The sequence below is a fragment of the Candidatus Francisella endociliophora genome, assembly GCF_000764555.1.
Lineage (GTDB): Bacteria > Pseudomonadota > Gammaproteobacteria > Francisellales > Francisellaceae > Francisella > Francisella endociliophora.
The window spans coordinates 1,036,959-1,094,629 of sequence record NZ_CP009574.1 but is presented as its reverse complement, the minus strand read 5'-3'; the positions used below and the strand labels follow the sequence as shown (position 1 = coordinate 1,094,629).

The following is a 57,671-nucleotide window of genomic DNA, read 5'->3' as shown; positions in this document are numbered from 1 at the left end:
GAATTTGACAGCTTAAAAGTTGCTGTTGCTGTTTTCCCATCAAGCGTATATGTAAAAGAAACAATTGCTCAGCTACCTAAAGAAGTAGGTGTTGGTTTACAGAATATTACATTTTATGATGATGGTGCTTATACCGGTGAATTGTCTGCTGATATGTTGCAAGATGTAGGTTGTGATTATCTGTTGATAGGACACTCTGAGAGAAGATCTCTATTTAACGAGACTGATCAAGATGTTTTCAAAAAGGTAGAAAAAATAATAAACACATCTGTAGTGCCGGTTGTGTGTATAGGTGAATCATTAGAGGATAGAGAAGGTGGTAAGTTAGAGCAGGTTTTAAGTACACAATTAAAATTAATTTTAGAAAACCTATCTGTTGAACAGTTATCAAAAGTTGTGATCGCTTATGAGCCCGTTTGGGCAATTGGAACAGGTGTTGTGGCATCCTTAGAGCAAGTTCAAGAAACGCATGAATTTATCCGTTCATTAGTCGCTAAAGTAGATCAAAATCTTGCTAAAAATATGAAAATAGTGTATGGTGGTAGCCTAAAAGCTGGAAATGCGAAAGATATATTAAGCCTACCTGATGTAGACGGTGGTTTGATAGGTGGTGCATCTCTAAAAGCTTCTGAGTTTAACGAAATAATAAATCAAGCAAATATAATATGTACGAAATAATTTTAACTATTGATGTTATCGCTGCTATAGCGATCGTTGTATTGGTACTTTTACAGCAGGGTAAAGGTGCTGATATGGGAGTATCTTTTGGTGGTGGTGCTTCAAATACTGTATTTGGTAGCAAAGGTGCTGCTTCTTTCTTATTTAAAGCAACTGTATTTTTTACGGGCCTATTCTTTGTATGTTGTCTTACTCTAGGTTATCTAGGTAAAACGCCTACAACTACAACAGCTGTAAGTTCTGAGAATGCAGATAAATCTATTGCTAGTCAATATGATCAATACCAAAAAGAAGCTGCTGCAGCTTCTGCTACAGAACAAAGCTCAAAATCTAACTCTAAATAAACTTTTAAGATTTCTCTTTTGCACCGGTGGTGGAACTGGTAGACACGCTATCTTGAGGGGGTGGTGTCCGTAGGACGTGCGAGTTCAAATCTCGCTCGGTGCACCAAGATAGAGTAATTACAGACATGCTACTGTTAGTATATAATATAATATCCGTTTTAATCTCATTAGCTTTTATATACTCAGTATGTAAACATCTTATAAATCCTGATAAGGATGTTTATTTTACAAAAATTCTTGTTTTGGTATATATGGCTGTAATCCCTACTGTATTTATAAATATAGGACTGATACAAGTATATAATGAGGAATTTACTGTTGAGATTGTAATTATATCCTTACTTTTTATACTAATGCCATTCTGTATGTTAGTTGGATTGTCTTTTGCTATAATTGGTAGAGAAAACGCAGTTATATTTTTAATATATTATATCCCTTATATTCCTCTTGATAGATCTTCAGAATTTGTGATTTTTAAACCTTTTTATTCAGTTCTACTATATTTTGCAGCAGCTTTTATAGCCGTGCCAATTCTTACTATTAATAAAGGTCTTGTCAAAAAATATAGCCAACATTTTGAAAAAGTATGGCGTGATTATGATACTGGTGCAACGCTGTTTTTGTCGGTGTGTATATTTGGTATTTTAACTCAATTAATAAATATGGTTTCAGTGTTCTAGTGACTAAAGTTACTGATTCTGGATTTGTCTATATATTGTATAATGTACGAATTTAAATTTTGTTAGATGTGCTAAATGATTATATTTTTTTCTGAAAAATACAATTTTACTGATATTATAATATTATATTTCAAATAGTGTTTTATGTTGTATTTATGAGTGTTGGCAAAACTAAAGAAGTTATTGATAAGAATATTCTTGAAGGAACTAGATATTTTATTTCATTAGTGGAGCTTGGCTCATATACAGCTGTTAAAAATTTTTATGCTGTAGAGATAAGTACTGTTAGAAGTAAACTAGAAATTTTAGAAAGCTATTTAGGCATTAAGCTAATACAGACTAATAGTAATAAAATAGAAATAACAAAAGATGGTAGAAAATATTATGCATCTTGTCATAGGTTATATACTGATTTAGAGAATAGTATTCTTAGTAGCAAATATAACGGTATTGACAATTTAAAGTATATCCGTGTTTTTGGTACAAGATTCTTTATAAATTATTTAGCTCAATGTATACATAAGATAGATGAAGCAGGTAAATATACTTTTACTTTTGATAGCTATTTGTTGTACCACTCATCTAGTTATTTTTATCAATTAAGTAATTATGACATTGCCATTGTGACATCTGGAGATTTAGAAAAAATAGATCAAGATCGTTGGATGGTTTGTGCAACAATTGATTCAGTAAATTTACCGTCTAAGATTTATTTAAGTGAAAAGCTTATTGAGCAGTATGATCTTAAGGATAAACCTACAAATATATTTAAAGTTCCTTTTATTTTTCGTAGGGATAATCTGGCACATAATCTAACAATTAATGTCGATGGAAAAGAAATAAGTTCACCAATAAAGCATTTAAGATATATTGTTGAGGATGATAATCAGAAGGTGGCGCTTATTGAAAAAGGCTTGGGTGCTGGAATCTTATTGGATAATTATAATCAAATTATTGATTCATCTATTACAGCACTAGAGGGTGTAACAACAGAAACATTTCATGATAAGCAAACAGTTATTATTTCAAAATATATTGATAATAGAACTAAGATTATTGAGTTTTTAAGAGAACAGGCAGCTCAATATGTTAAAACTATTCTGGGACAATAGTTTTTTAAATAAAAATATTAATGCAGTCATTTAAAAAGAGATAACCTTTACCTGTTGGTTTGATATGGTTGTTAGATTGTTCAAATAAACCTTTATCTATACCAATTTGTAATTTATTCCAAATGATGTCTCGTGATAAAAAAGTTTGCTTTTCAAAGTTTTCTAGATCAAAACCATCTCGTAATCGTAAAGCGTTTAGCATAAATTCATAAATTAAATCATCTTGTGTAACTATATTTGAGTCTTTAATTAAACTATCAGCTTGAGAGTATATTTTTGGATGCTTATGTTTCCAAACTCTTTTTATTTGTTTAGTTTTAAGATTTGTAATCTTGCTATGCGCCCCTGCACCGATGCCAATATAGTCGCCGAAGTTCCAGTAGTTTGAATTATGAATAGATCTGAGATTATTTTTTGCATAAGCTGAAATTTCGTATTGATCATACCCAGCTTGCTGAAGAAGTTTTTTACCAGCTATTTCGATATTCTCTAATGTTTCTTCATTTGGAAGTATTGGTGGCTTTGCTGCAAAAAGCGTATTTGGTTCAATAGTTAACTGATACCATGATATATGTGTAGGTTGCATTGCAATTGCTTGAGATATATCAAAGATTCCATCTTCTAAGTTTTGATTTGGTAGACCATGCATTATATCAATATTGAAGTTTGATATTTTTGAATTCTTGATTTCTTCAATAGTTGTATAGACATTTTTACAATTATGAATTCTTCCAAGAATTTTTAGTTTATCATCTTGGAAGCTTTGTACTCCAAGAGATATACGGTTGATACCAATATCTGCATAACTTGAGATTGATCCTCTCTCAACAGTACCAGGATTCATCTCTAGAGTTATTTCACAGTTTGGGCTAATATTTGCATTTTGTTTAATGTGTTCAAGGACTTTGCCAAGATATTCAGGCTTAAAAAGAGAGGGTGTACCACCACCAATAAAGATGCTAATAATTTCTCTATTTTGTAAATCATCCAAATGGGTGTCAAAGTCAGATATAAGTTTTTTATAGTACTCTGTTGATAAGTAAGAATCATCTTTTACAGCGTGAGAATTAAAATCACAATATGGACATTTACGGACACACCATGGAAAGTGGATATATATAGAAATTTGTTTATCTATTTCAAACATATTAGTATTAGGCCTTAAATATTAAAAATTTACTCACTACAAAAGTATATACTGCGACAATTGCCATTGTGATAAATAATGCTAGTAAATATTGTATATGTAAAAGGTGTAGCAGTATGTAGTAAATAGATTCATTTAAAATTAGACCTATCATAACATTTATAAAAAATTGAGTGGCGGCTTTTTTGTGGGATTGTGTAGTTGTTGAGAATGTTAGAAATCTGTGACCAAAATAACTAACATTGAAGGCTATTAGGAAAGCAAAAAAGTTTGCAATTAGAGGGTTAAAAACTCCTAACTCAACAAGGATCCATACAATTACAAAGTTGGTTATAGAAGCCAAAATACCTACAATAAGGAATAAAGAAATTTGTTTTTTTATCATTGTTTATGGAGTTTTGTAACAGTTGTTTATATTATAACTGTTAGATAGGATTTTATAAGGGAATTTATTATGGAAATAACAAAGCATCAATTAGGTATAACAGAAGATTTAACATCGTCAGCTTTATATATGATGTTTAATATCAGAAAAGAAGGTGACATAAAGTTTGGCTTAAAAATTTTACAAAGATTTGTCGATGGTAAAAGTGTAGTTGCTGGTTTTGGTAATGACCTATTAAAAATGTTTGACATACCAAAAGATGAAATTTATCAAAGAACTAAGTTTGATAATGAAAGAATGTCTGACGCTGATGGCTATGATTTAGTTTTATGGTTGAAAAATGATGATAATGGCGAGTTATTTCATAGTGCTATAGCTATTAGAAAGGCTCTTGAAGACTACTTTGACTTACAAAAAACTATTAGAGCATTTACATACCGCAAGAAGTATGACTTAAGTGGCTTTGAAGATGGGATTGAGAATCCAAAAGGTGATGAAGTAACTCCTTCGTCTATTATTTCTGAAGGTGAATTAGAAGGTTCTAGTTTTTGGGTGCTTCAGAAATGGTTACATGATTTTGATTGGTTAAATAGAGTTAGCCAAAATGAAAAAGAAGAGTGTATTGGAAGATCGTTAGATGATTCTCATCAATTTGAAAATCTAAAAGATTTTGCTCATGTAAAAAGATCAGCAAAAGAAAACTTCTCTCCAGAAGCACAAATATTAAGAAAATCTATGCCTTGGGCAGATGATCAGCTAAATGGTGGTTTTATGTTCTCTGGGTTTGCCACATCATTTAGATCTTTTAATCTACAAATGGGTAATATGCTTGGTGGGGATGATGGTATTGTAGATGGTGTGTTTAAGTTCTCAAAAATTATTGAGACTAGTTATTTGTGGTGTCCACCTTTTAAAAAGGGTAGATTGGATTTGTCCCTATAAAGTTTTGGCATAATACTATATTCAGGTCTTCTCGTTAAGGAACTATATATATTGGTTCATATTTGAAGTACTTTAAATCTTTATTTTTACTGTCATTAATGATTTTTGAACTTCTGAGTTTAGTATTTTGTGGTAAATAAGCATAAAATGAAACTATGTAAAAATGCAAAAAAAAGCAATTTAAGGTTGACAAATTCTTTTCTATTTGGTTATTATTAATATTGCTTTAGTAAAAAAATATAAACATGAAAGGAGAATTTATATGAAAAAAGCACTTAAAACCATAAGTATATTAGCGGCGACTGTAGCTTTAGGTGTAGCGCTTTCTAGCTGTACTGATGATGCAACTGCTCGTGATAGTATTACACTAACAGGTACATACAATGGTACTGGAAGTGGTACACAAGGTGGTTGGTCTTGGAATATTACGAGTTCAAAGGCAACTATTACTTGCCCATCAGGAACTTTTATACCAAATGCTATAAGAAATAATCCTCCGGTTGCTGGAGATATGACTGAATATACATATGGAGGAGACACAGCAACAGGAAGTGCTCTAGATTTGGATACTAGTACTTCTCCAGTATCGGTCATTGGAGCGATTCCTATACCATTAGTATCAGGAGAAACAGCTGATATAACTAATGGTCCAAGTATTGTTGACATGGTATGCGTTCCTGCTGCATCTGTAGATAATTTTACTGCTTAATTTAAAAAAAATCTTTTATCATCTTCTTAAAATCTTTATTTATATACAAATCTGCCTTAACAGGGTAAAATACATTAGTATTTTGCAAAATTAATTAGTATCTACGGAGGTTAAAGCATGTCTGATATTAAAAATATCACTAAGCTTCAGATAGAGGACAAAGGAAATAAATATTCTCTATATAGCTTAAAGAAACTTTCTCAGGAACTTGGTAAGGATGTAAATCGTCTTCCATACTCAATAAGAGTACTACTTGAAAACCAACTAAGAAATATTGATGGTTATAAAGTAAAAGAAGAAGATATGCACAAAGTTCTAGGTTGGGATGCAAAAGCTAGTTCAAGGCCAGAGATTCCACATATGCCAGCACGTGTTGTGATGCAGGACTTCACAGGTGTGCCAGCGGTTGTAGATCTAGCCGCAATGAGAAAGGCTATCAAAGATGCAGGTGGCGATGCTGATAAGATTAACCCTCTTGTAGATACAGCTATGGTTATCGACCACTCTGTACAAGTAGATTACTATGGTACAAAGACAGCTTTAGCTCAAAACGTGGCGAAAGAATTTGAAAGAAATGGTGAGAGATATAGTCTGCTTAAATGGGCTCAAAAAGCATTTGATGATTTCACAGTTGTACCACCTGGGATGGGTATTATTCACCAAGTAAACTTAGAGTATCTTGCAAAAGGTGCTTTGGTTAAAAACATCGATGGTGAAAATGTAATATATCCTGATACTTTAGTAGGTACTGACTCACATACTACTATGATCAACGGCGTTGGTGTTGTAGGCTGGGGTGTAGGTGGTATCGAAGCTGAAGCTGTAATGCTTGGTCAACCATACTATATGGTACTTCCTGATGTAGTAGGTGTGAAACTTACTGGTAAGTTAAAAACTGGTGTAACGGCTACTGACCTTGTACTTGAGATTACAGAAGTTCTAAGAAAGCATGGCGTAGTTGGTAAATTTGTTGAATATTATGGTGAAGGTTTAGAAAGCTTATCTCTACCTGATAGAGCTACTATTGCAAACATGGCTCCAGAGTATGGTGCAACTATTGGCTTCTTCCCTGTTGATGAAGTTACTTTAGACTTCTTTAATAATACAAACCGTGGTGAGCTTGTAGATGCTGCACGTGAAATGTATAAAGAACAGTTACTCTTTAGAGAAAACCCAGCAGAAGAGCCTGAGTACTCTAGTATAGTTGAAATTGATTTATCAAATATCGAATCAAACCTTGCAGGTCCAAAGCGTCCTCAAGATAGAGTCGCTTTCCATGATATGAAAAAAGCATTTGCAGAAGCTTTAGTTCATGAGCAAGGCTTACATGGATTTGGCTTAACTGATGAGCAATTACAAAAATCAGCTGAAGTAAAAGGTCTTGGTGAAACAATCACTCATGGCTCACTTGCTATTGCTGCAATTACATCATGTACAAACACTTCAAACCCATCATTACTTTTAGGTGCTGGTCTATTAGCTAAAAAAGCAAATGAAAAAGGTCTTAAAGTTAAACCTTTCGTGAAGACTTCTTTAGCGCCTGGGTCACAAGTCGTAACTCAATATCTTGAGAAAGCAAACCTACTCCCAGAGCTTGAGAACTTAGGCTTTAACCTTGTAGGTTATGGTTGTACTACTTGTATTGGTAACTCTGGCCCTCTTGATGAGCCAGTTGTTGATGCTATTAATGAAGCAGATCTTGTAGTAGCCTCTGTAAGCTCTGGTAACCGTAACTTTGAAGGGCGTATTAATCCTCATGTTAAGGCAAACTATCTAGCTTCTCCTATCCATGTAGTAGCTTATGCTCTTGCTGGGTCAGTTGATTTTGATCCTGTTGAAGATGCAATCGGTGTTGATGCAGAAGGTAATAATGTATTCCTTGCTGATATATGGCCAACTACAGAAGAGATTGCTGCTATTCAGTCAGATGTAATCAATTCGGCTATGTTTGAGAAAGCTTATGCAACTGTACTTGATGGTACAGAGGATTGGCAAAAACTAAATGCTCCTGAAGGCAAGCTATATGAGTTTGATAATTCATCTACATATATTCAATGCCCAAGTTTCTTTGAGAAGTTCGCAGAAGGTAATGATGATTTAGATATCAAAGGTGCGAGAACTCTACTTATGTTAGGTGATTCTGTAACTACAGATCATATCTCACCTGCTGGAGCTATTCCAGAAGAGTATCCTGCTGGTCAGTATCTAAAATCACATGGTGTTGAGAAAGCAGACTTTAACTCTTATGGTTCTCGTCGTGGTAACCATGAAGTTATGATGAGAGGTACATTTGCGAATATCCGTATCCGTAACTTGCTACTAGATAATGTTGAAGGTGGCTTCACGAAGTATCACTTTGATGGTTCACAACAGTATGTATTTGATGCTGCTATGAAATATAAAGAAAAAGGTGTGCCTTTAGTTATATTAGCAGGTAAAGAGTATGGTACAGGTTCATCACGTGACTGGGCGGCTAAGGGTACTTTCCTTTTAGGCGTGAAAGCAGTTATTGCTGAGAGCTATGAGAGAATCCATAGATCTAACCTTGTGGGTATGGGTGTATTACCGTTACAGTTTATGAATGGCCAATCTGCTAAAACTCTAGGGTTCGATGGCTCTGAGATGTTTAATATCAAAAATATAAATGACATTAAGCCACGTCAGACTGTAATAGTTGAAGCTGTTCATCCAAAAACTGCACATACTACAACATTTGAAGCTTTAGCTCGTCTAGATGCTGATGTGGATGTTGATTATCTAAAGAATGGTGGTATTTTACAAACTGTTCTTAAAGATATGATGGCAGGCTCAGCAAAAGGTGAATCTAAAAAGTGTCCTGTAAATCATGATAAAGAAGAAACATCTTGCCCATTTGCTAAAATGGCTAATTTCTTTAAGAAACTATTTAAGTAGTTAATCTATATATTTTATTCAATTCTCTATTTTTTTTATTAGTTAATAGTGATAAAGTTTTACTATCACTATTAATCTAAATTTATTCTTTTATATGATAAGAAAATTACTAACGCTATGTGTGCAAAAAAAAGCATCAGATTTACATCTATCTTCTGGTTGTAAAGCTAAATATAGAATAGATGGTGATCTTGTAGATATTGAATCATCTCCAGTTCTTAATGATAAAATTATCTCGCAAATGTTATTAGAAATAATGACTGATGATCAAAAAGAAGAACTTATTGAAACTTATGAATGTGATTTCTCGATAGATGATAAAGATAATGATGCTAGATTTAGGGTGAATGCTTTTTTCCATAATCGTGGTTATGGTGCGGTATTCCGTAGATTAGAGAATACTATTCCAACATTAGATCAATTTGGCGCCCCGAAGATTTTAAAGAGTGTGCAAGCTAAGCAAGGTGGTCTAATCCTTGTAACAGGACCTACTGGTTCTGGTAAAAGTAGTACATTGGCAGCATTAGTGAATGAGATAAATCAAAAAGAAGACTCTCATATTCTAACAATTGAAGATCCTGTAGAGTTTGTCCATGTAAGTCAAAGAGCTCTTGTAAACCAACGTGAAGTTAAAAGAGATACAAAAAGCTTTAATGCAGCTCTAAAATCGGCACTAAGGGAAGATCCAGATTGTATTCTTGTTGGTGAGATGCGTGACTTAGAAACAATTCGTTTAGCATTAGAAGCAGCTGAGACAGGACACTTAGTTTTAGGAACCCTACATACTATGTCAGCAATTAAAACAGTAGATAGAGTAATATCGGTATTTCCTCCAGCTGAGCAGGAGCTTGTACGAAATATGCTTGCTGAATCATTACAGATTGTAATATCTCAGCGTCTACTTAAGCGTAAAGGTGGTGGTCGAGTAGCAGGGTATGAAGTTCTTATATCTAACTCAGGTATAAGAAATATGATTAAAGAAAATAAGCTTTCTCAAATTTATACAGCATTACAAACTGGTACTTCTAAAGGTATGGCGACAATGGAGCAAAGTATTGAGAACCATCTAAAAGCAGGGGTAATAACGCCTGAAGAAGCTTCTAAATACATTGTGGTAAGGTAGTAAATGTGAAAGTTTTAAAATATCTTTTTCTGCTTATACTTTTAATAGGTTTAACTTCTTGTAAAAGTGATTATATCTCACAAGAGGTTCAACCAAAAAATACTACTAATCAGGTTCAAAAGAATAGTAATACTAAAGTAGATTTAGCTAGCATCACTGATCAAAATAAAAAATATAAAGGTGATTTTTGTGTATGGCTTATACCTGATAATAAAAATTATAAGGTTTTAGAAGATGTCATTAAAGATATTGCAAATACTCAAAAATCGTCTTCATTTAAACCACATCTTACATTGTTTTGTGGAAATAATAAAAATTTACCTAGTTTGGAAAAACAATTTGAAAATACTTTCAAGAATGAAAAGATATTCTCTATTGATATAGGTAAACCTCAAATGGGAGAAAGATTTTCAAATAAGCTTTACCTTCCTGTTGAGGATAATGGTACTTTAGAAAAATTCTTCTTGAAAGCACAGAAACTTGATGGTGGGAGTGAATATGCTTTTGATCCGCATATTAGTGTATTTTATGGCGAAAAAATACCTTACAGTATAATAGATATTCCTAAGAAATATTTATATATGTTAGATAATCCTAAAGTTCAAAAAGTTGCTTTGATTAGTAATGAATGTGCTTCTGAAAATTACACTTGTACTCGTAATATTATAAAAAGTATAAAGCTTTCTTAATTTAGTAGCTTAATTTTTCTTTAGTTTTGCCCCTGAAGATATAATAAGCATAGCCTGTATATAAAAGTAATAGAGGTATCATTGTCACAGCAGGTAGCAATGTAAAGAGTAGAGTTGTTCTACTGGCTTGAGCCTCTATATATGTCAATTGATATGGAATTATATAAGGAAAGATAAGAGTCAGCATACTAATAAATGTAAAAATAAATATCGCCACAGTTAGCCAGTATGGTAAAGCATGATTTTTAGAGTCGATAAACTTATATAATATATAAAAACTTATAATAGTAAGTACTAGTAGCTCCATCAAAACTGCCATTTTAAAGATATTAGTCCATGGGATATTTACATAAAGTGGGGTTATGATACCGATTATGAACATCATAATAACTAATATACGACATGTTGCTTTAGTTATCTTTTGAGCTTTGCGATATAGATCTCCTTCAGTTTTTAGTATAAGTCTTGTAGCACCTAAAAGCACATAACCAAAGATTAATGCTAACCCAGTTAAACATGAGAATATAAATCCATATAATGGGCTATGAGGAAAACCAATAATAAGCTGACCAACTATAAATCCTTCAAGGAATGTAGCTGCTAGTGATGATATGAAGAAAAGTTTATCCCAGTTTTTGATGCCTGTTTCAGTAGCTTTTAGCCTGAACTCAAAGCATATACCTCTAAGTAACAACATAACTACTAGTAGCACTGCAGACATATAAATCTTAGGAAATATATATGCAAAAGCTATTGGAAACATTCCGTAGAAACACGCAAGCGAAAAAACTAACCATGTTTGGTTACCATCCCAAGTTGGCAAAAGCACGCTTGTAGCAATATCTCTTTCTTTAGTGTCAAAAAATGGGAATAAGATCGCCACACCAAGAGCAAAACCATCAAGGATTACATATAAAAGTAAACCAAATGCTATTATACCTAGCCAAATTAAACCTAAATCCATGATTTACTCCTTATTGTTTGTAGTTTTTTCAACAGACTGGAAGTATGAGTAAGGCATACGCTGTTCGTCAACATTTCCAGGACCACTTTTTATTATCTTGATCAGATATTTAAAATAGAAATATCCAAATATAATAAAGTACACTAGTATAATTGAGCCTAAAGATAAAAATACTTGCCAGACGTTAATATCGCTCGCAGAGTATTGGGTTTTGAGTATTCCATATACAACCCAAGGTTGACGACCAAACTCAGCTGTAAACCAGCCTGTAATAATTGCTACAAAACCAAGTGGAGTTGCTAATCTGCATATCCATAGAAACCATTTTTGATTGTAGATGCGCTGCTTAACTAATAGTAGTGAGCCTACTACTCCAATAAATACCATTAGTAAGCCAATGCCAACCATAATTCTAAAACTGTAGAATACTACAGCTACTGGAGGCCTATCTTCTTTAGCTACTGATTTTAGCCCAAGCATCTCACCATCTACTTTGTGAGTGTTTATCAAAGATGCAAGCTTAGGTATCTCTATTGAGAAGAGGTTTTTCTCCTGAGCTTCGCTAGGGTAGGCAAATAATACTAAAGGTGCTCCTTCTTGAGTATCCCAAACACCTTCCATAGCTGCAGTTTTAAGAGGTTGATGCTTATGTACTTCTAAGCCAACTTCATCACCCACAAATAGTTGTCCAAAGCTAAGTACCAATATCGAAAGTAATGAAAATTTAATACAAGTTTTTGCAAAAGGATGAAATTCATTTATTAATACATAGTAACAACTCACACCAAGTATAACCATAAGTGTACTTAAGTATGCTGCCATCAACATATGTATGAATCGAGGTATTACAGACGGATTAAAAATAACATGAGCCCAATCGTATACTTGAAACTCATCATTTATAAATTTTGCTCCATCTGGGGTTTGCATCCAAGAGTTTGCTGACAGTATCCAAAAGGCTGATAGAGTGACACCTAAAAATATTACGAAAGTTGCTGAAAAATGAATATATTTGTTTATTTTGCCCCAACCAAAGATCATGATTCCAAGAGCACCTGCCTCAATAAAAAATGCAGTTAAGACTTCATAGGTAAACAATGATCCTAATACAGGTCCTACTTTTTCAGCAAAACCAGCCCAGTTAGCTCCAAGCTGGAATTCCATAACGATACCTGAGACAACCCCCATACCGAATGTCAGAGCAAATATTTTTGTCCAAAATTTGACAATAGATAGGTATTTGTCATTTTTTGTGATAAGCCATAAAGCCTCAAATATCATTAGGAATGTAGCAAGCCCAACACTAAATGCTGGAAATAAAATATGGAAGCTTACTGTAAATGCAAATTGTATTCTCGATAGAATCTCAACCCAGTACATAAGATAACCTCTTTACGTTTAGTTTTTAAAATTAGCCTTTTTAAAAAGACTTAGTTATTTAGCTGGGAGAGCAATTTTTAACTAACTTTTCTATTTATGAATGTTGTCATAATCACTAACCTAGTGCAAGCATATTTGGCAAGATTACTAAAATGTAATGTTTTTAATTAATAACTTCCTAATATACTATATTAGTATAAGGCTAAGGAGGTTTATTATGAAGATATTAATAGCAGGTGGTTCAGGATTTGTTGGACGAGGACTATCTAAATATCTAAGTAAGAATCACCAACTAACTCTTTTGAGCCGATCTAACGAGTTAGAGCTTGGCTTTTTTGATGATTTGGTGACATGGGCAGAGTTAACGGAGGATTCGATTGCTAAGTACGATATAGTTATAAACCTTTGTGGTTACAATATTGGCGAGAAGCATTGGAGCAAATCTGTAAAAGAGAAGATTATATCAAGTCGAATAGAGCCTACAACTAAGCTAGTCAAGCTAATAGGAAACAAAGATATTTGGTTAATCAACGCTAGTGCTATTGGGTTTTATAATTTTTCTGATATAACTCAAGATGAAGATAATCATGATAGAAAATATGATAGTTTAACTTTTGGGCAAGAAGTAGTTGATAAATGGGAGACGTGCCTAGTTGACTCTCCTCTAAAGTATTACACAATATTGCGTTTTGGAGTAGTTATCGGAAATGGTGGAGTGCTTGAAAAGATGATAATGCCTGCTAAATTTGGCTTTTTAACTAAGTTTGGTGAGGGAAATAACTACATGACTTGGGTTAGCTTACATGATTTATGTAGAGCTTTTGAATTTGTTATCGATGAACAACTTAAAACAAAAGACGTATATAACTTGACAGCACCAGAAGCTTGTCAGCATAGGAAGTTTGTTGAGCTTTTGCAAAAATATATGGCTAAAAAATGGGTTATAAAAATACCGGAGTATGCTATCAAGTTTATGTTTGGTCAGATGGGAAAAGAGCTTTTATTGTCTAGTCAAAATATTAAACCTGCAAAATTACAGTCAGAAGGGTTTGAATTTGAAGATATTAATATAGAAAAAGCTCTCGAAAGGTATGTTTAGTCTTCTTGTTTTTGGTCCATTGGTATTTTGACAGTTACTGTAATACCTTTTTGGTCAGTATTATTCTTAGCAAAAACTTTACCATGATGAAGTCTGACAATCTCCGTTACAATTGCTAGTCCAAGACCACTACCTTCTTGATTAGTTCCAGTCTCACGGTAGAACCTATCAAATATACGATCAATATTTTCTGGAGGTACACCAATACCGTTATCTTTGATTTCAACAACTATGCAATTATCTTCCTCGTATGAGTAAATCTCAACAAGGCCACCATTTTGAGTGTATTTAATAGCATTTGAAATAAGATTCTTGAATAATATTCCTAGTAAATAATCATTGCTATAACAATATAACTCTTGTTCACAAGGGTGGAATGATATTTCAATATCTTTCTCTATTGCTTTGATTGCGTTATCTGCGATAAAAGTTTCTAAAACTTTATTTATCATAAGCTTTTTACCAAATGTTATTTGTTCATTTGGTTGAATTCTACTTAAGGTAAGTAATTGGTCAATAATGCGTGAGTATCTGTTACTAGAGCCTTTTATTTTTTCTAGTTTTTGTTTGATTTCATCAATATCGTCAGATGCTAGAGCAATTTCAACGAGTGTTTTAATACCTGCTACAGGGGTTTTAAGTTCGTGAGCTGCATCACCAGAAAAGCGTTTTTCTCGTTCAAGAGTTTGATTAAACTTTTCTATTAAGGTGTTAATTTGTTCAACAATTGATTTTATCTCATATGGAATAACATCTTCTTTAAGCTTTTCATTTTTACGAGGATTAATTCTTGCTACTCTCCTATTAATTCTTTCTAATGGATGAAGAGCTGTTTTTAATATGTAATAAATAAAAGCAATTAGTATGATATAGGTTGAAGCTAGAAGTATTGCAAACTTAAAAATTATTTGGCGAGATATTTTATCTTTAACAGCATTATTTGCAAATACTGTGATCAGATCTCCATTGTCTGTTTTTAAGGTGTAAGTGTACCAATGTTTTTGATTACCATCATCATCTGTATATACCCATTCAAAACCTGTTGTTGATGTAATTCCATCATAGTTTTTATGGAAAATTGGGAGATTGGATGTTTTTAAAAGCAATTTTTTATCTTTACGGTCATATACTATGAATCCAACACTCTCATTGTAGTTTTTAATATTAAGAAAGGATGTTGAGATTTTATTTACTATCATATGTGTAGTATTTTCATCATCCTCTAAAGGGTAGATTTTAAGAACAGTTTCAATAACTTGAGCAGCAGTTTTTAGTTGATAATCAAATAGTGCATCATTTTGATGTTTAACTTGGTAAAAGCTAAATATAGATATTACAAGCATAAACACAGCAAAGAAGCTTGCAAATGAAACGACTAAAAAACTTAATATAGAACCTTCTTTTTTCTTTTGAAAAAGCATATTTTTATAAACTTATTTATTTCTATAGGACATTATAAAGAATTTTGAATTTTATTATTAGTTTTATAGTTGTTATAATCATCGATAATAATTATAAATAATAAGTAAAACATAGTTTTTAATCGATTAAATGATAGATATATTTAAACCTTTTTATACAAAATATTATGAATGTGCCACCTTGAGTTTCTATACAAAGGAGGACCTTAGGTTTGATTTGGTTATAACGTGCCCTCATGCTGAGCTTGGCGATAATTTTGTTGAATTTGATTTTCCTGCGATAGGTCAGCTTGTTAAGTTAAATAAAGAAGAATTCAAAGACTTCCTTTCAATTGAATATGATTTTGGCACGCACTCTTTAAGTAATGCTATAGCTCAAAAGTTATTTTCTAATTATGGAATCTGTACTTTGATTGTTGAGCCTACTTTTCCTCGTTCTATATTGGACGCTGGCAGGCTTTATCCTAATTGTATTAGAAACATTATAGATTATGAGCAGCATCATGAGTTAAAAAATGCTTTAGTCAAATTATACGATGAGTATATGCAAAAATTGTGTCATGTGGTTGCTGTAGCAAAAAGTTATGATGCACTGTCAATAGATTTGCATACAATGTCTAGTTACTCTCCTAATGTCATACAAGAGAGATATTCTGAAGCAATTAATGAAACCCCTAATACATTAACCGATTATATAGATTTATATAAAAATGCCCATCTAGAGGGAGAGAAAAGAGTTTTAGAACTTTTCACAGGAGATACTCGTAATGGAATATTTGCCTCAAAAGAGCTTTTAATTTCTTTGACTCGAGAATTAAGATCAGCTGGGATTGATATTGAATTTGATAAGCCATATATATTGGCTGAGCACTTAACTGCTCATTATTTAGTGTGTGAATTAGAAACTGTATGTATAGATATTCCTAAGGATATCTTATCTAAGCTCACAACTGACGATAAGAATTATGATATTTCTAAATTAGAAGTTGATAAAGATAAGCTAGATAAGGTGTCGAATATCTTTGCTAGTGCTATTGCTAATACGCGTGAGTTAAAACAACAAAAGGGTGCATAATCAAATGACAATAAAAACAACAAATGTTATTTCTGAGAGAATATGGGGTAAAAAAGCTATCCACATTCCAAATACAACAGATATTTATGGAGCAGATCTTGTTAGCTCATTTGTAAATAAGTATGTGACCCGTACGCTATGTCTCTTAGCAAAAGATCATAAGATAATCCTTCCTAAAAAATCTAGACCTGAGGTGGAAAAGATAGTTGAGTATTTTAGAGAAATAGGTCTAAGCTATATTAGTATGAATAATTTTATATTTGTTGATAAGCTTATGGAGCATTATAGACTTTCAACAATAGTTATGAATTATGCTGATCAAATCCCTGAATTTAGTGATTCTGAATACACGCATTTAGTACCATTTACAGCGGCAACAGCCATTGAGTTATTGGGCATAAAATATAAAAAAAACCATGGTTTACCAGAAGCTCTTTCTCAATTTTTAAATGATAAATCTTTTTTACGTCAGATGTTACATGATAAAGGCATATTAGTTCCAAGTGTAAATATAATCTCAACAGTTAGTGATGATGATTATGTTAAAAAAGCACTTAAAATATATAGAGATTATGAAAATAAAGGAGTCTATGAATGTGCCGTTATTATGCCAAGAGCTTGTTCTGGATATGGAATACATAGATTTGAGAGTGAAAAAGAGTTAAGAGATATCCTTAAACTTATGAGAAGGGTTGAAGTCTTTATGATAGATCCTTGGCTTGATAATCTTGGATCACCAGCTTTTCAAGTAAGTATCGCAGATAAAAAAGAAGATGATGTTTGTCTTGGTCTTAGTGATCAGATGTTAGATGGGCAGACTCATTTAGGTAATAAATATAAGTCAAAATTTAGTGATGAGCCTGCAGTTGTAGAAATGTGTGATCAGATGACAGAACTTCTACGTGAAATGGGTGTTAGAGGTATTGTTGGAGTTGATCTTTTAATTCGTCAAGTTAATGGCAAAATAGTACCTTATGTACTTGAAGTAAATGCTCGTCAAACAGGAGCTATATACGCAGGTTTTCTTGCATATGAATTACGTAATGGTGAGCATAAGCCTTGGGTTGGTCATAATAATGTTGTTGTGCCAAAAGGTTCAACAATTCATGATTATCATGATTATCTTAAATCAAAGGGAATTGACTATACATATGGTGATACTGAGGGTGTTATAATAACTTGCATAGGTAATCTTGAACTAAATAATAAAGTTATGATCTTAGCAATTGCAAATACGGATGAAAGACTGGAAGAGATACTTGAGATTGCCACATCCTTTGAATAATTTTGACAAATAAATCCTTCAGGTTTCAAATATTACATAAAGTTAATAAATAAAACTATTTGTTATCCTATATTTTTAATTCCATTATGTATAATTGAATTATTCATTGTTAAATGAGACTTTCGTTATGAATAAAATACCTATGGGCGTAAGTAGTTGTTTGGTTGGAAACAATGTTCGTTATAATGGTGGAAACTGCCATAAATCATATATAACCGGAGTATATGCAAATTATTTTGATTATAAAGTTGTATGTCCTGAAGTTGCTGCAGGATTGGGTGTCCCTAGACCAACGCTATTTTTGGTAGAGGATCTAAAGGGTAATCATCTTGTTAAGACAAATAAAACACATAAAGATGTAACTACAGATATAAACCTTGCTGTAAACAGGCTTATCTCAAAACTTGATACAATCTATGGATTTATTCTAAAGGCAAAATCTCCAAGTTGTGGAGTAGAAACTGCAAGGGTTTTTGATGAGGTGCATAATTATACAGGTAAAAAGACAGATGGATTATTTGTACAAGCTTTAAGAAAATATGATCCTTTATTACCTGTTGAAGATGATGGTAGGCTTACTGATAAAGCTTTACGCGATCACTTTTTGCGTAAAGTATTTTGTTATTATGATTTGAAAACTAGTTTTATGGCTTGTACAAATATTACAGAGATGATGGAGTATCATTCTAAGCATAAAGTACTACTTAGAATGCATAATAATAAGATGAAAAAAGTTCTTGGTAATATGCTTTCAGATGCTGGAAAAAAGGTAGATATTGAAGAAATAAAGCAAAAATATATTAGTCTTTTTATGCAGGCAATAGAAAAGCCTGCTAAACGAGGTTCTCATTATATGGCTTTACAGAATGTTTTAAGAGAGATTAATAAAAAAATATCGAAATCACAGCGACAATATTTACAAGAAGTACTTAATAAGTACAAAGATTGTAAAGTTTCTTGGGAGGTGCCTGTCGGTATTATAAGAATGTATCTTTTAGAGCTTGAATTGCCATATTTAAGTAAACAAAGTTATCTAAATCCTTATCCAGATGAATTGGTAGAAGCTAATTAAATATCAACATTTTTGGGTAATAAAAAACAAAGGGGAATACATATAAGGAATATAATAATAACAATACTTAGAGCATATTGAAAATCAATAATATTGTTATAACCATCATCAAGGTGTGTTGTCACATAGGTTAAGACATAGCCAATTACTGGTAATAATATTACAGCAAATAGGTTATTGATCATATTAACACCGGCAGTACTAGAGCCTGATGTTCCAGGAGGAGAGATGACTTTTGCGATAGTGAATGTAACAGCTTGAGGACCAGCCATAACCCCTAGCAACGTGTATAAACAAATAAAGTAAGTTTTGTTTAGATCTACAAAAAGTAATAAAAATATTATTGTAACGGAAAATATTAAGCTAAGAATTAACATTAACCTCAGTCTTGTAGTAAAAGCAGCAATAATACCAAATATAGCATAACCAATAGCAGCACCTATAAATAGTGTGGCATTTAGATTAGAAGCTTGTGTTTGGGTTATTTCAAGCTTATGTTGGATAAATGTGACTCCCCATAAAGATCCTAAGACATTTATTGGGATAAAGATACTTGCACCAATTAGACTAGCAGCCCAGAATTTATAATTTTTAAATATTTTTAAAACTTTTTGGATTGTCTCTGCAAAATTAGCTTCATTAAAGTGCCTAAATTTTTCGACATGCTTATGATTATCTTTTATAAATATAAGTACAAATATAAGCAGTCCTACACCAATGTATGTAAATACAGTATTACCTTCTCGCCATCCTAGAGAGTTAACTAAACTAGCTAGAACAGTATCTGTAACTAATCCTCCTAATATGCCTACAATGGTAGCAATTCCAATGAAAGTTGAGAAAAATCGTTGAGGTAGCCACATACCAGCCATTTTAGCTGCACCAACAAACCCAAAAGCTGAACCAACTCCCATCAAAATCCGACCCAGAAAGGCAACTTCATAGTAATTTGTAGCTGAAAATAAAAAATTTCCTATTACACAAAGCATTGTGGCAATAGCTATTACATATTTACGATTATATTTATCAATAATAACACCAGCGGGTATCTGCATTGTTGTATAAGCAATAAAGTATGCTGATGATAACCAACCAATAGATGCACTGTTTATTTTAAAAGCATCTATAAGTTCTTCGCTCATAACTCCGGGAGCAGCTCTTATAAAGAAATCATAACTATAGTTGAGAGTAGCTATTATACAGATTATCCAAGCAAAAAAGATTAAATGTTTAGATTTGGGTAGATGTGATTCATCCATAAAAGGATATCAGCCAAAATTTATTTATTATCCTTATAGGATAGCAGAAAGTGATACTCTATAAAATAGATTATATTTCAGTGTTTCTTGGTAGTAACATTGTAATTGGCAAGCAAATTATTAGAAGAACTATAATCACAGCTAAAGCATGATGATAGCTTGAGATTGTATATATGCTAGAGGAACCTTTTATAAAGGAGCCATATTTTACAAGTATATGACCTATCGCTGGTAATAGGATAACAGGGATCATGTTATTGATAAGATTGATTCCTGCTGTAGCAGAACCTGCAGTACCCTTTGGAGATATGAATCTACCGATTGCAAATGTTAAAGCTTCTGAGCCAGACATCAAACCTAAAAAGAAATATAACACTATAAAAGTTTTTAGGCTAATATCCATATAAAGCAAAATAGCTGAAATAACAACTAAAGAAAAAAGACTAATAGTTAACATTAATCTAAATCTGGTAGTAAAGATGCTTATAAGAGCGGCAAGACCAAATCCAATAGCTGTGCCTAAGAATAGGATACTGTTTATATAAGAGGCATAAGCTTCACTTAGTTGATATTTAGCCTGAATGAAACCTACTCCCCATAAAGATCCAAGGACATTAATAGGAATAAATAACGCAGCCCCAATAAGAGCGGCAGCCCAAAATTTATAGTTTGTGAAAATCCTAGCAACCATTTGAATGTTTTCAAGAAGGGAGGCGTTATTGATATGACTGTGCTGCTCTACAAACTTTTTATTATCTTTTACTAAAATAAAGACTAATAATAATATTGCTACACCAATATATGTAAATACTTCATTGCCTTGTCTCCAGCCTAAATCTCTAACAAGAGTTGAAAGGAAAGTATCAGTTACTAAACCACCTAAAATACCTATCATAGTTGCAAAACTAATAAATGCTGAGAAGAATCTTCTTGGTAGCCACATAGCAGCCATTTTAGCTGCTCCAATGAATCCGAAAGCAGACCCTATTCCCATGAAAATTCTACCTATAAAAGCAATTTCATAACTGTTGGTTGCTGAAAAAAGATAATTACCCAACACACACAAAAGAGTAGCTCCACCAATAACAAGTTTGCGATTATATTTATCTAGAATAATCCCTGCTGGAAGTTGCATAATTGTATATGAAATAAAGTATGCAGAAGAAAGCCATCCAATTTGAGTGGAGTCAATTTTAAAAGCTTCAGATAGGCTTTGTGCCATAACGCCAGGAGCTGCTCTTATAAAGAAGTCATAACTATAGTCAAGAGTTACAACAAGACAAATTACCCATGCCATAAAGATCATGGACTTTTTTGCTGGTAGATAAAAAGATTCGTTAGGCATTTGAATTTAAAACATTAAGTTGAAAGTTCAATTATAGTTTAGTTTTTATTGTGATTCAAATTATCTATTATTCTAGAGTATCAATGACTTTTTGTTGCTCGGCATCTATTTTTACTTGTCGTGATTTGTCACTGGCAATATACATATATACAACAGGTAATACAAACAGTGAGAAGATCGCACCAATAACCAACCCTGATGATATAACTACACCAATACAGTTTCTACTTACAGCACCAGCGCCTGAAGATGTTACCAGTGGTATTACACCAACAACCATTGCCGATACGGTCATTAAGATTGGTCTTAAGCGCTGTGATGATGATGTTACAATAGCGTCATATTTATTTAGACCTTCATGTGTTTGAAGGTGATTCGCAAATTCTACAACCATAATCCCTTGTTTAGATATAAGACCTATCAGAGTTACAAGCCCCAGTTGGGTGTAGATATTTAGAGATGCCCAGCTAGCACCCACATATTGCCCAACATAAAGAGGGATAAGTGCACCAGATATAGCCATAGGGATAGTAACTAATATCACAAGTGAATCTCTGAAGCTTTCAAATTGAGCAGATAGCGCTAAGAAGATTAGTACAATTGCAAAGGCAAATGCAATCATCATTGTATTACCATTTTCAATATATTGACGAGCTGAACCAGAGAAATTAAATGAGAAGCCTTCTGGTAACTCACCTTTAACAACACTTTGAACATAATCAATGGCTTGTCCTTGAGTCACTCCTGGAGACATAACAGCAGAGATTGTTGATGAGTTTAGCTGCTGGAATGTATTGAGTGTAAGTGGTTGACCTTTTGTTTCAAAGCTTACTAAAGCAGATAAGGGTAGCTCTGCATTAAACATATTGTCAATACTATCAGAGCGGATAAATATATTCCCCAATTGTTCTTGAGTTAGCATCTCATTACGAGCTAGCTGAGGTATTACTTGGAAGCTATATCCTTTTAAGAAGAAATAATTGATATATCCTCCAGCATAAGAATAACCAAGAGTCTTTGCAATATCAGACATATTGATACCCAAAATACCTGCTTTATCGCGATCTATACTTATATCAACAACAGGGTTATCAAATTTAAGGTCGCTTTGAGCAAATACAAATAGACCACTTTTTGTCATTTTGTCGATGATTTTGTTTGTTATCTCATCAATAGCTTCATAGTCATTAACAGATTGTATAACTAATGACAGTGGAGCACCTCTTGGAATCCCGGGTAGAGCAGGTTGTTGATATGTGTATGTTTGGATTCCAGGAAGATCAGTAACTTTTGCTTGAGCAATATTTGCAGCTTGTTGTTGAGATATTTCTCTGTCATCCCATGGTTTCATAATAAAACCACCAAAAATCACATTAGAGCCCATTACTCCATTAAGGATAAAAGTATCTTGTTTACCAGGAACCTCATCTAGAGTTGTAGCTAGTTTTTTACCAAATGCCTCTAAATAGTTAATGTTTGCAGATGATGGTGCTTGCCCCATAATTCCTAAGAAACCCATATCTTCATTTGGAGCTAATTCTGACTTGACTCCTTTACCCATTATGAAACAACTAGCTAGCACTATAAGCCCAACTATAGCTATGGCTGGCTTAATATCTAGGACAAATTCTAATATAGTCTTATATTTTGCAGTTAGTGAACTAAATAATTTATCAATAAACTTAACAAGTTTTGTGCTCATCATCTCTCGATTAAGAACTTTAGAGCATAGCATAGGAGAGAGCGTATATGCCACTATTCCAGATATTATTACAGCTCCAGCAAGAGAGTAGGCGAACTCTGTAAATAGTTGTCCTGTAAACCCTCCCATCATACCAATTGGAGCATATACCACAACTAGAGTTAAGGTCATTAATACTACAGGGTTAGCAACTTCTCTAGCACCTTTAATGGCGGCAGCAAAAGGTTCCATACCTTCTTCAATATGTCGGTAAATATTTTCTAAAACGACAATGGCGTCATCAACTACAAGACCAATTGCTAGTATCATAGCTAAAAGTGTTAGTAAGTTGATTGAGAAACCCATAAGACTCATTAAAAAGAAAGAACCTATGATTGATAATGGAATAGCAACAATTGGAACGATAATAGCCCTAAATGACCCAAGGAACAAAAACATCACTACTGATACAATTATTACAGCTTCTAGCAAAGTATGTAAAACTTCTTCAATGGAAGCTTCAATGAATGTTGTACTGTTGTATGCAATATTAACATCTAAGCCGTTTGGTAGAGCTGCTTTAATATTTGGTAATTCTTTAACTAATCTATCAACAACATCTAGAGGGTTTTCCTCTGGAGAAACAACAGCACCAGCAAGTACCGCATTTTTACCATCAAAATATACCGAAGAGTTATAGTCTTGGGCACCAAGCTCTACTTTAGCAACATCTTTTAATCTTACAACTTGATTGTCACTCTTTTTGACGATTAGATTATTATACTCTTGAGATGTTGACATACTTGTTTCAGGATTTAGAGTATAATTCAAATATGGTCCTTGAATTTGCCCACCAGCCGATACTAAGCTGTTTGAACCTATTGATGTTGCTAGCTCAGCAGGAGTTATACCGTATTCAGCCATACGAGTCTTATTTGGATAAATACGCATTGCATACGGTTTGTTACCCCAAACATCAATTGAAGAGAGTCCACCTTGAGCTAGTAGTTTTGGAGTTAGTTCAGAGTTGATATATGCAGATATCTCCGAAGTATTCATGGTTTTACTAGTAAATGCTAGAATCAATGATGGAAAGTTATCAGCAGGGTTTAATTTAATAGCTGGAGAATAAGCATCTTGAGGAAGTTGGTTAAGTACGGAATTAACATTTTGGACAACTTCAGAGAGTACATCATTTGTGTTCTCACCAAGCTTAACATATACGGTAATTGTACTTGAACCAAGAGCAGATGATGACGTCATATAGTCAATACCTTTGGATGACCCAACAGCTGATTCTATTGGTCTGGTAACAAATGCCTGTATGGTGGCTGGATTAGCGCCAGGGTATGCTGTTGTAACAGTAATTGTAGCACTATCCATATAAGGATATTGTCTAACCTGTAAGCCAAAAAATGAACCAACTCCAACAACAATAATCATAAAGCTTATTGAAAGTGATAGAACTGGTCTTCTGATGAAGATATCAATAAGACGCATTACTAATTTCCTTGCTTATATAGGTTGTTATCAAGTTTAACATCGTTGTTAATAACAGCATTCATTCCCTTGTGGACTTTGTTTTGTCCAGATGTGATTATTGAGGAACCTGGTTTTAAACCTGTAACTAAAGCCATATTATTTCTAGTTTCTTGTACTTCAACATTTTCCTGGCCAACTTTGTATAAGGTCTTATCAGTTTGAACTGTTTTCATACCTCCATCAGCTGTAGATGTGTAAGAGGCTTTTTCAGGTTTACCATCTTTCATCACTGGTTCAAGAGTAAATACTGATTGACCATACAAACTATATGAAATTGCATTTCTTGGTATTACAATTGAGTTTTTCTTAATAGGTAAGCTAACGTGAACAGTTAAAAACATACCTGGAACAATTTTATGATCGGGATTTTTATAAGTTGCCTGAACCATGATAGACCTATTCGAATCATTAATAAATGAGTTAATAGCAGTTATTTTTGCTGTAAAAGTTTTTCCTGGGAATGAATCTGAATAGAAGTTTATATCTTGACCAATGTTTATCTTGCTAACCTTGTTTTGAGGTACTGCAAATGTAATAAATATTGGATCAATCTTTGTAAGTGTTGCTGCATTATCACCATTATTAAAATATTGACCTAAACTTATGTTTCTAATACCAATTTTACCATCAAAAGGAGCTCTAACTTCTTTGAAGCCTATTTGGGATTCAATATTTTCAACTTGAGCAAGTGCTGATAGGTAATCTGCATTAGCTTTATCTGCAGATTCTTTTGAAGTTGCTCTTTGTTCAACAAGCTTATTATAGCGGTCTGTTGTGATTTTTGCTAACTTAAGCTTTGATAAGGCTTCTTCAAGATTCGCTTTTAACTGGCTTGTATCAAGTTTGAAAAGAAGGTCTCCTTTTTTTACTTCTTGGCCACCTTTGAAATGAATTTCACTAACAATACCACCTGATTGAGAGGAAATTTCAGTAGATTGTACAGCTTGTGCTTCACCGATAGTATTTATTACTTGTTTCCAGTCTGTTTTTTTTACTTCCGTGGATGTAATAGCAACAGGTTGAGGCACAAAAGAAGCCATACCTTTTTGAATCATGCTTTGGATGAACTCAGCAAAGCCAAAAATACCGCCAAACAGCAATAGTGTGGCAACTACAACAGCAATGGATGCAGTATTTTTATTTTTTAACTTATGTAAACGAGAGCGTATAATATTTAGCTGGAATATGAAATAAACGATAGCTAGAGATATGCCAAGTTTCCCAAGTAGCTCCCATGCTAAAAAAATTGTTATGATAGCAAAAATAAAATAGTTTTTTTTGCTAGAGTTTATTTTCTGTTTGATGTTTAAAAAGGCTTTTTTGAAATCCACAGTTCTTCTCACTATTTTTTTAATATTCTTATAAGTAGGCTTATGCAATTAATTATTAGCATGCTAATAAAGAAGATAAGGCTGTATACGGCTAGGCTGACGCCAGAAATCTTTTCTGTGATATCTGTACAGCTTTCTACTGTTCCAGTTATTGATTTTGTAGCATCTAATAAGAAAGGGTTATCTATCCCTCCACAAGTTCCTGGGGCAGTCGTAGTAACTGTTTGAAAATACTGTATATATACTTGGTCAGCTGCTACATATATGCCTAAAATAATTATTGCGATAATTACAATGTTTACAATGATAGAGAAATTTTTAGAACTTTTTTTTATCCAGCCTAGAATGCTAAGTATGAAAATACAAAGTACACATAGCTGTTGGAGTAAACACATTGGACAAGGTTTCCAGCCTAAGATAGTCATAGTATAAGCTACTAAAAATATGCCTGTTAGGCATACTAAGGCATTAAATGGGAAAATATAGTTTTTAAAAACTTTCATCTATTGAATTACATAAAATAAGAATTTTCGTAATTGTATCATATTTTTAGCAGCTTTTTTATAGTATATATGTAGAGCCTCTCTAGTTCAGCTTTGAGAGAGGATTTTGGAATTTTTTCAATAGTTTCACTAATATCTAGTTCAATAATTTTAATTATTGCTTTTTCTAAGTTATATATTCTTTTTTGTTTTCTACTGTTATTAATAGAGTCATATTTTCTGTGTATAGAGAAAGTTTGTTTGAATAATTCCCTATCCCGCACCAAGTTCGCATTTTTAATCAAGTAATATACTTCTCTTGCTGTAATGTTGTCATTTTCTAATATTTTTCTAACATTAATAACTGCGCTTAAAAGTTTTGTTTGTTTGTTTGTTAGCATGAGCTCTTTTCGCAGTATATTGATTTCATCAGTATTAATTAAACAAAGAGCAATTTTTTCATCAACACTCGCACTTAAGTACTGTTGATTATCAAAAAAATACTCATTAGGGAGTTGATGAAATTGTTTTTTAATGTTTGGAAAAACAATTGCTAAAGAGTCGAGTTTATCTAATGTTTTAAAAAAGATTACAGGGTTATCTAGGGATTTTATAAACTCTTTATTCAATCTTTCTTTAGTTAGGTGGAGAAGCTCATCAGATTTAACTACTTTTTTGACAAGCGTTTTTGTCTCTGTGGCAATTGTGAATTTGAATCTGTTAAGTTGAGCCATAAATCTGGCTAGCCTAACAACTCGTAAGGGGTCTTCAATAAACGCATTTGAAGTATGGCGTAAAATTCTATCTTTGATATCTTGATATCCATTGAATGGATCAACAAGTTTATTATCTTGAGTCATAGCTATAGAGTTTATGGTAAGATCTCTACGCATTAAATCTTCTTCTAAAGTTATGCACTCTGAATGCTTTATCTCAAAACCATGATAGCCTTGACTTATTTTTTTTTCAGATCTGGCAAGAGCATATTCATCTTTAGTTTTAGGATCTATAAAAACTGGAAAGCTAGCATTAACCTTTAAAAAACCAGCTTCTAGGATTTGTTGTTCTGTGGCTCCTACAACAACCCAATCTTTATCTTTAGGTTCTAAGCCAAGTAGTATATCTCTAACGGCCCCACCAACTAAGTATACTTTCACTACTTTAGTAATATAATCGCTTTACTTTATATTAACAGAAAAAAGTGTATAATAGCCTGCTATGTAACTGATTTTTACATATTTTTATTATGGGTAATTCAATAGATAAAATAGACCTTAATTCTCAAGGCAATGGTAGCTTAAATGGCTCAATGGCAACAAAAGAAAAGGTTGGTGTTCTTTATAAAAGGCTTCTCGGGCAAGTAAGACATTTATGGCATTTTTTGGCTTTAGCGGCGGTAGGTAGTATATTTTTCTCAGCGGCAGATGCCTCTATGATATATCTTATTAATCCTATTTTGAATTATGGTTTTGGTCCAGGTGGCGATATAACCAAACAAAGTGCCAGTATGCTAATGATTATGGCTGTTGGTATGGTAATTTTGTTAGGATTAAGGTCGCTAGGATCATTTTTATCGCAGTATTTTATAGGATCTTTGGGTCAGAAAGTTGTTTATAAATTCAGAAAAGATCTTTTTAAAAGATTTATGGATTTACCTGCTAGCTTTTTTGATAAACATTCATCAGGTCAGATTATTTCTCGACTTTTATATAATGTTGATCAGGTAACAGAAGCGACATCTACAGCTATTATAACTGTAGTCCAAGATGGTACATTCGTTATTGGTTTAATAATTGTAATGGTCGTTTCAAGTTGGCAGTTATCTTTGTTTTTGATAATTATTGGACCATTTCTAGGTTTATTTATATCTATTATCAATAAGAAGTTTAGGTCACTTAGTAGAAATACCCAGTCATCGATGGGGAATGTCACACATGTTGCCGAAGAAACTATTAGGAATTATAAAGAAATAAGAGTGTTTGGAGCTCAGAATAAGCAACAAAACAAGTTTTATAAAAACCTAGATTATACTTATTCTCAGCAGGTTAGAACTATTGCTTTAGATGCTCTAACATCTCCAATTATACAAATTATAGCTTCATTAGTTTTGGCATTTTCTTTATTTACAATTGCTATATTTGGTACTAATGAGGGTGGAGGTTCTTCATGGTTGACAGCGGGGTCTTTTGCGTCATTTTTCGCAGCTGCAGCAGCCATTTTAAAACCAATTAAGAACCTTACAAAGGTGAATGTAGTTATCCAAAAAGCTGTTGCTGCAACTGAAGATATTTTCTATATACTTGACTATCCTGCAGAGAAAGAAACTGGTAAAAAAGAGCTTGAGAACGTTGAAGGAGATGTCTCTATTAAAGATGTAAGCTTTGCATTTAGTACACAAAAGGTTCTTAATGGTGTAAGTGTAGATATTAAAGCTGGACAGACAGTCGCTTTTGTAGGTAAGTCTGGAAGTGGTAAAACGACTTTAACTAGCATTTTATCTAGGTTTTATACTCAGCAAAAAGGTGAAATTCTTTTAGATGGTGTAGATACTAGAGATTTAACATTAGAAAACCTAAGGTCTCATTTGTCTATGGTTTCTCAAAATGTACATTTGTTTGATGACAGTGTTTATAACAACATAGCATTTGGATTATCAAGAGATGTTTCAGAAGAAGAAGTTATAGATGCTCTACAAAGAGCAAATGCCTATGAGTTTGTGCAAGAATTAGCTGAAGGTATACATACTAATATTGGCAACAATGGTTCTAAGCTGTCTGGTGGACAGCGTCAAAGAATATCTATTGCTAGGGCATTACTTAAAAATGCACCAATACTAATCTTTGATGAGGCTACAAGTGCTCTTGATAATGAGTCAGAGAGAGTGGTTCAACAGGCATTAGAAAATTTAACTGAGTCATGCACAACGATTGTGATTGCTCATAGGTTAAGCACAGTTGAGAATGCAGATAAAATAGTTGTTATGGATAGTGGTAGAGTTGTTGAAAGTGGTAAACATCAAGAGCTACTAGAGAAGGGTGGGCTTTATACAAGACTGTATCAGTCAGGGCTAGAATAATTTATGATAAATAAGATTTGGTATAGACGAACACCAACTTTGTTAAGTCTTCTTTTAATGCCAATATCTTTTTTATTCTCAAAAATTGCAGTTAACAGAAAACTTAAGCAACTAGAAACTCAGTATAAGTCTAATATTCCTGTAATTATAGTTGGAAATATATCTGTTGGCGGAACTGGTAAAACCCCAGTGGTAAGAAAGCTAGCTGAAAAATATTTACAAGAAGGTAAAAAACCTGTAATTATAAGTCGTGGCTATGGAGCAAAAGCTGAATATTATCCCTTTGAAGTTCAAATAGACACCTTGCCAAGCCAGTGCGGTGATGAGCCAGCGATGCTTTATGATGCTTTAGATGGTCAAGTGCCAATAATTATCTCACCGCAAAGAGTTGATTCTGTTAAATATGTTGAAAAAATGTATCCTAATACTGATGTGATTATTTCTGATGATGGCTTACAACATTATAAACTTGGTAGAGATAAAGAAATAGTAGTTGTTGATGCTTCACGGATGTTTGGCAATAAATTATGTTTGCCGGCCGGCCCACTTAGGGAGTCTGTTGAAAGATTAAAAACAGTAGATCAAATAATCGTTGTTGGAGAGCTTGACAGTGATGATTATAGTTTTTTGAAGTCGTATAATGAAAAGATTGTAGAAGCTAAAATTGTTGCTACTAATTTTGTTAATTTGGTTTCAAAGGAGGTTGTTGATGGAGATAGTTTTTATGGCAAAGAAGTTAGTGCAGTAGCAGGTATTGGTAATCCAGATAAGTTCTTTAATACGCTTGGGGAATTAGGTGTAAATACTGCTGAGATAAAAGTTTTTAAAGATCATCATAAATATAAACCTAGTGATTTTGATTCTATAAATTGTGAGCAGCCTCTAATAATGACATATAAAGACGCCATTAAATGTAAATCTTTTGCAGATGATAATTGGTGGTATTTGGATATACAGTTGCTTTGTTCATAAGGCATAAATTAGAATCAGAATTTAGTGTTTCAATAAAGATATGATTATTGCTATATTGAAAAGCATATACTATTATTAATTGATACAAAATAGCTAGTTAATTTCATGAAAAAAATAGTCCTAGTTGATGGCTCATCTTATCTTTTTAGAGCCTATCATGCACTCCCAAACCTTACTAATAGCCAAGGTGAACCAACAGGTGCAATTATTGGTGTAATAAATATGCTTAAGAAATTGCCAGTAATGTATGACACTGAATATGTCGCAGTGGTTTTTGATCCTAAAGGCAAAAATTTTCGTCATGAAATGTACCCTGAATACAAAGCTAATCGTAAATCTATGGATGATGAGCTTAGGGCACAAATTCAACCTCTTCATGAAATTATCCAGAAAATGGGCTTCCCTTTAATTATAAAAGATGGTGTTGAGGCAGATGATGTAATTGGAACTTTAGCACAGGATCTTGAAAAGCAAGGCTATGATGTAATTATCTCTACAGGGGATAAAGATATGGCGCAACTAGTCACAGAGAATGTTGTGTTATACGATTCAATGAAAAATGTAACTACAGATATTGATAAAGTTCTTGAAAAATATCAACTTAAGCCAAATCAAATTATAGATTATTTAGCTCTAATGGGAGACTCGTCGGATAATATTCCTGGTGTACCGAAGGTTGGTCCTAAAACTGCGGTGAAGTGGTTACATGAGTATAGCGATATAGAAGGTGTAATAGCTAATGCTGATAAGGTGAAAGGCAAGGTTGGAGAGAACTTGCGCAGCAATATTGATCTTTTGAAAATGTCATATAGCCTAGCAACAATCAAATGCGATCTTGAGCTTAAACTGAGTATAGATGATTTAAAATGTAAAGACGCAGATAAAGAATATCTGTTTGAAGCATTTACCAAGTATGAGTTTAACTCTTTACTAAGAGGTTTGGATGTAAGTGCTAAGCCAGCTACTGATAAGTCTCAACCAAAAGCTATAGATGTAGATTATAAGACAGTTACGACAGAGCAAGAGTTAGGTGTTTTGGTTGGCCAGCTACAAAATAGCAAGTGTTTTTCTTTTGATACAGAGACAGACTCTTTAAATACTTATGAGGCTAACATTATAGGTGTTTCTTTTTGTGCAAAAGAGGGTCAAGCTTTTTATATTCCCCTACAGCATAGATATCTTGGTGTGCCACAACAGTTAGATTTAAAGCTAGTACTAGACAAATTAAAGCCAATATTTGCAGATACTAAAAAAATAAAAATTGCTCATAATTTTAAATTCGATGAAAAGGTGCTATCAAAATATGGTGTTGAAATAGTTGGTAATATCAACGATACGATGATTATGGCGTATGTGCTAAAGAGTAGTGGTAAGCATGATATGGATACATTATCGAAAGAGCATCTTAATATTGAGACGGTGCCATATAGTGAAATTGCTGGAACTGGTCGTAAACAGCAAACACTAGATCAAATAGAAATTGATAAGGTTGCTAACTATGCAGCTGAAGATGCTGATATAACTTTTAGACTTTTTAACTGTTTAGATAAGTTACTTAAGAAAGAAGAAGTTCTTTATAGGCTTTATGAAGAGGTCGAAATGCCACTTACTCTGATTCTAAATAAAATGGAAAAGCTTGGCGTGAAAATTGATGCGAATAAACTAGTAGAGCAAAGTGCTAACTTAGAAGGTAGTATCTGTGAAATTCAGCAAAAGTGTTATGATCTAGTTGGTCAGGAATTTAATTTATCATCACCTGTACAGTTGCGAGAGATTCTTTTTGAGAAGATGGGGCTACCTCCTGTTAAGAAAACTGCAAAAGGCCAAGCATCAACATCTGAGGAGGTATTGGTTCAGCTTGCAGAAGAGTATGAGATAGCTGCATTGATAATGAAATATCGTCATTTATCAAAGTTAAAAAATACTTATACAGATAAGTTACCAAAAATGCTAGATGTTAATGGAAGAGTACATACGTCTTATAATCAGACAGGAACTGTAACAGGTAGACTCTCTTCATCAGATCCAAACCTTCAAAATATTCCAATCAAAAGTCCAGAAGGACGTAAAATAAGACAAGCTTTTGTGGCAGAGGAGGGTTTTTGTATAGTTGCTGCAGATTATTCTCAAGTTGAGCTTCGAATAATGGCTCATTTATCAGGTGATGAAAACTTACTTAAAGCTTTTAATGAAGGTTTAGATATTCATAGTGCAACGGCTGCAGAGGTTTTGGGTATCTCTATTGCTGATGTAACAAGTGAGCAAAGAAGAAGAGCTAAAGCAATAAATTTTGGTTTGATATATGGGATGAGTGCTTTTGGTTTAGCAAAACAGCTAGAAATACCTAGGTCAGAAGCACAAGAATATATTGATATTTATTTTAATCGCTATCCGAAAGTTAAAGAGTATATGAGTACAGCAAAGGATTTTGCTAAATCAAATGGTTATGTTGAGACGATTCTTGGCAGAAGATTATATTTGCCAGAAATTAGCTCAAAAAATGTTATGCAGCGAAATGCAGCAGAAAGAGCTGCTATTAATGCACCTATGCAAGGTACAGCTGCAGATATTATTAAAAAAGCAATGATAGAGGTTAACACCATGATTTCACAAGAGTATAATGGTGAAGTGAAAATGGTGATGCAGGTTCATGATGAATTGGTTTTTGAGGTTGAAAATAGCAAGCTCCAAGATGTTTCTAGAAAAATAAAAAATATAATGGAAAATGCAGTTAAACTTAGTGTCCCTCTTGAGGTAAATGTAGATGCTGGTGAGAGCTGGGATCAAGCACATTAATATTTATAGGATTATATTATGTTATTAGTAATGGATGTGGGGAATTCTCATATACACATTGGAGTTTTTGAGGGAGAAGAAATTGTTTCTCAGATCAGATATTCAACATCTTCTGTAGACTCAACCTCTGATCAAATGGGAGTCTTTTTGAGACAAGCCTTAAGAGAGAATAACGTTGATTTAAAAAAAATAGAGGGATGCGCGATATCGTCAGTAGTCCCACATTTAAATTATTCATTGGGTTCTGCTGTTATAAAATACTTTGATATAAAGCCTTTTTTTATTAGTATGGATACTACAGACTTAGATATGTCATCTGTTGAGGCTCACCAAGTTGGTGCAGATAGGATTGCTAGCTGTATAGGCGCAATAGCAGATTATCCAAATAAAAATCTACTAATTATAGATTTAGGAACAGCAACAACATTTGATGTGGTAACCAAAGATAAAAAATATCTTAGTGGTTCAATTATGCCAGGTGTTAAATTATCACTTAATGCTCTTTGTCAAGGAGCATCTCAGCTATCTTCAATAACAATTGTAAAACCAGAAGTAGCTATTGGCTATGATACTAAGACAAATATTCGCTCAGGATTGTATTATGGACATCTTGGGGCATTAAAAGAACTTAAACAAAGAAGTATTAAAGAATTTGGTAGTGATGATGTATACACCATTGCAACAGGTGGTTTTACAGGTCTGTTTAAAAATGAAGGGATATTTGATGAAATATCTCCAGATCTGATTTTACGTGGAATTAGAATTGCATATTTAGAAAATAATCAAAAATCGAAAGGTTGAAAATGTTGAAAAATAAAAAAGTAGTAATATTACTGTTTGACTCATTCGGTATCGGTCAAGCTCCTGATGCTGCTGAGTTTGGGGATGAAGGTTCAGATACTTTAGGCCATATTGTAGAGTATTTTAGTAAAAATGGTATAAGTATTCGTTTGCCAAATTTATCAAGAAAAGGTCTTAAAGAAGCTGCTGAATATAATAGATGTCGTGAGTTAGCTCAAGATATTGCGGATTCTGATAATGTTGAAAATGCGAAGTATGGCTATTGTGCTGAGATAAGCAGAGGCAAGGATACTCCTAGTGGACACTGGGAGCTGGCTGGAGTACCTGTTATGTTTGACTGGTACTATTTTACGCCTAAGGAAAATCAAAGCTGTTTTGATAAAGAGTTTATTGATAGTTGGGTTAAAGAGGCTGATCTTAGAGATGGTTTTATTGATGCAGGTCATGCATCTGGTACAGAGGTTTTAAAGAAATATGGTTGTGAAAGCTGTGTTACTAAAAAGCCTATTGTATATACTTCAGCAGATAGTGTATTTCAAATAGCTGCACATGAAGATTACTTTGGTTTAGAGAGACTGCTGGAAATTTGTAATATTGCTCGTAAGATTCTTGATGACATGAATATGAAAGTCGGTAGAGTTATTGCAAGGCCATTTATAGGTGAGTCAGCAGATGAGTATGTAAGAACTGGAAATCGTAAAGATTTTTCTATACTACCACCAGCACCAACGCTACTTGATAAGCTATGTAAAGCTGGAGGTAAGGTAGTTTCAATTGGTAAAATAGCAGATATTTATGCAGATCAAGGGATTAGTAAAAAAGTTAAGGCAACAGGGTTAGAGCAATTATTTGACATGACGATCAAAGAATATACTTCTGCTGATAAAAATACGCTTATATTTACAAATTTTGTAGATCTAGATTCGAGTTTCGGACATCGTAGAGATGTTAAAGGCTATGGCAAGGCGTTAGAATATTTGGACTCGAGAATTCCTGATTTAGATAATCAGCTAGATGAGGACACTATTGTTGTATTAGCAGCAGATCATGGTTGTGACCCAACAGCTCCAGGCTCCGATCATACTAGAGAATGTGTACCATTTTTACTTTGGGGTAAAAATATTGAGTCAGAGTTCATTGGTGCTAGAGATACTTTTGCTGATATAGGGCAAAGTATTGCTGACTATATGGGTGTTGAGCCTTTAGATTATGGTAAATCGATATTTGGAGTAATGAAAAGTGATAACTAAGCAAAAAATTGTTTCATTAATGGATTTAACACAACTTGGTGATAATGATACAAATGAAGATATTGTTAAGCTTTGCGCTAAAGCAAGAAATTCATTAGGAGAAGTTGCTGCAATTTGTGTTTTTAAAGAGTTTATTCATGTTGTTAAAGAACAGCTTGGGCAAGATTTTAAAGTCGCAACAGTAGTAAACTTTCCAGCAGGAGATAAAAGCATAAAAGAAATACTTGTGGAAACTCAAAAAGCATTAGATCTTGGTGCAGATGAGATAGATTTAGTAATCGATTATAAAGATTATCTTGATAATGGCTCATCTGAGAAGTCTGTTAAAATGATGTCTGAGGTTAAAAAACTTTGCAAAGATAAAGCTTTAAAGGTGATTATAGAATCAGGGGAACTTGCTTCTACTGATTTAATTGCAAAAGTTTCTCAAGATGCCATAGATGCGGGGACTGATTTTATCAAAACTTCTACAGGTAAGACTCCTATAGGTGCAACACCTGAAGCTGCTAAAGTGATTCTTGAAACAATAGCAAAAAATAATAAGAATATAGGTTTTAAAGCATCTGGAGGTATAAGGAATTATCAGCAAGCAGTTGAATATATTGAGTTAGCTGATAATATACTTTCTAGCAATTTTGTAACCCCAAAAAACTTTAGATTTGGTGTAAGTGGTCTTTTAGATAACTTACTTAATCAAGAACAAGAGCATAGGCATGATTATTAAATCTTTGTACTTTATTTTAGGTCTGTTTGTGATATATCTTTTAGGATATATCTGGAGTAATAACCGTAAAGGTATTAAGTATAAAAATTTAATAATTATTTTAGTCGTTCAGCTTGTGCTTGCAAAACTTATGCTAAGCACTTCAGCTGGGATTGATATCATTAACTATATTAATGAAGGATTTGAAGTTTTATTAGCTAGTACACATGTTGGAGTTTCTTTTGTTTTTGGAGATTTAGCAGATAAGAAAGAATTCATATTTTTCTTTAATGCTGCGATGCCAATTGTTGTAATGTCTGCAGTTATAGGTATTTTACAATATTTTAAAGTATTACAGTTTTTGATTGTTGCGATTGGTACAGTGTTATCTAAAGTTACTGGTATGGGTAAGCTTGAGTCATTTAATGCTCTAAGTTCATTAAGTGTAGGTCAATCAGAGAATTTCCTTTATTATAAAAAGATAATTAGATACTTGCCTTCAAATGTCTTATATACAATGGCTGCAACTGCAATGTCAACTGTTTCGATAGGAACTGCAGCTGCATATATGACTATAATCGATCCAAAGTATGTCTGTGTGGCAATTATTATGAATATGTTTGGAGCTTTTTTTGTTTTAAACATAATAAACCCTTATGAAAAAAGCAAAGAAACAACTTATAAATTTCTGACAGAACAGGTTGAAGAGTTTGAGAAACAGGGCTTTTTTGAGATGTTATCTGAGTATATTTTAGATGGTTTCAAAGTAGCAATTATTGTTTGTGTTATGATACTTGGCTATATAGCTATTCTTAACTTAGCAGATAGTATTTTTTCTAGCTTTGCAGGTATATCGTTAAGAGATATCTTGGGTTATATATTTTATCCTATTGCTTGGGTTTTAAATATTCATGGTAATGAAATCTTTACATCTAGCCAGATAATGGGTACAAAGATAGTTACAAATGAATTTGTGGCAATGCAAGAGTTATCACAGCATGCAAAAGATTTATCTACACATACTGAAGCGGTAGTTTCTGTATTTTTAGTTTCTTTTGCAAATTTTTCATCTATTGGGATTATTATCGGTGCTGTTAAAGCTTTGAGTGAAGAAGCTTCTATAAAAGTAGCAAAATTCAGTTTAAAAATTTTATATGGGGCAATTTTGGTTAGTTTCTTATCAGCTAATATTGTTGGGTTAATTATATAATTTATAGGAGAATAAATGTTAATGAAAGGTTTATATCTCTTAATAGGTCTTGTAACCGTATTTGTATTAGCTTTGATTTGGAGCAGTGATAGAAGAAAGATTAAATATAAAAGTCTTTTTATAATATTACTTTTTCAATTGTTGGTTTGTTATTTCATATTGCAGTCAACTAAAGGTATAGAACTTGTGTCTTTAATCTCCAGCGGTTTTGATAACATACTTCAAAACGCACATGAAGGAACATCTTTTGTATTTGGAAGTTTGTCTGATATGAAGAAAAATGGTTTTGTGTTCTTCTTTAATGTAGGAATGCCAATAGTTTTAATCTCTGGGATTATAGGTATACTGCAATACTTTAAAATTCTTCCGCTAATCATTAAAAGCATAGGATTTGTTTTAACGAAGATTACCGGCATGGGTAGATTAGAGTCTTTTAATGCTGTCAGTTCTCTAACAGTGGGTCAACAAGAGAACTTTTTAATTTATAAAAAAATTATAGGTCACCTTCCATCAAATATTTTATATACAATGGCTGCAACAGCAATGTCAACTGTATCATTGGCTATAGCTGGATCGTATATGTCTATTATTGAACCAAAGTATGTCTGTGTGGCAATTGTGTTAAATATGTTGAGTACTTTTTTTGTGCTGCATATTATTAATCCATATGAAAAAGATCCTAATTTAGACTACAGTGCTCTTCATCAAGACTATGAAACAAAAAAGCAAAGTTTCTTTGAGGTGTTATCAGAGTATTTACTTGATGGTTTTAAAATTGCAGTGATTGTTTGTGCAATGTTGATAGGATTTATTGCTCTTTTAAATTTAATTGATGGAGTTTTTCATTCTTTGCTTGGTATAACGTTTAGAGAGCTTTTAGGTTATGTTTTTTATCCTTTAGCTTGGGTTTTAAATATTCACGGAGATGAAATATTATTATCCAGTCAGATAATGGGTACAAAAATAGTTACAAATGAATTTGTAGCAATGCAAGAGCTAGCACAGCATTCAAAAGAGTTATCAGAACATGCACAAGCGGTAGTTTCAGTGTTTTTAGTGTCATTTGCAAATTTTAGTTCGATTGGTATTATTGTTGGAGCTGTTCAAGCTTTAAATAAGGAAGCCTCTATTAAGATAGCTAGATTTAGTTTGAAAATCTTGTATGGAGCTGTTTTGGTTAGTTTATTGTCTGCAAGTATAGTAGGGTTTGTAGTTTAGAGAGTAGCTTATGAAAAGTAAATTTATTGTTATAGAGGGGCTTGATGGTGCTGGTAAGAGCACAGCGATAAACTTTATTAAAAAATATCTTGAGAAAAAGAATTTGGGTGCAGTATATACTCGTGAGCCAGGTGGAACAAAAATAGCCGAAGATATTAGGAATCTTACTCTAAAAAACTATGCAGATGAATCAGTACATTCAGATACTGAGCTTTTGCTTATGTATGCAAGCCGAGTTCAACATATTCAAAATTTAATCAAACCAAGTTTAGAAAAAGGATTAAATGTTGTGTCGGATAGGTTCTATTGGTCTAGTATGGCATATCAAGGCGGTGGCCGAGGCATAAGTTTAGTTAAGCTTGAGGCTTTAAATAAGCATTTTGTTGCTGAATGTGAGCCAGATCTAGTCATATATTTAGATATTGATCCTATAGTTGGATTGCAGAGAGCTAAAAAAGTTGGCGATCCTGATAGGATTGAGCAAGCAGGTTTAGAGTTCTTTGATAGAGCGAGACAGACTTTTAAAAATCTGGTGAAAAAGTCAAATCATGCGGTTGAGATTGATGCTTCTCTATCTATATCTGAAATAGAAAAGCAAATATACCATACACTAGATAATCATTTTAATTTTTAAAACTAACACTTTTCTAGTAAACTTCTTTCATTAAAATATTTATATTTAGAAACATTATATTAAGAGTATAAAATGAGCGATTTTTTAAAAGAAATTGCAAAACGTAGAACTTTTGCGATTATTTCCCATCCAGATGCAGGTAAAACAACTATTACAGAAAAAATGCTTTTATTCGGAAATGCTATTAAGACAGCGGGTACTGTAAAAGCTAAAAAAAGTGGTGTTCATGCAACATCTGATTGGATGCAAATGGAAAAAGATAGAGGTATCTCTATCACGACCTCAGTGATGCAGTTCCCTTATAACAATCGTGTAGTGAATTTACTTGATACACCTGGCCATGAAGATTTCTCAGAGGATACTTATCGTACTCTTACTGCGGTTGATTCAGCTTTGATGGTTGTAGATGCTGTTAAAGGTGTTGAGGATAGAACAATTAAGCTAATGAATGTTTGTCGCTTACGTGACACACCGATTTTGACTTTTATGAATAAGTTTGACCGTGATACAAGAGATCCTCTAGAACTTCTTGATGAGGTTGAAGATATTATGAAGATCAAGTGTGCCCCAATGAACTGGCCAATTGGTATGGGCAAATTTTTCAAAGGTGTATATGATCTATATAATGATGAGGTAACTCTCTTTGAAGGTGGGCATGGTCATGAAATACATCCTTATAAAAAAATAAAAGGTCTAGCAAATGCAAAAGATGCAATAGGTGCGGATCTTTATGATGATCTTGAGATGGAAATTGAACTAGTCCGTGGCGCTAGTAATGAATTTGATGAAAAAGAATTTTTAGAAGGTAAACTTACACCCGTATATTTTGGTACAGCTCTTAGTAACTTTGGTGTTAAAGAGATGATGGATGGTTTTACACATTTTGCACCAGCACCACAAGGGCGTGAGGCTAATGAGAGACGGATTAAGGCAGACGAGCAAAAGTTGACTGGATTTGTCTTCAAAATCCAGGCAAATATGGATGAAAAGCATAGAGATAGAATCGCATTTTTTAGAATCTGTTCGGGTAAATACGAAAAAGGTATGAAAATCTATCATGAGCGAACTGGAAAAAATATGCAAATATCAAAGGCACTTACTTTTATGGCAGGCGAGCGTGAGCAAGTTGAGGAAGGTTATGCTGGGGATATTATAGGTTTACATAATCATGGTAGTATTCAGATTGGTGATAGCTTTACCCAGGGAGAGAAGCTGAAGTTCAAAGGTATACCAAACTTTGCTCCAGAGATCTTTAAACGAGTTAAACTAAATGATCCTCTAAAAATGAAAGCTCTACAAAAAGGCTTAGTGCAGTTATCTGAAGAAGGTGCTACTCAAGTGTTTAAACCTGTTATATCAAATGATTTGGTTGTTGGAGCTGTTGGTGTACTTCAGTTTGATGTGGTAGCTCAACGCTTAGCAAGTGAGTACAATGTTAAGTGCTCGTATGAAGGTGTCAATGTTGCTCTAGCTCGTTGGATATTTTGCGATGATGAGAAAAAGCTCAATGATTTTAAAAATAAATATCAGGCAAATCTATCGTATGATGGTGCAGGATATTTGACATATTTAGCTCCAACTGGAGTAAATCTACAGCTAGCACAAGATAAGAATCCAGATATTATTTTCAGTGCGACAAGAGAGCATTAAAATCAGATACTTTTTAAGCTGAAAAAATATGCTATAATTTTCTAGTCTTTGTTTACAATATATTTGTTAGGGTGCTAAATGTTAAAAGGTATCAATAAAATTCTTATAGCTAGTATTGCTGTGGTTGCAATACAGTCAGCTTTCTCAATGGAGATTTATACAGTTAAATCAAATGACTATTTATATAAAATAGCAAAAAACCATTCGGTAAAGGGTGTTAGTACATCTGAGATGACAGATGCAATTAAGGGGATAAATAAATCAGAGATCCCTGGGATAGTAGATAATAGGATAAAAATAGGTGATAAGCTAGCTGTTCCAACTACAAAAGATGAAGTTGAGGATGGTTTAACTCTAACTAGAAATCAAATGATCCAAGGATCATATAATGATTCTAGTGACACTGATTCTGATAGTAAAACTAACTTAGACTCAAAGTTAGGTGATAACTCTATGGTATCATCTAACTCTGATCAGGACTATGATACAGCTTCAAGTCCTAGTGTAATAAGTCAAGATAAGGTGCCAGCATTGGTTCCAGGAGATGATAGTCAGGTACAAACTTATAGTAGTGACATAAATACTCAAATAAACTCTGATGATATTGAAGAAACTGCATCGGATGATGGAAGTAGTTCTAGTTCGGGATCATTTTTAGGTACATTACTTAAACTTATTATATATATTGTAATACTAATCGCTGTAGTATTCATTGGTAAAAGAATTTGGGAAAGTAAGAGTATAAAAAGAGAGCAAGAGAAAGAAATTCTTGGTAAGAAAAAAAGAGATCATCTAATGTCGAGAATATCTCCAGTAGTTTCAGATAATGACTTTTATAGGTCTAGAGATGCTCACCATGGACCTCAAGAAGAATTTGACTTTTTTGGCAATGTTGGGACATCTGAGCCTCAAAGACCGGTTTTGAATGAGCATGATAATTCAGCACTAGATGATGAAGAGTATCAAGAAGACTCTCATGAGCATAATCTATATGATAATAGAGAAAAAAATGTTGCTGTAAAAACAGAAAAAGGTGTAGTTTTTGAGACAAATACAGATGATAGTCTTGTTAACAAATCTCAAGATGATGAAAGCCAAATCGAAGAGATTGATACTCAGTATCAAGCAGAACAAGAGCTTCAATATATAAATGAACTTGTTGAACAATTTCTTGAAAGTGAAAAGTATGTAGAGGCGAGTATTACAATACAAGACTCTTTAGAGAAAGATCCTAATAATATAGATTTGCGTTATAAGCTTTTAGAAGTATATGCCCAAGCTGGAGACGAAATTGCATTTGAAGGAGAGGTTCACTTTATTAAGTCGAAGAATATTGTAAGCATGTTTGATCCATTACATCAAAAAATAGCTAAACTTAGAGATAAGTATTTTGATTAATTTTATCTAATTATTAAACTTTCCAGAGTAATAAAAAATGTTTTTTAAGAAAAAGAAGAATACAGAAAGTACTTCAGTTGTAGAAAAAGTACAAAATCAGGACAATAAAAAAGGACTATTTTCAAGATTACAATCAGGATTATCAAAAACTGCTAATAAATTTGGTAGCGGTCTAGGCACAATATTGATGGGTCAGAAGGTAGTTGATGAAGAGCTTCTTGAGGATATTGAGATGCAACTTCTTACAGCGGATGTTGGTGTAGAAGCAACTGATGAGATAGTTGAGTATTTACGTGATAAGGTTGCCAGAAATGAGCTTCAAACAGCAGATAAGCTAAATGAAATAATCCAAGAGAAACTTACTGAGATAATTTTACCATCTCAGCAGCCTTTGCAAATTGATTCTGATAAAACACCTTATGTAATCCTCGTTGTTGGTGTTAACGGAGTTGGTAAGACTACAACTATTGGCAAGCTTACTAAAAAACTCCAGGCTGAGGGTAAGTCTGTGATGCTTGCAGCTGGTGATACCTTCAGAGCTGCAGCAGTTGAGCAGCTCAGAGAGTGGGGAGATAGAAATAATACTCAAGTTGTATATCAACATGAAGGGGCAGATAGTGCTTCTGTGATATATGATGCAATTAGCTCGGCTAAATCAAAAGGTGTCGATGTTGTTATTGCCGATACAGCTGGTAGACTTCACAATAAAGATAATCTTATGCAGGAGCTTAAAAAGGTCGTTAAAGTTATCAAAAAAGTAGATGATACAGCTCCTCATGAAGTTATGCTAGTTGTTGATGCAACAACTGGAGGTAATGCTCTTAGTCAAGCAGAAGCATTTAATGAAATTGTAAACCTTACAGGTATTACTATTACTAAACTTGATGGTACGGCCAAGGGTGGTATTGTCTTTTCTATAGCGAAAAAACTAGGATTACCTCTTAGGTTTATTGGCGTTGGTGAAAAAATAGATGACCTTCAGGTTTTTAATGCAGAAGATTTTACAAAAGCACTATTTGGTTCTACAACCTAATACCATCGGTTATATGAAAGCATTAGTAAAAATCATTCTAGGGTTACTAATACTTTCTGGATTTGCATTCTCCCAGTCTATTTCTGTAGATAAGTATATTAATAAAGCTAGCACTATCATGTTAGAGGGTTCTAGTCTTGAGTCTTATATTGAGAAAAATTATGAGCAAAAGTCTTTATCTGATGTAAAGCTTTCTAATTATAAGCGAGATCTTTTGAGTCAGTATAATCAGCTATCTTCGATAGAGTCTGAACTAAAGAAACAGTTGCGTAGAGTAAAAGATAGCTTGAGACAGTATATTTCGCTAAACAATGATAACAAAGGTCATGATTTAGAAGGGAATTTGTTTTATAAGGCAGTTATAAAATCTCAACCAACTCAACAAATGAGTAAGACCGACCAAGAGTATAAAAGCCTTGAGTTTCATTCAAAAATTGTACAAAAACGTTATGATGCTTTAGTAGAGTCATATTTGGAGACAAAGGAAGCATTATCATATGTTACTGATGCACAAAAAAGACTGACTGATGATTTGGAACTTATTTCTGATATTCGAATTAAAGCTAGGAATAGAGACTTTTTTACAAAGGGTGATTTTCTAGGTAAATATGATTCCTGGGTAAAGGGCATAGGAGAGATTGAATATAATATTAGTTTTGTGTCTTCACTTAAATATTTGCTATCAATTGCTTTAGTCTTTTTTATATATAAGCTATGTTCAGTAGCATTTTATGCGAGTTTAAAGGCAGCAAGAAGAAAAGTTGTAAAATATCGTGCTATTATCACCAGTCTTAGCTTTTTTCTGAGAGTATTTTGGAATGTCCTAGTAGCTACCATATTAGTCGTAATTCTTGGTAGACTTTTTCAATTTTATAGAATAGAAGAGTTTTTTGCGGCTTATACGATATGTGTGTACTTTATATTGCAAAATAGTTTAGTAATCTTTTTAAGGTTTTTAAGAATTACACTGGGTAATAAACTTTTGTTTTGGTTTAAAAGTTATGTATTTATGTTGATGCTCTTGATCTTTATTCAAGGTGTTAATTTCTTTTCTGCCATAACTATTATCCAGCCCATTTTTGGACCTCATGGAAATGCATTAGTCTCATTTATAATTGCAGTAGTCCAGTTAGGTATGGCTGTTATTATTTATTTTGGGCTAGCATCTTTTGTTAATAAAAGAAAAGGGGTTAATTTCCTAAGAATTTTTATAGTCTTATTTTCCCTATTGTATTGTTTACTGACATTTGTAGGCTTAAATAGTCTAGCTATGGGGATATTAGTTAATTTCTTGCAAATATTCGTAGTGGCTGTTGTAGCGTATTCTATATATAGTGTGATTGTTATTCTTTTGCATTATATAGCATCAAAAGTTATTAATAAGGGTACTTATAGGATAGCTTTTCTAAATAGGCTAAAGAGTAATGAAGAGGAGACTCTAGCAGAGTATTGGATTAGAACTTTAATTAAGCTATTTTTTATAGTTGTTGCTACTGTTGTGTCTCTTGTAATTTTGGGCATTCCTTATCAAGAGATTTATGATTTCTTTTATGTGATATTTTTCAATGGAATTACTATTGCTGGTAATAATTATTTTGCTATTTCCGAGTTGTTAAAGTCTATACTTGTTTTGGCTATTGGTTTAGCAATATCAAAAATTTTAGAAAGAGTGTTTTCAAGAAATATTCTTCCATATACGAGCATTGATATGGGCACACAAAAAGCAATATCTACTGCTGTGTGGTATATAGGGGCTATAGTTTCGCTAGTATTTTTTATAGCATCACTAGGGATAAGTGGTACAGCTTTAGCATTTATAATAAGTGGTCTTTCTGTAGGTGTTGGTTTTGCATTACAAGACTTAATGAAGAACTTTTTTGCAGGGTTTATGCTTTTGGTTGAAAGACCAATTAAGGTTGGTGATTGGGTAGAGCTTGATGGAGATATTTGTGAAGTTAAAAAAATTAAATTAAGGTCAACTATAGTTGAAAATTTTGACTTAAAAGTGAGCTTTGTACCAAATAGTTTATTTATGAGTCATACTATAAATAATGAAACCTTTAACCCTATTACTCGATTAGCTATAAGTGTTAGCGTTGGATTAGATCAAGATATTAAACAAATTCCGGAGCTTTTAAAAGAAGTTGCTAGCCAAAATAGTAATATCCTAAAGTACCCTGAGACTTATGTTACATTCGAGGGGTATAGTAAATATACACATGATTTTACTCTAAGAGCTTTTTGTTATAGAAGAGATAAATTAACCATCGAGACAGAGCTTAGAACTGCTATTATAGAAAAGCTTATAGAGCTTGGCATAAGTATACCTTTAGAAGCAAAAAGAATATCTGTTGAAAAGTCTTCCTAATTATATTTAATTTTGATTTATTTAATAATTGAATTTATAAAAGAAATGCTACAAACTAATATCAATTATTTTTATTATTATGAGTCCGTATGGGTAGAGGCCTAACTTTATTTGCGATACAGATATTATCGTCAATAGCTTTTTTTCTAGCTACCGTTATTGTCGCTAGGTACCTTGGCCCAGAAGATTTTGGAGATTTTTCAGCGGCATATAGTGTTGCATCAGTGGCTTATATAGTATGTTTGTTAGGTGCAGATGTTACAGCTGTAAATATTATTGCTAAGTCTGTTAAAGCTCAGCAAAATGGTCAGATAAAAGCTTTTATTTTATATGCTTTTTGTGTGGTAACATTTTCAACAGTTGCTTATTATATTATAGCGATTATTGGGTACTGGGCTTCTGAAAATATCTTTATGTTTAAGAATCTGCATCCTGTTTTTATTGCTGTGATTTTTATACCTATTATGGCATTGGCTTTCTTTTTCTATAGGGTGTTTATATCTTTATTTAAACCAATTCTTGCAAATGTTTTATTTAAAATTTTAGTTAATCTATCAATGCTTTTTCTTGCTTGTTTAATGTTTTTTGATGAGATTTTTAGGACATCATATATTGCCATACTATTTTTTATGATTCCATGGTTGATAGCCTTTATAGTAATGCTTACTTTATTAGTGTGGAAAGTAAGAGTATTTGCCTCTAAACGAGAAGAAATAAGGTATAAAACATGGTTAAAATCAGGATTATCAGGTTTGCCGTATAATTTAGCTTTGATGACTATTCCTTATTTGGCAATAATTGGAGCAGAAGTTTTTCTAGCAAATGAATCAAGTGTGGGTATTTTTGCGACAGCAGCATCTTTTTCACAGTTGGTAGCTAATAACTTTATAGCATGTATACAGTCTCTAACATTAGCACCTATAGTTGTAGCTATATATAATAAAGACCTTTTGGGAGTGAGAAATATATTCAATAAAAACCTTATCATTATGGGTGGATTAAGTATTTTGTTGATCTTAGGGGTGAGTCTTGTTGGCAAAGATATATTGGAAGTATATGGAAAAGGCTATGTTGTTGGAGATGATATTTTAATAATATTTATAATAATGCAATGTGTTATTATGACTGGTTGCTTAGCTGCGCCAACACTTCTTTATCTCGGTAAAAATATATTTGTTGTAAGTAGTTCAATGATCTTGATAGTTTTATTAGTATTATTCATTAGTATCTTTGGATTCATATTTCAAGAAGCCGGTATAGCAGTAGGAGTGTTATTGGCTGTCACATTAATATTTGTAACTCAGAGTCTTTATGCATATAAACTAACCTTTGAAAGCTCACAATAGTGAATAGTTTTTTGATAAAATATTTGTAACATATATAAATACAGACTATTCTAATGTCAAATAATGACTTTTTATCAGGATTAAATGATCCACAAAAAAAAGCAGTACTACTAGATAATCGTAATTCTTTAATACTAGCAGGGGCAGGTAGTGGTAAAACTAAAGTCCTAACTTCACGAATTGCACACTTGTGTCGTGATAAAGGAATTTCAGTTGAGAATATACTAGCTGTGACATTCACCAATAAAGCTGCTAAAGAAATTCAACAAAGAGTAGAAAATATGCTTGGAATATCTACATTTGGTATGTGGATAGGAACTTTTCATGGTATTGCTCATAGGCTTCTGCGTAAGCATGCTCATGAACTGGGTTTGGACAAAAACTTTAGAATTCTCGATCAAGATGAGCAAGCACAACTAATCAAAAAAGTTATTAAAAGCTTAGATCTTGATGATAAGAAATATCCACCCAAACTTCTGCAAAACTTTATCAATAAACAAAAAGATAAAGCTATTCGTAGTAATAAACTTGCTCAGCAATATGATGTCAATTATTCTCATATTTATACAGCTTATGAGGAGCGACTACAGCTAGATAATGCTTTAGATTTTGCGGATTTACTTTTGTATTTGTATGAGCTTTTTTCGCTTAATGAGCAGCTTAGAAAATACTATCAGAGGTTGTTCAAATATGTCTTGATAGATGAATTTCAGGATACTAACCAAGTTCAATATATGTGGCTGAAGCTTCTTATCACGGATAATAATTATATGATGGCGGTTGGTGATGATGATCAGTCAATCTATGGTTGGCGTGGCGCGGTAGTTGATAATATTCATAGCTATGTAGAAGATGTAAATGCTGTCGAGATTATCAAGTTAGAGCAAAACTATCGTTCGACAAAAAATATCCTTAAAGCTGCAAATTCAGTTATTAAAAATAATGATAATAGAATGTCAAAAGAGCTTTGGTCAGCTGAAGAAGAGGGCGAAAAAGTAGAAGTATATTGTGCAGTTAATGAGCGTGATGAAGCTAAATATATCATTGAAAAAATCCGTAACTTACATTCGCAAGGTGTTAACTATAGTGATGTTGCGATATTGTATCGCTCTAACTATCTATCTCGTGTACTAGAAGAAAGTTGTATCTACGGTAGTATTCCATATCGTATTTACGGTGGCTTTAAGTTCTTTGATCGAGCGGAGGTTAAGGATGCTCTTGCATATCTAAGATTGGCTGTTACAAATAATGATAATCTTGCATTTGAAAGAATTATAAATACGCCAACTCGTGGTATTGGTAATAAAACTTTAGATATTATTCGTAATTTTTCGCAGATAAATAGTATTTCATATTGGCAGGCAACTATCGAAGTAATTCAAAAAGAACTAGTTACTAAGAGAACTGCTGGATTGCTTCTTAAATTTATAGAGCTTATTAATGGTATAGCTTTTCAGATAAGTGAGCTAAGCTTGGATAAACTATTAGAAATAGTCATAAATGAAAGTGGACTTTTAGCATCTTATGAAGAAAAGGATACTGAAAAAGATCGCCAAAAAATTGATAACTTAAAAGAACTTATAAGTGCGGCAAAAGATTTTGAGCCACAAATTGAACTACTTGATGATAATACAGATATTCTACAAGATTTCTTATCTTTTGCAGTGTTAGAGGCTGGAGATATGCAAGCAGATGAGACTGTAGATAGTGTCCAACTTATGACTGTTCATGCTTCAAAGGGGCTTGAGTTTAAATATGTGTTTATCGTTGCTGTAGAAGAAGGAGTTTTTCCTCCTAGTTCAATTATTAATGCAGAAGAGGCTTATGATAGTACGCACTCAAAGAAAATCCAAGAGAAGTTAGCGGAAGAGCGAAGATTATTTTATGTGGCGATAACCAGAGCAATGAAGGCACTAACTATCAGCTATGCTCAAGTAAGAAATATCTTTGGTCGCAGTAGTTTTCAGGTAAGGTCACGTTTTCTGACAGAGATAGGTTCTGAGCATATTAATGAAGGCAAAGCTCAAACATCTTCGCCAGCTAGACAAAAGGTAAAACAAAAGTCAAACTTTGGTGTGTCTGCTTTTGATTTTCTTAAATCAAATGACTCTAAAGGAAATAAGTTCAAAGCTGGAGATAAAGTCTTCCATAAAGTTTTTGGGAAGGGTGTATTTGTAAAAGCCCAAGCTCAAGGATCGAAAGAGTTTTACACTGTTAACTTCGGATCTGATGTTGGTCAGAAAATCTTATTAGCTGATATTGCTAACCTTGTTAAAATTTAGTTTTCAGTAAGCTTTTTTGCCATACTTCTCATAATTACATAAGCAAATATTAGTACAATAATAAACGCTATAGTTATGCTCGTGCTAGCTTGAATACCAAAATGATCTCCGCTATCTATAGATAATCCAGCACCAAGTTGCCCAAGTTCAATAACTAAAGTTATAAGCATATTCGTGATAGCTATACCTACAGCTGCAAATTTTGCTGGACAAATTTTGTTGAAGTAATACCATACTAAAACTTGAGATGCAGAGAAAACCCCAAACAAAAATGCTAGCATTAAAGCAGAACTTTTCATATATTGGCTACATATTAGTATTGAAACTAACATAATTCCTATTATTGATATTGAGATGATTTTTCTTCCGTCAATTTTATTACATAAGTGAGTCATAATTGGAGAGAAAATAATCCAACCAATAAATATCGCTGTAATCATAGTTGTTGAGAATATGGTGTCAAATCCATAAGACTCTTTGAAAAATAGTACACCGTACTGAGATGTTAAGACTACGGTAGGAGTATATAAAAGTCCTGCCCAAATCGCATTTTTCCAAATAAGAGAGTTTTTGAGAATCTCCTTGCTTCGTTTGATAATTTCGCTAAATTTAGGCATTAAGTTTGAGGATTCTGTGTCACTAGGAATTATTAGTTGAAATAATATTGCTAATGGAATTGCGGCAATTCCAGAGTAAATAAATATATTTATCCAAGATGTATCGTAGTGAGAGATTATTACACTAATGTTCTGTGAAAATGCAGCTGCAAGAGTCCCTAAAGATATTACTAAGCTGGTTATAATGGGGAAGTATTTAGTTTCAAAATTTTCTAAGGTAAGTTTTAGTACTCCAATAAAGGCAAATGATGAGCCTAGACCAACAAGTAATCTACCAAATAAAGCTAATTCATATCCTCCTAATATAAATACAATATTACCAATACCACAAAGTAGAGTAGCCCCAATAAGGACTTTTTTACTTCCATATCTATCAAGAAGCATTCCAGCGGGTATTTGCATTAGAAGATATGTAATATTGTAGCTAGATACTAGAAATGAAAAGCTAATATGTGTTGTTAAATTAAAATGTTCAACAATTTGTTCTTGATAAGCACCAGTTAGTATTCTCAGAAAGAATTCATAACAATAAAAACTAACTCCTAAAAAAAGAATTAGTAGCAACTTAACCTTTTGCATCTCAAACGTGGTGAAGTAAATATATAAATTATAATTTAGTACTTAATGTATTAATTGTCTAATTAAATTTTTTTAATATCACTATGATTTGTTAAGTTATGATAATATAAATATAGTTATGAAAGGAGAAGTTTATGGCTAGAAAGCTACTATTTTTAGTGTTGTCAGTGTGCTTTTTTAGTGCTTACTCAGATAACACGCTTAATACAAATACAGGCAAATACTATGTTACTGCGAATAACTTCTTTTATCGTCCAAGTTCAGAGCGTGGTAATGAAGTTATGGATAGGCAGAATGCTTCTGAATTTTTAGATAAAACATCAGCTACAGCACTTAACATCACTGATTCTCTTGTTTTTGATTCGTATACAAGTTCGACAAGCTTAATTGCTCAAGGGTCTCGAGGAGATGTTAAGAACACAAAATTTTATACTCATGAAGCAAAACTGATTAAAAAAATTTGGAATGATAAATTAGAGCTATATGGTGGAAGTGTTTTGGGAGCAAATCCATATCAATTAAATAACATGGGCTCAGCTTATGATTCAGGATCTAGAATTGCAGCTTTCGCTAGTGGGAGAACAGGAGCTAAATACAATGTTTCTGATAACTTTGGTTTATTAGTTGAAGGGCAATATAATCTCACAGGGGAGATGGCTGATAATACGGATATGCTTACAGGATTTAATGGTGCGCAATATCGTAATACAAAAGTTCTTAAAACTGGTTTTGAATGGAATTTTGGTTAGGTTGATATTATGGATGCTATTGTAATTGTTGATCCATTTAGTTCATGTGACTATATCTATGAAAAGCTTAAGCAAACAGGTCTGTATATACTTACTCTTATATATAATGATAAGTATGTGAATCTTGAGAAAATATTATCATATGATTATGATAGCTTTGTATATATTGATAGTTTTGACTCAGCTTATCAGGTAGTCGTAGGTTTTAAAAATTCTAAAAAAGCAAATATTAGATATATTCTAAATGGTAGTGATGATAGTAGCCATATTGCGGAAGGCTTACTTAAAGAGTTTTTGCCAGAATATCAGAACGGTGAACAAGCAAGTTTAAGAGATCATAAGTTTGAGATGCTTGAATACTTGAAGACAAAAAATCTATCTAAGCAAAATCAGCTTATACTGACTAAATATAATTACTTGTCACAGCTTAAGAAGATTAAGTACTTTAATTTTCCTATTATTGTTAAACCATATTTGTATGGATCTAGTAGTGCAGGAGTTCATTTATATACTAGAATTGAAGATATAGAAGAAGATATTTTTGATCAGCGACACTATATTTCTGGCAAAAAGTTTGAAGCTTATATTGCTCAAGAATTTCTGCAAGGCGATGAATATGTGGTTGATACAGTTTCATTTAAAGGAAAGCATATTGTCACAGCAATATTTAAATATGATAAATCTTTTTTTAACTCAGGAGATGCTTATTTTTCAGGAGTTTCTATAGTTGATCCTTATGATCCTGTATGTGATGTGATAAAACAAAAAATATTTAAAGTTTTTGATGTATTAGAAATCTCAACAGGAGTTAATCACACAGAACTTGTTGTGAATAAAGATAAAGAAGTAGAGCTAATTGAAATTAATCCTCGGTTATCTGGAGGGAGTGGATCGTTACTTCTAATGTCCAGTGTTTACTCTGGTTATGGCTGTGATCAGTATACTGTTTTGTTCAATATGCTTGGTATATCTATAGGAAACAAGTCTTTAGCTAAATATAATTTTTGTAAATCATTTTATCTTTATAGTCATAACTTTTCAGATGAGGAGTTTAAAGTTTTATTCTTGAGGTTGGTTTCGACTTTTAAATATTTATCATTTGATAGGCAGCAAACTAAATTAGTTTCACCGTCAAAAAAATTTCACGATGTTAGAAAAATAGTTGTGGTTGCAGACAATGAGCTAGAGAAGGTGAATCATGATGTTAAACTATTAGCTCATTTGGAAGAAGGTTAATATACTTTTTTGCTAAAGTTATTTGTATTTACATATAAGGCTTTTTAGCCCATAATTTCACACATCAATTACCTTTTAGTCTTTTATTTATGCAAAAAGTTACCAAGGCAGGTTTCACAATTTGGTTTTTATGTGCATTTTTTTATGCACTTGAGTTTATTATTCGAGCTTCTGGTAATTCTTTATATGATAGTTTTTCAGCAACACCATATAATTTAAGTTCAACAGAAATAGGTGTATTTAGTTCAGCTTTTTATTGGGCATATGTAGCATCTCAGTTACCAGCAGGTATTCTGGTTGATAAATTTGGTGTTAAAAGAATTATGCTTGTAAGTACATTTATGTTTTCAATAGGTGTATTTATTGCAACTCAAGCAACATCTCAGCAATATTTGATCCTATATAGAATACTTGCTGGTGTTGGTGGAGGATTTGCATTCTTATGTGCCTTAAAATCAATAGCGATATGGCTTCCAAAGAGATCTTTTCCACTTTTTACAGGAGCTACTCAAATGCTTATGTATGGAGCGGGAACTCTTACAGGATTGCCATTAGTTATCTTGGCAGATCGTTTTAGTATTCCTGTGATTATGTCAGTAATATTGATATTTTCAATATTACTTTTTATTGCGGTTATTTTCTTTATCCCATTTAAAGAGCCTCATAATCAAAAAGATACAGATGAACTAGCAGATACTCATACTAAAATTGAAGATATTCCTATCGTTTTTAAGATTAAACAAATTCTATTAAATGGTTTTTTCTGTTTTACAATTTATGGTACAACAGCTCTTTTTGCAGATTTGTGGAGTTATAGGTTTTTAAGTCTAGATGGATATGCTGATCAGTATGCTGGACTTGCTTCATCAATGATATTTATTGGTATTGCAATATTTAGTCCTATTTGGGGAGTTGTCGCTACTGTTCTGAATAAGCAAAAAGCATTGCTTACTATAGCTTCTATATTTGGATTATTTATTGTTACAGCAATTGTATATCTACATCTTAATCCTATCTTGATGTGTGCTTTATGTGTTTTATGGGGAGGGATGCAAGCTGTTCATGTACTTAATTTTACAATTTTACGTACTCATATCAGTCCAATGTATATCGCTACAGGTATTGCTATGGTTAACCTTTTTATACCTTTGAGTGGGGCTGTTTTGCAACCTTTTGTAGGTTTTATGGTTTCATTACTAACTGATCAGGGGTTGCAACAGTTAGAAGCATTTAAATACGCATTATTTATTTTGCCAATATTAATGCTATTATCAATTATATTGTCTCTTTTTATTAAAGAGAAAAAAGCTTAAAATAGTTTTTAAGGAATATGTTTTTATCAACATTTTATTGATATAGGGATTTTATTATGTCAAAAGAATTTATTCTAGCGGTAGATCAAGGTACTACTAGTTCGCGAGCAATTATTTTTGATAAGAAGGGTGATATAAAAAAGATTGCACAGCATGAGTTTACTCAAATATATCCAAAAAGTGGTTGGGTAGAGCATGACCCTATGGAGATTTGGGCATCACAAAGTAGTATAGTAAGAGAAGCATTAGAGTATGCTAGAGTTTCTCCACGTGATATTGCTGCAATAGGCATTACTAACCAAAGGGAAACTACAGTTGTTTGGGATAAGAATACAGGGCAACCAGTTTATAACGCTATAGTTTGGCAATGCCGTAGAACATCTTATATATGTGATGAAATTAACAAAGATAAAGAGTTTGCGGAGTATATCCGTAAAAACACAGGTCTTTTAGTTGATGCATATTTTTCTGCAACAAAAATTAAGTGGATTTTAGATAATGTTGATGGAGCTAGAGAGAAGGCGGAAAATGGAGATTTACTTTTTGGAACTATTGACACTTGGTTAATATGGAACATGACAAAAGGTGAGGTTCACGCAACAGATTTTTCAAATGCCTCTAGAACAATGTTGTTTAATATCAATACGTTAGAGTGGGATAAGAAAATACTAGAGTATTTAAATATTCCAGCGTCAATGCTACCAGAAGTTAGATCTTCAAGTGGAGATTTTGGATATACACATGAGAGTACATTAGGTGGTGCAAGAATTCCTATAGCAGGTGTTGCAGGTGACCAGCAGTCTGCATTGTTTGGGCATTGTTGTTTTGAAGAAGGTATGGCGAAGAATACTTATGGTACAGGATGTTTTGCTCTAATGAATGTTGGGAATAAACCAGTATTCTCTGATGCAGGGCTTCTTACAACTATTGCATGGGCAGAGAATGGTAAACCAACTTATGCTCTTGAGGGTAGTGTATTTATCGCAGGCGCTGTTATCCAATGGATTAGAGATGGTTTGGGGCTTATCCGTTCAGCAGAGGATAGTGAGTATTATGCGACAAAGATTGATTCAACTGATGGTGTATATTTAGTACCAGCATTTGTTGGTCTTGGTACACCATACTGGGATATGTATGCTAGAGGTACTATTGTTGGTATTACTCGTGATACTAAGCGTGAGCATATTATCAGAGCTTCTCTTGAGGCTATAGCATATCAGGCAAAAGATGTTTTAGATTGTATGAAAGAGGATACAGGTCTTGATTTGGCTGGCCTTCGTGTCGACGGGGGAGCTGTGCAAAACAATTTCTTAATGCAGTTCCAGTCTGATATTTTACAGTCAGAAATTTCTAAGCCTAAGATTAATGAGATTACTGGTTTAGGAGCTGTTTTCTTAGCTGGCTTGGCTGTAGGTTTCTGGAAAGATAAAGAAGAGTTAAAAGCTATCCTTGCAACTGAAAAAACTTTTAAGCCTCAAAAAGATCCTAAAGTAGTTGCACATGATTACAAGGGTTGGAAAAAGGCGGTTGAAAGAAGTAAAGCTTGGGCTGAGTAGATAGTATAATAAAAGTTTCGTTGCTTACTGCGTAAGCTGTAACGACATGCTTTTTACATGGCAAAAAAAGTATGCAAAACTGCCTGGCACTACGCTATCGCATTTTAAGCCAATGAGAAAATAGAAAACTCGTCCAATTATATTGAACTCAGACAGTTCTATTTTCAACTCATTGGCTTTAGTAAATGCTAATCGCTAATGTGCGACTAATACTATAATTGGTGGGTCTGTAGAGAACGTACTAATGTGCGACTCATTAATATAAAAACAAAAGTTTAACTGAGGTTATAAGATATCCCTTCAGGTCATTGAGCGGAGTCGAAATGTGAAGGGTAAATTGTAAAGCAAAACGGTGTAGTTTTAAAAAAAGAATTTTAAAAAAATGAAAAACGAATACGACATAATAATAATAGGTGGTGGTGCAACAGGGTTTGGTTGTGCTGTGGAGGCAGTTTCTAGAAGTTACAAAACTTTACTTTTAGAAGCTTATGATTTTGGTAAAGGTACATCTTCAAAATCTACCAAGTTAATTCATGGTGGTTTGAGATACCTTGAGAATTTTGATTTTGCTTTAGTGAAAGAGGGACTTGAGGAGAGATTTTCATTCTTACACAATGCTCCACATCTAACTCATAAGCAATCATATTTGATTCCAACGCGTAGTTATTTTGAAACTATCAAATACACAATAGGTGTTAAGCTATATGAGTTTTTATCAGGTAAGTACAAAATTGGCAAAAGCTACAATCTTAATAAAGAGCAGACATTGGCAGAGCTACCAAATATCGATGACTCAAAACTTAAGAAAAGTCTAGTTTATTACGATGGGCAATTTGATGATACTAGATTATTAATTTCTTTAATGAAAACTTTTGAAGCAAAGGGTGGTACAGCTCTTAACTATCATAAGGTTGAGAAAGTATTTAGCTCTACAGATTCAAAATTAGATACTATAAAAGTAGTTGATACTTTATCAGGAGAGCAAAAAGAATTTACAGCCAAACATATTGTTAATGCTACAGGTACTTTTACAGATAAAACTATAGATATTGCAAACCAGCAAGACTCTCATAAGTATGTATCTGTTGCTCAAGGTACTCATATTGTTTTTGATAGAGAAAAATTTCCAACGGAGCATGCAATCTTAATTCCAGAAACAGAAGATGGTCGAGTGCTATTTATCTTGCCTTGGCATAATCATCTAATTGTTGGTACAACTGATATTAAAAAAGAAGCTCCAAGCATTGAGCCAAAAGCTGATAAAACTGAGATTGATTTTATACTGGAAACTTTTAACCAGTATGCAAAAGAAAAAGCTACTGTAGCGGATATTAAGTCAGTGTATTGTGGACAGAGACCTTTGGTCTCTCCAAAAAATGCTAAAAACACATCTAAAATCTCGCGTAAGCATGAAATTGTTGAATCAAAAGATGGCTTAATAACAGTTGTTGGTGGTAAATGGACAATTTTTAGAAGAATGGGACAAGATGTTTTAGATTTTATAGAAACTAAAAAGATTGCGCAAAAAATTTCAAAAACTTCTGATGAGTTGCTTGTTGATGCCGTTAATCCAAAAGATGCTTATCCATTAAAGGTTTATGGTAAAAATGCAGAAGATATCAAAGCAATTCAGGCAGAGCTTGATAATTTTGAGTTGTTGCATAATGATTTACCATATTATCAAGCCGAAGTTGTTTATCATGTCAGAGCAGAAAAAGCTCAAACTGTAGAGGATGTACTAGCTCGTCGAACTAGAGCAGCCTTTTTAGATATCAAAGCGAGTATTGATGCTGCTCCAGTTGTTGCTAGACTTATGGCAAAAGAGCTTGGCAAAGATGAGGCTTGGCAAAATCAGCAGGTTGATAGTTTTATCGAGGTTTCTAAAAACTTTAATGTTGACGAATTGTATATCTAGGGACTGTTTATGTTAGAAGCATGTATCGCTGAATTTATTGGCACAATGATTTTGATACTACTTGGTAACGGTGTTGTTGCTGGTGTTGTTTTAAATAAAACAAAATCTCACAATGGTGGTTGGATTGTTATTACATTTGCTTGGGGATTGGCGGTATTCTTAGGTGTGCTTGTTGCTGGACCTATTAGTGGAGCGCATCTAAACCCTGCAGTTACCTTAGCACTTGCAATTGCAGGCAAATTTTCATGGACTTGGGTTGTGCCTTTTGTTGTATCTCAAATCTTAGGGGCTATGGCTGGACAGCTTCTAGT

The 57,671-nt window shown here is 33.1% G+C and carries 46 protein-coding genes and 1 tRNA gene (2 of these 47 cut by a window edge); 35 read left to right on the top strand and 12 right to left on the bottom strand.

Going from position 1 to position 57,671, the window contains the following annotated elements; all coding sequences use genetic code 11:
* The 5 genes from tpiA to QI37_RS05415 form a co-directional block, all read left to right on the top strand.
* Positions 1-678 carry the 3' portion of a triose-phosphate isomerase gene (tpiA, locus tag QI37_RS05435; protein WP_040009263.1) on the top strand. It extends 84 nt beyond the left edge of the window, so the window shows 678 of its 762 coding nt (coding positions 85-762); the start codon falls outside the window, past its left edge; it ends in the stop codon at positions 676-678.
* Entirely contained in the window at positions 666-1,022 is a 357-nt protein-coding gene (secG, locus tag QI37_RS05430; protein ID WP_040009261.1) for a preprotein translocase subunit SecG, read from the top strand. Before tpiA ends, secG begins: the two co-directional genes overlap by 13 nt.
* Positions 1,023-1,042: 20 nt before the next feature.
* Positions 1,043-1,128, top strand: a tRNA-Leu gene (locus QI37_RS05425).
* A complete protein-coding gene (locus QI37_RS10105; protein ID WP_081946985.1) occupies positions 1,121-1,702 on the top strand; it encodes a hypothetical protein in 582 nt (193 codons plus the stop codon). The genes QI37_RS05425 and QI37_RS10105 overlap by 8 nt, the downstream gene beginning before the upstream one ends.
* A 155-nt stretch (positions 1,703-1,857) precedes the next feature.
* The gene (locus QI37_RS05415; RefSeq protein WP_040009257.1) at positions 1,858-2,814 is read left to right on the top strand and encodes a LysR family transcriptional regulator; all 957 of its coding nucleotides are present in this window, start codon (positions 1,858-1,860) and stop codon (positions 2,812-2,814) included.
* 4 nt (positions 2,815-2,818) lie between these two features.
* Here the strand turns inward: QI37_RS05415 and hemW are convergent, their stop codons facing one another.
* Positions 2,819-3,961 (bottom strand): radical SAM family heme chaperone HemW, encoded by a 1,143-nt coding sequence (hemW, locus tag QI37_RS05410; protein ID WP_040009256.1) that lies wholly within the window; start codon positions 3,959-3,961, stop codon positions 2,819-2,821.
* A gap of 7 nt (positions 3,962-3,968) precedes the next feature.
* Positions 3,969-4,346 (bottom strand): GtrA family protein, encoded by a 378-nt coding sequence (locus QI37_RS05405; RefSeq protein WP_040009253.1) that lies wholly within the window; start codon positions 4,344-4,346, stop codon positions 3,969-3,971.
* Between the two features lie 69 nt (positions 4,347-4,415).
* Here QI37_RS05405 and QI37_RS05400 point away from each other — a divergent pair, with 69 nt between their 5' ends.
* The 5 genes from QI37_RS05400 to QI37_RS05380 all read left to right on the top strand — a co-directional run bounded on the left by QI37_RS05400 (position 4,416) and on the right by QI37_RS05380 (position 10,722).
* Positions 4,416-5,288 carry a Dyp-type peroxidase gene (locus QI37_RS05400; protein WP_040009251.1) on the top strand — a complete coding sequence of 291 codons (873 nt, stop codon included), beginning with the start codon at positions 4,416-4,418 and terminating at the stop codon, positions 5,286-5,288.
* Between the two features lie 262 nt (positions 5,289-5,550).
* Complete coding sequence (locus QI37_RS05395; protein ID WP_040009248.1) at positions 5,551-5,997, top strand: hypothetical protein; 447 nt, start codon at positions 5,551-5,553, stop codon at positions 5,995-5,997.
* Between the two features lie 117 nt (positions 5,998-6,114).
* Entirely contained in the window at positions 6,115-8,910 is a 2,796-nt protein-coding gene (acnA, locus tag QI37_RS05390; protein WP_040009246.1) for an aconitate hydratase AcnA, read from the top strand.
* A 94-nt stretch (positions 8,911-9,004) separates the two neighbouring features.
* On the top strand, positions 9,005-10,033 hold the full coding sequence (locus tag QI37_RS05385; protein WP_040009244.1) for a type IV pilus twitching motility protein PilT: 1,029 nt from the start codon (positions 9,005-9,007) through the stop codon (positions 10,031-10,033).
* A 5-nt stretch (positions 10,034-10,038) separates the two neighbouring features.
* Positions 10,039-10,722, top strand: a complete 684-nt coding sequence (locus QI37_RS05380) for a hypothetical protein (RefSeq protein WP_040009242.1) — start codon at positions 10,039-10,041, stop codon at positions 10,720-10,722.
* 1 nt (position 10,723) lies between these two features.
* Here the strand turns inward: QI37_RS05380 and QI37_RS05375 are convergent, their stop codons facing one another.
* Positions 10,724-11,686: a cytochrome d ubiquinol oxidase subunit II gene (locus tag QI37_RS05375; protein WP_040009240.1), complete on the bottom strand. Its 963-nt coding sequence runs from the start codon at positions 11,684-11,686 to the stop codon at positions 10,724-10,726.
* Between the two features lie 3 nt (positions 11,687-11,689).
* Positions 11,690-13,066, bottom strand: a complete 1,377-nt coding sequence (locus tag QI37_RS05370) for a cytochrome ubiquinol oxidase subunit I (protein ID WP_040009237.1) — start codon at positions 13,064-13,066, stop codon at positions 11,690-11,692.
* Positions 13,067-13,283: 217 nt separating this feature from the next.
* On the opposite strand from QI37_RS05370, the gene QI37_RS05365 reads away from it, so the two are divergent.
* A complete protein-coding gene (locus QI37_RS05365) occupies positions 13,284-14,165 on the top strand; it encodes a TIGR01777 family oxidoreductase (protein WP_040009235.1) in 882 nt (293 codons plus the stop codon).
* Here the strand turns inward: QI37_RS05365 and QI37_RS05360 are convergent.
* Positions 14,162-15,586: a sensor histidine kinase gene (locus QI37_RS05360; RefSeq protein WP_040009234.1), complete on the bottom strand. Its 1,425-nt coding sequence runs from the start codon at positions 15,584-15,586 to the stop codon at positions 14,162-14,164. The genes QI37_RS05365 and QI37_RS05360 overlap by 4 nt on opposite strands.
* A gap of 130 nt (positions 15,587-15,716) precedes the next feature.
* On the opposite strand from QI37_RS05360, the gene QI37_RS05355 reads away from it, so the two are divergent.
* The 3 genes from QI37_RS05355 (at position 15,717) to QI37_RS05345 (ending at position 19,018) form a co-directional block, all read left to right on the top strand.
* Positions 15,717-16,661 (top strand): hypothetical protein, encoded by a 945-nt coding sequence (locus tag QI37_RS05355; protein WP_040009233.1) that lies wholly within the window; start codon positions 15,717-15,719, stop codon positions 16,659-16,661.
* Positions 16,662-16,665: 4 nt separating this feature from the next.
* Entirely contained in the window at positions 16,666-17,946 is a 1,281-nt protein-coding gene (locus QI37_RS05350) for an ATP-grasp domain-containing protein (protein ID WP_040009230.1), read from the top strand.
* Between the two features lie 127 nt (positions 17,947-18,073).
* Positions 18,074-19,018 carry a YbgA family protein gene (locus tag QI37_RS05345; RefSeq protein ID WP_040009229.1) on the top strand — a complete coding sequence of 315 codons (945 nt, stop codon included), beginning with the start codon at positions 18,074-18,076 and terminating at the stop codon, positions 19,016-19,018.
* Here QI37_RS05345 and QI37_RS05340 read toward each other — a convergent pair.
* The 6 genes from QI37_RS05340 to QI37_RS05315 all read right to left on the bottom strand — a co-directional run bounded on the left by QI37_RS05340 (position 19,015) and on the right by QI37_RS05315 (position 27,815).
* Positions 19,015-20,277 carry an MFS transporter gene (locus QI37_RS05340; RefSeq protein ID WP_040009227.1) on the bottom strand — a complete coding sequence of 421 codons (1,263 nt, stop codon included), beginning with the start codon at positions 20,275-20,277 and terminating at the stop codon, positions 19,015-19,017. The genes QI37_RS05345 and QI37_RS05340 overlap by 4 nt on opposite strands.
* Positions 20,278-20,347: 70 nt before the next feature.
* On the bottom strand, positions 20,348-21,622 hold the full coding sequence (locus tag QI37_RS05335; protein ID WP_040009225.1) for an MFS transporter: 1,275 nt from the start codon (positions 21,620-21,622) through the stop codon (positions 20,348-20,350).
* Positions 21,623-21,689: 67 nt separating this feature from the next.
* Entirely contained in the window at positions 21,690-24,803 is a 3,114-nt protein-coding gene (locus QI37_RS05330; RefSeq protein ID WP_040009224.1) for an efflux RND transporter permease subunit, read from the bottom strand.
* 2 nt (positions 24,804-24,805) lie between these two features.
* Complete coding sequence (locus tag QI37_RS05325; protein ID WP_040010721.1) at positions 24,806-26,176, bottom strand: efflux RND transporter periplasmic adaptor subunit; 1,371 nt, start codon at positions 26,174-26,176, stop codon at positions 24,806-24,808.
* A gap of 11 nt (positions 26,177-26,187) precedes the next feature.
* Positions 26,188-26,679, bottom strand: a complete 492-nt coding sequence (locus QI37_RS05320) for a disulfide bond formation protein B (protein WP_040009221.1) — start codon at positions 26,677-26,679, stop codon at positions 26,188-26,190.
* A gap of 38 nt (positions 26,680-26,717) precedes the next feature.
* Complete coding sequence (locus tag QI37_RS05315) at positions 26,718-27,815, bottom strand: CCA tRNA nucleotidyltransferase (protein ID WP_040009218.1); 1,098 nt, start codon at positions 27,813-27,815, stop codon at positions 26,718-26,720.
* Positions 27,816-27,904: 89 nt separating this feature from the next.
* Here QI37_RS05315 and msbA point away from each other — a divergent pair, with 89 nt between their 5' ends.
* The 15 genes from msbA (at position 27,905) to QI37_RS05240 (ending at position 49,395) form a co-directional block, all read left to right on the top strand.
* The gene (gene msbA / locus QI37_RS05310) at positions 27,905-29,734 is read left to right on the top strand and encodes a lipid A export permease/ATP-binding protein MsbA (RefSeq protein WP_040009215.1); all 1,830 of its coding nucleotides are present in this window, start codon (positions 27,905-27,907) and stop codon (positions 29,732-29,734) included.
* 3 nt (positions 29,735-29,737) lie between these two features.
* Positions 29,738-30,706 (top strand): tetraacyldisaccharide 4'-kinase, encoded by a 969-nt coding sequence (gene lpxK, locus QI37_RS05305; RefSeq protein ID WP_040009212.1) that lies wholly within the window; start codon positions 29,738-29,740, stop codon positions 30,704-30,706.
* Between the two features lie 105 nt (positions 30,707-30,811).
* Positions 30,812-33,502, top strand: a complete 2,691-nt coding sequence (gene polA / locus QI37_RS05300; protein ID WP_040009209.1) for a DNA polymerase I — start codon at positions 30,812-30,814, stop codon at positions 33,500-33,502.
* Positions 33,503-33,520: 18 nt separating this feature from the next.
* Complete coding sequence (locus QI37_RS05295) at positions 33,521-34,303, top strand: type III pantothenate kinase (RefSeq protein ID WP_040009207.1); 783 nt, start codon at positions 33,521-33,523, stop codon at positions 34,301-34,303.
* 2 nt (positions 34,304-34,305) lie between these two features.
* Positions 34,306-35,553: a phosphopentomutase gene (locus QI37_RS05290; protein WP_040009205.1), complete on the top strand. Its 1,248-nt coding sequence runs from the start codon at positions 34,306-34,308 to the stop codon at positions 35,551-35,553.
* Between the two features lie 19 nt (positions 35,554-35,572).
* A complete protein-coding gene (gene deoC, locus QI37_RS05285) occupies positions 35,573-36,277 on the top strand; it encodes a deoxyribose-phosphate aldolase (protein ID WP_200883209.1) in 705 nt (234 codons plus the stop codon).
* Entirely contained in the window at positions 36,267-37,466 is a 1,200-nt protein-coding gene (locus tag QI37_RS05280) for a NupC/NupG family nucleoside CNT transporter (RefSeq protein WP_040009203.1), read from the top strand. Before deoC ends, QI37_RS05280 begins: the two co-directional genes overlap by 11 nt.
* A 15-nt stretch (positions 37,467-37,481) precedes the next feature.
* Positions 37,482-38,684 (top strand): NupC/NupG family nucleoside CNT transporter, encoded by a 1,203-nt coding sequence (locus QI37_RS05275; protein WP_040009198.1) that lies wholly within the window; start codon positions 37,482-37,484, stop codon positions 38,682-38,684.
* A 10-nt stretch (positions 38,685-38,694) separates the two neighbouring features.
* Positions 38,695-39,318 (top strand): dTMP kinase, encoded by a 624-nt coding sequence (gene tmk / locus QI37_RS05270; RefSeq protein WP_040009195.1) that lies wholly within the window; start codon positions 38,695-38,697, stop codon positions 39,316-39,318.
* Between the two features lie 72 nt (positions 39,319-39,390).
* On the top strand, positions 39,391-40,968 hold the full coding sequence (locus QI37_RS05265; protein WP_040009192.1) for a peptide chain release factor 3: 1,578 nt from the start codon (positions 39,391-39,393) through the stop codon (positions 40,966-40,968).
* 78 nt (positions 40,969-41,046) lie between these two features.
* Positions 41,047-42,366 carry a LysM peptidoglycan-binding domain-containing protein gene (locus QI37_RS05260; RefSeq protein ID WP_040009190.1) on the top strand — a complete coding sequence of 440 codons (1,320 nt, stop codon included), beginning with the start codon at positions 41,047-41,049 and terminating at the stop codon, positions 42,364-42,366.
* Positions 42,367-42,403: 37 nt separating this feature from the next.
* Complete coding sequence (gene ftsY / locus QI37_RS05255) at positions 42,404-43,399, top strand: signal recognition particle-docking protein FtsY (RefSeq protein WP_040009187.1); 996 nt, start codon at positions 42,404-42,406, stop codon at positions 43,397-43,399.
* Entirely contained in the window at positions 43,356-45,767 is a 2,412-nt protein-coding gene (locus QI37_RS05250; RefSeq protein WP_040009186.1) for a mechanosensitive ion channel domain-containing protein, read from the top strand. The genes ftsY and QI37_RS05250 overlap by 44 nt, the downstream gene beginning before the upstream one ends.
* Before the next feature lie 89 nt (positions 45,768-45,856).
* On the top strand, positions 45,857-47,113 hold the full coding sequence (locus tag QI37_RS05245; RefSeq protein WP_040009184.1) for an MATE family efflux transporter: 1,257 nt from the start codon (positions 45,857-45,859) through the stop codon (positions 47,111-47,113).
* A gap of 53 nt (positions 47,114-47,166) precedes the next feature.
* Positions 47,167-49,395 carry a UvrD-helicase domain-containing protein gene (locus tag QI37_RS05240; RefSeq protein WP_040009183.1) on the top strand — a complete coding sequence of 743 codons (2,229 nt, stop codon included), beginning with the start codon at positions 47,167-47,169 and terminating at the stop codon, positions 49,393-49,395.
* On the opposite strand, the gene QI37_RS05235 is transcribed toward QI37_RS05240, so the two are convergent.
* Entirely contained in the window at positions 49,392-50,591 is a 1,200-nt protein-coding gene (locus QI37_RS05235) for an MFS transporter (RefSeq protein WP_040009181.1), read from the bottom strand. The genes QI37_RS05240 and QI37_RS05235 overlap by 4 nt on opposite strands.
* 134 nt (positions 50,592-50,725) lie before the next feature.
* On the opposite strand from QI37_RS05235, the gene QI37_RS05230 reads away from it, so the two are divergent.
* From QI37_RS05230 to QI37_RS05205, 6 genes are all read left to right on the top strand, one after another.
* Entirely contained in the window at positions 50,726-51,340 is a 615-nt protein-coding gene (locus QI37_RS05230) for a hypothetical protein (protein ID WP_040009178.1), read from the top strand.
* A 9-nt stretch (positions 51,341-51,349) separates the two neighbouring features.
* Positions 51,350-52,576 carry an ATP-grasp domain-containing protein gene (locus QI37_RS05225; protein WP_040009175.1) on the top strand — a complete coding sequence of 409 codons (1,227 nt, stop codon included), beginning with the start codon at positions 51,350-51,352 and terminating at the stop codon, positions 52,574-52,576.
* Between the two features lie 89 nt (positions 52,577-52,665).
* The gene (locus QI37_RS05220; RefSeq protein WP_040009172.1) at positions 52,666-53,889 is read left to right on the top strand and encodes an MFS transporter; all 1,224 of its coding nucleotides are present in this window, start codon (positions 52,666-52,668) and stop codon (positions 53,887-53,889) included.
* Positions 53,890-53,945: 56 nt separating this feature from the next.
* On the top strand, positions 53,946-55,445 hold the full coding sequence (glpK, locus tag QI37_RS05215; RefSeq protein WP_040009170.1) for a glycerol kinase GlpK: 1,500 nt from the start codon (positions 53,946-53,948) through the stop codon (positions 55,443-55,445).
* Positions 55,446-55,827: 382 nt separating this feature from the next.
* The gene (locus QI37_RS05210; RefSeq protein WP_040009168.1) at positions 55,828-57,360 is read left to right on the top strand and encodes a glycerol-3-phosphate dehydrogenase/oxidase; all 1,533 of its coding nucleotides are present in this window, start codon (positions 55,828-55,830) and stop codon (positions 57,358-57,360) included.
* A 9-nt stretch (positions 57,361-57,369) separates the two neighbouring features.
* Positions 57,370-57,671 carry the 5' end (the start) of an MIP/aquaporin family protein gene (locus QI37_RS05205; protein WP_040009166.1) on the top strand. 463 nt of this gene lie beyond the right edge of the window, so 302 of the gene's 765 nt are visible here — the first part of the coding sequence; its start codon is at positions 57,370-57,372; its stop codon lies beyond the right edge, outside the window.

Coding starts and splice junctions, on each gene's coding strand:
- secG (WP_040009261.1), top strand. CDS start 666: ATGTACGAAATAATTTTAACTATTGATGTTATCGCTGCTATAGCGATC.
- QI37_RS05415 (WP_040009257.1), top strand. CDS start 1,858: ATGAGTGTTGGCAAAACTAAAGAAGTTATTGATAAGAATATTCTTGAA.
- hemW (WP_040009256.1), bottom strand. CDS start 3,961: ATGTTTGAAATAGATAAACAAATTTCTATATATATCCACTTTCCATGG.
- QI37_RS05405 (WP_040009253.1), bottom strand. CDS start 4,346: ATGATAAAAAAACAAATTTCTTTATTCCTTATTGTAGGTATTTTGGCT.
- QI37_RS05400 (WP_040009251.1), top strand. CDS start 4,416: ATGGAAATAACAAAGCATCAATTAGGTATAACAGAAGATTTAACATCG.
- QI37_RS05395 (WP_040009248.1), top strand. CDS start 5,551: ATGAAAAAAGCACTTAAAACCATAAGTATATTAGCGGCGACTGTAGCT.
- acnA (WP_040009246.1), top strand. CDS start 6,115: ATGTCTGATATTAAAAATATCACTAAGCTTCAGATAGAGGACAAAGGA.
- QI37_RS05385 (WP_040009244.1), top strand. CDS start 9,005: ATGATAAGAAAATTACTAACGCTATGTGTGCAAAAAAAAGCATCAGAT.
- QI37_RS05375 (WP_040009240.1), bottom strand. CDS start 11,686: ATGGATTTAGGTTTAATTTGGCTAGGTATAATAGCATTTGGTTTACTT.
- QI37_RS05370 (WP_040009237.1), bottom strand. CDS start 13,066: ATGTACTGGGTTGAGATTCTATCGAGAATACAATTTGCATTTACAGTA.
- QI37_RS05365 (WP_040009235.1), top strand. CDS start 13,284: ATGAAGATATTAATAGCAGGTGGTTCAGGATTTGTTGGACGAGGACTA.
- QI37_RS05360 (WP_040009234.1), bottom strand. CDS start 15,586: ATGCTTTTTCAAAAGAAAAAAGAAGGTTCTATATTAAGTTTTTTAGTC.
- QI37_RS05355 (WP_040009233.1), top strand. CDS start 15,717: ATGATAGATATATTTAAACCTTTTTATACAAAATATTATGAATGTGCC.
- QI37_RS05350 (WP_040009230.1), top strand. CDS start 16,666: ATGACAATAAAAACAACAAATGTTATTTCTGAGAGAATATGGGGTAAA.
- QI37_RS05345 (WP_040009229.1), top strand. CDS start 18,074: ATGAATAAAATACCTATGGGCGTAAGTAGTTGTTTGGTTGGAAACAAT.
- QI37_RS05340 (WP_040009227.1), bottom strand. CDS start 20,277: ATGGATGAATCACATCTACCCAAATCTAAACATTTAATCTTTTTTGCT.
- QI37_RS05335 (WP_040009225.1), bottom strand. CDS start 21,622: ATGCCTAACGAATCTTTTTATCTACCAGCAAAAAAGTCCATGATCTTT.
- QI37_RS05330 (WP_040009224.1), bottom strand. CDS start 24,803: ATGCGTCTTATTGATATCTTCATCAGAAGACCAGTTCTATCACTTTCA.
- QI37_RS05320 (WP_040009221.1), bottom strand. CDS start 26,679: ATGAAAGTTTTTAAAAACTATATTTTCCCATTTAATGCCTTAGTATGC.
- msbA (WP_040009215.1), top strand. CDS start 27,905: ATGGGTAATTCAATAGATAAAATAGACCTTAATTCTCAAGGCAATGGT.
- lpxK (WP_040009212.1), top strand. CDS start 29,738: ATGATAAATAAGATTTGGTATAGACGAACACCAACTTTGTTAAGTCTT.
- polA (WP_040009209.1), top strand. CDS start 30,812: ATGAAAAAAATAGTCCTAGTTGATGGCTCATCTTATCTTTTTAGAGCC.
- QI37_RS05295 (WP_040009207.1), top strand. CDS start 33,521: ATGTTATTAGTAATGGATGTGGGGAATTCTCATATACACATTGGAGTT.
- QI37_RS05290 (WP_040009205.1), top strand. CDS start 34,306: ATGTTGAAAAATAAAAAAGTAGTAATATTACTGTTTGACTCATTCGGT.
- deoC (WP_200883209.1), top strand. CDS start 35,573: ATGGATTTAACACAACTTGGTGATAATGATACAAATGAAGATATTGTT.
- QI37_RS05280 (WP_040009203.1), top strand. CDS start 36,267: ATGATTATTAAATCTTTGTACTTTATTTTAGGTCTGTTTGTGATATAT.
- QI37_RS05275 (WP_040009198.1), top strand. CDS start 37,482: ATGTTAATGAAAGGTTTATATCTCTTAATAGGTCTTGTAACCGTATTT.
- tmk (WP_040009195.1), top strand. CDS start 38,695: ATGAAAAGTAAATTTATTGTTATAGAGGGGCTTGATGGTGCTGGTAAG.
- QI37_RS05265 (WP_040009192.1), top strand. CDS start 39,391: ATGAGCGATTTTTTAAAAGAAATTGCAAAACGTAGAACTTTTGCGATT.
- QI37_RS05260 (WP_040009190.1), top strand. CDS start 41,047: ATGTTAAAAGGTATCAATAAAATTCTTATAGCTAGTATTGCTGTGGTT.
- ftsY (WP_040009187.1), top strand. CDS start 42,404: ATGTTTTTTAAGAAAAAGAAGAATACAGAAAGTACTTCAGTTGTAGAA.
- QI37_RS05250 (WP_040009186.1), top strand. CDS start 43,356: ATGCAGAAGATTTTACAAAAGCACTATTTGGTTCTACAACCTAATACC.
- QI37_RS05245 (WP_040009184.1), top strand. CDS start 45,857: ATGGGTAGAGGCCTAACTTTATTTGCGATACAGATATTATCGTCAATA.
- QI37_RS05240 (WP_040009183.1), top strand. CDS start 47,167: ATGTCAAATAATGACTTTTTATCAGGATTAAATGATCCACAAAAAAAA.
- QI37_RS05235 (WP_040009181.1), bottom strand. CDS start 50,591: ATGCAAAAGGTTAAGTTGCTACTAATTCTTTTTTTAGGAGTTAGTTTT.
- QI37_RS05230 (WP_040009178.1), top strand. CDS start 50,726: ATGGCTAGAAAGCTACTATTTTTAGTGTTGTCAGTGTGCTTTTTTAGT.
- QI37_RS05225 (WP_040009175.1), top strand. CDS start 51,350: ATGGATGCTATTGTAATTGTTGATCCATTTAGTTCATGTGACTATATC.
- QI37_RS05220 (WP_040009172.1), top strand. CDS start 52,666: ATGCAAAAAGTTACCAAGGCAGGTTTCACAATTTGGTTTTTATGTGCA.
- glpK (WP_040009170.1), top strand. CDS start 53,946: ATGTCAAAAGAATTTATTCTAGCGGTAGATCAAGGTACTACTAGTTCG.
- QI37_RS05210 (WP_040009168.1), top strand. CDS start 55,828: ATGAAAAACGAATACGACATAATAATAATAGGTGGTGGTGCAACAGGG.